General features: G+C 53.9%; 50 protein-coding genes, 1 tRNA gene and 1 pseudogene (2 of these 52 cut by a window edge). 11 read left to right on the top strand and 41 right to left on the bottom strand.

The features are described 5' to 3' along the window. The 10 genes from ABD013_RS06915 to ABD013_RS06870 form a co-directional block, all read right to left on the bottom strand. Positions 1-666, bottom strand: the 5' portion of a protein-coding gene (locus ABD013_RS06915) for a flagellar basal body P-ring protein FlgI (RefSeq protein ID WP_425543395.1). 435 nt of this gene lie to the left of the window's left edge; only the first 666 of its 1,101 coding nucleotides appear in the window; the start codon lies at positions 664-666; its stop codon lies off the left edge, out of view. Between the two features lie 10 nt (positions 667-676). Beyond that, on the bottom strand, positions 677-1,342 hold the full coding sequence (gene flgH / locus ABD013_RS06910) for a flagellar basal body L-ring protein FlgH (protein WP_343804256.1): 666 nt from the start codon (positions 1,340-1,342) through the stop codon (positions 677-679). A gap of 36 nt (positions 1,343-1,378) precedes the next feature. Then, positions 1,379-2,164 carry a flagellar basal-body rod protein FlgG gene (flgG, locus tag ABD013_RS06905; protein WP_343804254.1) on the bottom strand — a complete coding sequence of 262 codons (786 nt, stop codon included), beginning with the start codon at positions 2,162-2,164 and terminating at the stop codon, positions 1,379-1,381. Between the two features lie 22 nt (positions 2,165-2,186). Beyond that, positions 2,187-2,930 carry a flagellar basal-body rod protein FlgF gene (flgF, locus tag ABD013_RS06900; RefSeq protein ID WP_343804252.1) on the bottom strand — a complete coding sequence of 248 codons (744 nt, stop codon included), beginning with the start codon at positions 2,928-2,930 and terminating at the stop codon, positions 2,187-2,189. A 117-nt stretch (positions 2,931-3,047) separates the two neighbouring features. Next, positions 3,048-5,162 (bottom strand): flagellar hook-basal body complex protein, encoded by a 2,115-nt coding sequence (locus ABD013_RS06895; protein WP_343804250.1) that lies wholly within the window; start codon positions 5,160-5,162, stop codon positions 3,048-3,050. A 15-nt stretch (positions 5,163-5,177) separates the two neighbouring features. Beyond that, entirely contained in the window at positions 5,178-5,861 is a 684-nt protein-coding gene (locus ABD013_RS06890; protein ID WP_343804248.1) for a flagellar hook capping FlgD N-terminal domain-containing protein, read from the bottom strand. A gap of 21 nt (positions 5,862-5,882) precedes the next feature. Then, on the bottom strand, positions 5,883-6,317 hold the full coding sequence (gene flgC / locus ABD013_RS06885; protein ID WP_343804246.1) for a flagellar basal body rod protein FlgC: 435 nt from the start codon (positions 6,315-6,317) through the stop codon (positions 5,883-5,885). A 2-nt stretch (positions 6,318-6,319) separates the two neighbouring features. Beyond that, positions 6,320-6,718, bottom strand: coding sequence for a flagellar basal body rod protein FlgB (gene flgB / locus ABD013_RS06880; protein WP_343804243.1), 399 nt, complete (start codon positions 6,716-6,718; stop codon positions 6,320-6,322). 215 nt (positions 6,719-6,933) lie between these two features. Continuing rightward, positions 6,934-7,773, bottom strand: coding sequence for a CheR family methyltransferase (locus ABD013_RS06875; protein WP_343804240.1), 840 nt, complete (start codon positions 7,771-7,773; stop codon positions 6,934-6,936). 14 nt (positions 7,774-7,787) lie between these two features. Next, entirely contained in the window at positions 7,788-8,726 is a 939-nt protein-coding gene (locus ABD013_RS06870; protein ID WP_343804238.1) for a chemotaxis protein, read from the bottom strand. 28 nt (positions 8,727-8,754) lie between these two features. On the opposite strand from ABD013_RS06870, the gene flgA reads away from it, so the two are divergent. The 4 genes from flgA to ABD013_RS06850 all read left to right on the top strand — a co-directional run bounded on the left by flgA (position 8,755) and on the right by ABD013_RS06850 (position 10,566). Further along, positions 8,755-9,495, top strand: coding sequence for a flagellar basal body P-ring formation chaperone FlgA (gene flgA, locus ABD013_RS06865; protein WP_343804236.1), 741 nt, complete (start codon positions 8,755-8,757; stop codon positions 9,493-9,495). A 129-nt stretch (positions 9,496-9,624) separates the two neighbouring features. Continuing rightward, positions 9,625-9,939 (top strand): flagellar biosynthesis anti-sigma factor FlgM, encoded by a 315-nt coding sequence (flgM, locus tag ABD013_RS06860; RefSeq protein ID WP_343804233.1) that lies wholly within the window; start codon positions 9,625-9,627, stop codon positions 9,937-9,939. Positions 9,940-9,947: 8 nt separating this feature from the next. After that, positions 9,948-10,445: a flagella synthesis protein FlgN gene (locus tag ABD013_RS06855; protein WP_343804230.1), complete on the top strand. Its 498-nt coding sequence runs from the start codon at positions 9,948-9,950 to the stop codon at positions 10,443-10,445. Between the two features lie 44 nt (positions 10,446-10,489). After that, positions 10,490-10,566, top strand: a tRNA-Arg gene (locus tag ABD013_RS06850). Between the two features lie 861 nt (positions 10,567-11,427). Here ABD013_RS06850 and ABD013_RS06845 read toward each other — a convergent pair. The 8 genes from ABD013_RS06845 to ABD013_RS06810 form a co-directional block, all read right to left on the bottom strand. Continuing rightward, positions 11,428-12,609 (bottom strand): acetyl-CoA C-acyltransferase, encoded by a 1,182-nt coding sequence (locus ABD013_RS06845; RefSeq protein WP_343804227.1) that lies wholly within the window; start codon positions 12,607-12,609, stop codon positions 11,428-11,430. Between the two features lie 101 nt (positions 12,610-12,710). Next, positions 12,711-13,628 (bottom strand): SDR family NAD(P)-dependent oxidoreductase, encoded by a 918-nt coding sequence (locus ABD013_RS06840; protein WP_343804224.1) that lies wholly within the window; start codon positions 13,626-13,628, stop codon positions 12,711-12,713. 115 nt (positions 13,629-13,743) lie between these two features. Further along, on the bottom strand, positions 13,744-15,381 hold the full coding sequence (locus tag ABD013_RS06835) for a fatty acid--CoA ligase (RefSeq protein WP_343804221.1): 1,638 nt from the start codon (positions 15,379-15,381) through the stop codon (positions 13,744-13,746). 38 nt (positions 15,382-15,419) lie between these two features. Continuing rightward, entirely contained in the window at positions 15,420-17,849 is a 2,430-nt protein-coding gene (locus tag ABD013_RS06830; RefSeq protein ID WP_343804218.1) for an efflux RND transporter permease subunit, read from the bottom strand. Continuing rightward, a complete protein-coding gene (locus ABD013_RS06825) occupies positions 17,849-18,979 on the bottom strand; it encodes a WD40/YVTN/BNR-like repeat-containing protein (RefSeq protein WP_343804215.1) in 1,131 nt (376 codons plus the stop codon). Before ABD013_RS06825 ends, ABD013_RS06830 begins: the two co-directional genes overlap by 1 nt. A 225-nt stretch (positions 18,980-19,204) precedes the next feature. Beyond that, positions 19,205-20,575 (bottom strand): DUF1329 domain-containing protein, encoded by a 1,371-nt coding sequence (locus ABD013_RS06820; protein WP_343804212.1) that lies wholly within the window; start codon positions 20,573-20,575, stop codon positions 19,205-19,207. Positions 20,576-20,623: 48 nt separating this feature from the next. Then, a complete protein-coding gene (locus ABD013_RS06815; RefSeq protein ID WP_343804209.1) occupies positions 20,624-22,231 on the bottom strand; it encodes a DUF1302 domain-containing protein in 1,608 nt (535 codons plus the stop codon). Between the two features lie 123 nt (positions 22,232-22,354). Then, positions 22,355-23,662, bottom strand: a complete 1,308-nt coding sequence (locus ABD013_RS06810) for a spinster family MFS transporter (protein ID WP_343804206.1) — start codon at positions 23,660-23,662, stop codon at positions 22,355-22,357. Between the two features lie 489 nt (positions 23,663-24,151). On the opposite strand from ABD013_RS06810, the gene ABD013_RS06805 reads away from it, so the two are divergent. After that, on the top strand, positions 24,152-25,180 hold the full coding sequence (locus ABD013_RS06805; RefSeq protein WP_343804203.1) for an AraC family transcriptional regulator: 1,029 nt from the start codon (positions 24,152-24,154) through the stop codon (positions 25,178-25,180). A 975-nt stretch (positions 25,181-26,155) separates the two neighbouring features. Here the strand turns inward: ABD013_RS06805 and ABD013_RS06800 are convergent. The 4 genes from ABD013_RS06800 to ABD013_RS06785 form a co-directional block, all read right to left on the bottom strand. Next, complete coding sequence (locus ABD013_RS06800) at positions 26,156-27,802, bottom strand: electron transfer flavoprotein-ubiquinone oxidoreductase (RefSeq protein WP_343804200.1); 1,647 nt, start codon at positions 27,800-27,802, stop codon at positions 26,156-26,158. Positions 27,803-27,918: 116 nt separating this feature from the next. After that, the gene (locus ABD013_RS06795) at positions 27,919-28,848 is read right to left on the bottom strand and encodes an electron transfer flavoprotein subunit alpha/FixB family protein (RefSeq protein WP_343804198.1); all 930 of its coding nucleotides are present in this window, start codon (positions 28,846-28,848) and stop codon (positions 27,919-27,921) included. A gap of 12 nt (positions 28,849-28,860) precedes the next feature. Further along, positions 28,861-29,610: an electron transfer flavoprotein subunit beta/FixA family protein gene (locus ABD013_RS06790; protein WP_343804196.1), complete on the bottom strand. Its 750-nt coding sequence runs from the start codon at positions 29,608-29,610 to the stop codon at positions 28,861-28,863. Between the two features lie 518 nt (positions 29,611-30,128). Further along, positions 30,129-31,259, bottom strand: coding sequence for an MBL fold metallo-hydrolase (locus tag ABD013_RS06785; RefSeq protein WP_343804194.1), 1,131 nt, complete (start codon positions 31,257-31,259; stop codon positions 30,129-30,131). A 690-nt stretch (positions 31,260-31,949) separates the two neighbouring features. Here ABD013_RS06785 and ABD013_RS06780 point away from each other — a divergent pair. The 5 genes from ABD013_RS06780 to ABD013_RS06760 all read left to right on the top strand — a co-directional run bounded on the left by ABD013_RS06780 (position 31,950) and on the right by ABD013_RS06760 (position 37,495). Then, entirely contained in the window at positions 31,950-32,627 is a 678-nt protein-coding gene (locus ABD013_RS06780; protein ID WP_343804191.1) for a nitroreductase family protein, read from the top strand. 67 nt (positions 32,628-32,694) lie between these two features. Continuing rightward, on the top strand, positions 32,695-33,876 hold the full coding sequence (locus ABD013_RS06775) for an acyl-CoA dehydrogenase family protein (protein ID WP_343804189.1): 1,182 nt from the start codon (positions 32,695-32,697) through the stop codon (positions 33,874-33,876). 32 nt (positions 33,877-33,908) lie between these two features. Then, positions 33,909-35,051 (top strand): acyl-CoA dehydrogenase family protein, encoded by a 1,143-nt coding sequence (locus ABD013_RS06770; RefSeq protein ID WP_343804186.1) that lies wholly within the window; start codon positions 33,909-33,911, stop codon positions 35,049-35,051. After that, a complete protein-coding gene (locus ABD013_RS06765; RefSeq protein ID WP_343804183.1) occupies positions 35,048-36,484 on the top strand; it encodes a hypothetical protein in 1,437 nt (478 codons plus the stop codon). Before ABD013_RS06770 ends, ABD013_RS06765 begins: the two co-directional genes overlap by 4 nt. Positions 36,485-36,526: 42 nt before the next feature. Further along, complete coding sequence (locus ABD013_RS06760; protein WP_343804180.1) at positions 36,527-37,495, top strand: NAD(P)H-dependent flavin oxidoreductase; 969 nt, start codon at positions 36,527-36,529, stop codon at positions 37,493-37,495. Positions 37,496-37,565: 70 nt separating this feature from the next. On the opposite strand, the gene ABD013_RS06755 is transcribed toward ABD013_RS06760, so the two are convergent. The 16 genes from ABD013_RS06755 to ABD013_RS06680 all read right to left on the bottom strand — a co-directional run bounded on the left by ABD013_RS06755 (position 37,566) and on the right by ABD013_RS06680 (position 55,311). Then, entirely contained in the window at positions 37,566-38,348 is a 783-nt protein-coding gene (locus tag ABD013_RS06755) for an enoyl-CoA hydratase/isomerase family protein (RefSeq protein ID WP_343804177.1), read from the bottom strand. 17 nt (positions 38,349-38,365) lie between these two features. After that, complete coding sequence (locus ABD013_RS06750; protein ID WP_343804174.1) at positions 38,366-39,439, bottom strand: acyl-CoA dehydrogenase family protein; 1,074 nt, start codon at positions 39,437-39,439, stop codon at positions 38,366-38,368. An 11-nt stretch (positions 39,440-39,450) separates the two neighbouring features. After that, positions 39,451-40,611 carry an acyl-CoA dehydrogenase family protein gene (locus ABD013_RS06745; RefSeq protein WP_343804171.1) on the bottom strand — a complete coding sequence of 387 codons (1,161 nt, stop codon included), beginning with the start codon at positions 40,609-40,611 and terminating at the stop codon, positions 39,451-39,453. A 205-nt stretch (positions 40,612-40,816) separates the two neighbouring features. Continuing rightward, a complete protein-coding gene (locus tag ABD013_RS06740; RefSeq protein ID WP_343804169.1) occupies positions 40,817-42,163 on the bottom strand; it encodes a TRAP transporter large permease in 1,347 nt (448 codons plus the stop codon). Next, the gene (locus ABD013_RS06735) at positions 42,163-42,810 is read right to left on the bottom strand and encodes a TRAP transporter small permease (protein ID WP_343804167.1); all 648 of its coding nucleotides are present in this window, start codon (positions 42,808-42,810) and stop codon (positions 42,163-42,165) included. The genes ABD013_RS06740 and ABD013_RS06735 overlap by 1 nt, the downstream gene beginning before the upstream one ends. A 5-nt stretch (positions 42,811-42,815) precedes the next feature. Continuing rightward, complete coding sequence (locus ABD013_RS06730) at positions 42,816-43,118, bottom strand: hypothetical protein (protein WP_343804164.1); 303 nt, start codon at positions 43,116-43,118, stop codon at positions 42,816-42,818. A 154-nt stretch (positions 43,119-43,272) separates the two neighbouring features. Continuing rightward, a complete protein-coding gene (locus ABD013_RS06725; RefSeq protein WP_343804161.1) occupies positions 43,273-43,713 on the bottom strand; it encodes a PaaI family thioesterase in 441 nt (146 codons plus the stop codon). Between the two features lie 157 nt (positions 43,714-43,870). Further along, the gene (locus tag ABD013_RS06720; protein ID WP_343804158.1) at positions 43,871-44,950 is read right to left on the bottom strand and encodes a C4-dicarboxylate TRAP transporter substrate-binding protein; all 1,080 of its coding nucleotides are present in this window, start codon (positions 44,948-44,950) and stop codon (positions 43,871-43,873) included. Between the two features lie 172 nt (positions 44,951-45,122). Further along, complete coding sequence (locus tag ABD013_RS06715; RefSeq protein ID WP_343804155.1) at positions 45,123-46,676, bottom strand: acyl-CoA synthetase; 1,554 nt, start codon at positions 46,674-46,676, stop codon at positions 45,123-45,125. Positions 46,677-46,713: 37 nt separating this feature from the next. Beyond that, complete coding sequence (locus tag ABD013_RS06710) at positions 46,714-47,508, bottom strand: enoyl-CoA hydratase/isomerase family protein (protein WP_343804152.1); 795 nt, start codon at positions 47,506-47,508, stop codon at positions 46,714-46,716. 54 nt (positions 47,509-47,562) lie between these two features. Beyond that, positions 47,563-48,690, bottom strand: a complete 1,128-nt coding sequence (locus ABD013_RS06705) for a CaiB/BaiF CoA transferase family protein (RefSeq protein WP_343804149.1) — start codon at positions 48,688-48,690, stop codon at positions 47,563-47,565. A gap of 33 nt (positions 48,691-48,723) precedes the next feature. Further along, positions 48,724-49,947, bottom strand: coding sequence for a CoA transferase (locus tag ABD013_RS06700; protein ID WP_343804146.1), 1,224 nt, complete (start codon positions 49,945-49,947; stop codon positions 48,724-48,726). 150 nt (positions 49,948-50,097) lie between these two features. Beyond that, positions 50,098-51,018 (bottom strand): SDR family NAD(P)-dependent oxidoreductase, encoded by a 921-nt coding sequence (locus ABD013_RS06695; RefSeq protein ID WP_343804143.1) that lies wholly within the window; start codon positions 51,016-51,018, stop codon positions 50,098-50,100. Between the two features lie 423 nt (positions 51,019-51,441). Beyond that, on the bottom strand, positions 51,442-52,647 hold the full coding sequence (locus ABD013_RS06690; protein WP_343804140.1) for an acetyl-CoA acetyltransferase: 1,206 nt from the start codon (positions 52,645-52,647) through the stop codon (positions 51,442-51,444). Positions 52,648-52,674: 27 nt separating this feature from the next. Then, complete coding sequence (locus ABD013_RS06685) at positions 52,675-54,117, bottom strand: hydroxymethylglutaryl-CoA synthase family protein (RefSeq protein WP_343804137.1); 1,443 nt, start codon at positions 54,115-54,117, stop codon at positions 52,675-52,677. Between the two features lie 54 nt (positions 54,118-54,171). Beyond that, positions 54,172-55,311: an acyl-CoA dehydrogenase family protein gene (locus ABD013_RS06680; protein WP_343804134.1), complete on the bottom strand. Its 1,140-nt coding sequence runs from the start codon at positions 55,309-55,311 to the stop codon at positions 54,172-54,174. 243 nt (positions 55,312-55,554) lie between these two features. Here ABD013_RS06680 and ABD013_RS06675 point away from each other — a divergent pair, with 243 nt between their 5' ends. Continuing rightward, positions 55,555-56,523 (top strand): LysR family transcriptional regulator, encoded by a 969-nt coding sequence (locus tag ABD013_RS06675; RefSeq protein ID WP_343804132.1) that lies wholly within the window; start codon positions 55,555-55,557, stop codon positions 56,521-56,523. 197 nt (positions 56,524-56,720) lie between these two features. Here the strand turns inward: ABD013_RS06675 and ABD013_RS06670 are convergent. The 3 genes and pseudogenes from ABD013_RS06670 to ABD013_RS06665 all read right to left on the bottom strand — a co-directional run. Then, a pseudogene (locus ABD013_RS06670) lies at positions 56,721-56,903 on the bottom strand (acyl-CoA dehydrogenase family protein); the annotation flags it as partial. 82 nt (positions 56,904-56,985) lie between these two features. Further along, a complete protein-coding gene (locus ABD013_RS18485) occupies positions 56,986-57,135 on the bottom strand; it encodes an acyl-CoA dehydrogenase family protein (protein WP_425543394.1) in 150 nt (49 codons plus the stop codon). Positions 57,136-57,283: 148 nt separating this feature from the next. Then, on the bottom strand, positions 57,284-57,671 hold the 3' portion of the coding sequence (locus tag ABD013_RS06665) for an SDR family NAD(P)-dependent oxidoreductase (protein WP_343804130.1). Its footprint extends 440 nt past the window's final position; the window shows 388 of its 828 coding nt (coding positions 441-828); the start codon falls outside the window, past its right edge; its stop codon occupies positions 57,284-57,286.

The raw sequence follows: 57,671 nt of genomic DNA, 5'->3' as shown, positions 1-57,671 counted from the left end.
GGACGCGGCATCCAGCGCCATCGCCATCTCCGGCCCCAGCAGACTGTTGATCTGCTCGGCGACGCGACGTGCAGTGGTGAAGTCCGGCTGGTTCAGGTTAAACATCAGACTGTCACCCTGGGCGAAGGCGTTGGGCACGGTGCGCTCGACGGTGGCACCGTTGGGGATGCGGCCCACGCTGGGCACGTTGAGCGACAAACGCGAGCCGTCATTGCCTTCGACACCAAAGCCGGACACCACCAGATTGCCCTGAGCGATGGCGTAGACATTGCCGTCAGCGCCTTTCAGCGGCGCCATCAGCAGACTGCCGCCACGCAGGCTCTTGGCATCGCCAATGGTGGATACGGTGATATCGATGGTCTGGCCCGGCTTGGAAAAAGGCGGCAGTTCGGCATGGATGGCGACCGCCGCGATGTTCTTGGATTTGGGGTCAACATTGGCCGGGATTGCGACGCCAAAGTTGTTGAGCATGTTGCGAAAGGTCTGCGAGGTAAAGCTGGTCTTGTCACCGGTACCGTCAAGACCGACCACCAAACCATAGCCGACCAACTGGTTGGCACGCACACCCGCCACGCTGGCAATATCCTTGATCCGCTCCGCCTGTGCCGGCAGTGTTGCCAGTATGGCGACCAGCGACAGAAGCATCAATTGCAGCAGTTTAGCCATCGGTGTTACCTCAGAAAGGCCACAGGGGGCTGATAAAGAAGCGTGTCAGCCATCCCATCACATTGGAGTCATGAGTCGCCCCGGTGCCACTGTAGGTGATACGGGCATCGGCCAGGCGCGTGGATTCAACGGTATTGTCCGGCCCTACATCCTGCTTGCGCACCAGGCCACTGATGCGGATGTACTCGTCGCCCTGATTCAGCGTCAGCCATTTTTCACCGCGTACCAACAGGGTGCCGTTGGGCAAAACCTGATGCACGGTGACGGTAATGTTGCCGTTGAGGCTGTTACTCATGTCGGAGCTGCCTTCGCCATCAAAGGCCGAGTTGGAACTCATTGAAGCACTCAGCGGATTACCAAACACGCTCAGGTCACGTCCCAACACATTGGGCGCACCGATCGACATATCGTTGCTCTTGTCCACGGTGGTAGACGCTGTCTTGGACGACTGGGTACGTTCGGTCAATACCACGGTGATGATGTCACCAACCCGATGAGCACGGCCATCGCTGTACAGATCCATGCTGGTCGCGGCGTGATAGATAGACCCGGTTACCGGCTGGGGATGCTGCATCTGCGCAGGCTGAATCGGCGCATAATAGGGATTATCCGGCTTGGGCGCCTTGTTGACGCAGCCGGTAAGAATCACCGCTGCCGCCACTACCAGAGTCCGCATACCCGCTCTCATCGTTATCATCCCCTGCTCAACTCATTACAGCTGCTGGCTGACGTAGCCCAGCATCTCGTCCGCGGTCGAGATGACCTTGGAGTTCATCTCGTAGGCCCGCTGGGTGGTGATCATGTCCACCAGTTCTTCCACGGCATTAACATTGGAACCTTCCAGCATGCCCTGCTTCAGGATGCCGCGCCCCTCTTCACCGGCGACACCGACAATGGGTGCACCACTGGCAGCGGTTTCAATGAACAGGTTCTGACCGATCGCCTGCAACCCCTGAGGATTGACGAAATCCGCCAGTTCCAGCTGGCCCAGTTCCTGTGGGTTAGGGTCACCTGCGACCGTAACAGTAACCGTGCCATCATTACCCACCGAGAAGTTGGTCACTTCACCCGGCAGGGTAATGGCGGGTTCGATCAGATAGCCTTCAGACGTCACCAGCCTGCTTTCACCGTCCAGGTGCAGCTCTCCATTGCGGGTGTAAGCAATATCCCCATTGGGCTGCTGCACCTGCAGGAAACCACGACCGTTGATGGCAACATCAAATGTCTGATTGGTAATCTGCATATCCCCGGTATGGAACTGCTTCTGAGTGCCAACGGTGCGCACACCACTGCCCAGCTGAAGCCCGGAGGGCAGCTGTGAGTCTTCCCCGGTTGCCGCACCGGGCTGACGGCGAATCTGGTAGAGCAGATCTTCAAACTCCAGCCGGTCTTTCTTGAAGCCGACCGTACTGACGTTGGCCAGGTTGTTGGAAATAACCTTGAGCTGGGTATCCTGAGCGCTCAGGCCGGTTTTGGCGACGTGCAAGGCACCGTGCATCGTTAAGACTCCTTAAGCGTTATCAGCTCATCTGCAAAATTTTGGCGGCCGCGGATGAGTTTTCCTCGGCGGTTTTCATCATCTTGACCTGCATCTCGAACTGGCGGGACAGGCTGATCATCGCGGTCAGGTCAGACACCGCGTTGACATTGCTCGCTTCCAGATAACCGGAGCGAACCTGCACATCCAGCGCCTGCGGCAGGGGCACATCGTTATCGGTGTGCATGAAACCATCCCGCCCCTTGAACAGCTCACCCTCCTGCGGACGAACCAGCTTGAGCTGATCTACCAGCGCGACCTCGGCGGCATTCTCGCCCAACGGGCGGATGGTGATGGTGCCATCGTTGGCGATGAAAATATTCTCCGCCGGCGGGATGACGATCGGAATACCGCCATTGCCCAGCACCGGCAAACCACTGCCAGTCACCAGTTGATTGGCGGCATTGATCTGCAGCCCGCCATTGCGGGTATACACCTCGCTACCGTCCGGACCTCGCACGGCAAGCCAGCCGTCACCTTCGACGGCAATATCCAGATCACGACCGGTCTGCATCAGCGTGCCGCTTTCCAGATTGGTCCCGGGGCGCTCGCTCATGGAGTACACGCGAGACTCAAAACCATCGCCCAGCACCCGCATGGCGCGGGCCTGCTCAAGATCGCTCTTGAAGGCGGTCGTGGTGGCATTGGCCAGGTTATTGGCATGCACCTGTTGCGCCAGCATGTTTTCGCGTGCGCCGGTCATGGCGACATAGAGAACCTTGTCCATCAACTGCTCCGGTAAAGGCTTGCCGTTTCAGATTATCTGCAGTGATTTAAGCAAGGGTTGTGCCACAAACGAAAAAGCCGGGCATAAAGCCCGGCCTGGAAGATGAAAACCGCCTGATCAGATCTGCAGGATCGCCTGTGTCACGGTATTCAGCGTTTCCAGCGTCTTGGAGTTCGCCTGGAAGTTGCGCTGACCTTCAATCAGTTTCACCAGTTCGGCCGACAGATCCACATTGGACTGTTCGAGCGCCGCAGAGCGCAGGGTACCGTTCAAACCGGTACCCGGCGGGTTCACAATCGCGTTACCAGACGACAGGGTCGCAATCCACTCGGTATTGCCATTGGGCTGCAGACCATCCTGGTTCTCAAATGTGGCAACCGCCACCAGGCCCAGGTTAGCGCGCTGACCATTACTGTAGCTGGCAACCATTTCACCGGTCTCAGCAAAGCTGACACCGATCAGGTCACCTTTGGTATAGCCGTCCTGAGACTGACTTTTAACGATAGATTCAGAGGCGAACTGGCTGGAACCGGAAATATCCAACTGAACGCCCGCCAACTGGTCGACATCAGAGTCCAACACACTGTCATCCGGGTTAGCCGGATCTGCGCCCAGAATCGTAATTCGTGGTGCCAGCCCGCTGGAGCTTACATCCTCTCCATTGACCTTCTCCAGAATACCGGTGGTAGAGTTGAAGTTGATCATGATAGGACCAACCTCACTGCTGGACGTGCTGTTAGAACCCGGATCCGGCATCTTACCGAGATCCAACTGCTCGGTATCGTTGAGGAAGGCATAGGTCCGGTAGGCCCCGACGAACGAGTTGTCGCCCTGACTGGTTTCCCACGCATACTGAGTTGTCGTGGTCACATTCGAGTTCGCCACGAAGAGGGCGTTACCAGACCCCGCATCCAGACCGGAATTGATGGAGACCCCGATGAATGACTGATCACCCGTTTCCGACTTCCAGGTAATTTCGATGCGCGGCTCACCATCATCGGTGATGAATTCCACACTTTCGATATCCGGGTTAAGGTCCTTGATGTCCTGCTCTGCGCCATCGATCAGCTCGCCGAATCCCGACAGGCTGGTTTCGACGGGAACGACGATTTCCTTACCACCTACGTTGATGACCGTCTCTTGAGTCAGGCCGGTGGTCGGATCGAACACGGCCGCACCGGTGTTCAGGTAGATCGACTGAACCTCGCTGGCACTGCGCTCGGAGTCCTGAGTCGCCAGCTGATTGGTCAGATCAACACCACCCGCTGTGACGACCGGGTCACCATACTGGGAATATTCCGCATGGAGTTCAAAGACCAAGCGGCCATTCGTATTGTCATAGAACACCGAGTCCGGATCGATACGCGAATCCCCACTGTTAGCATCCGCCAGCGCCGCCTTGGCATCAGCAGTCAACGGAATATATGCATTACCGTTAATATCAACCTCTACCGACGCCAGATCAAACTCCAGGTCAGAGCCAGCACCGAAGGTCAACCCGGCCAACTCCATCTCCTGAGCGCCGGACGGATAGGTGAAGGCCGGCGTCACGCTGTCATAGGCCGCACCTGCCATATCGAAGGCATAGACTTCGCGGACCGGCCGTTGCTCGGCAAAGTACATGCGAATACTGTGTTCGTTACCCAGGCTGTCAAATGTCCCGACGGTAGTGGAGTAGGTGTAGGAACCCGGATCCGTCTTGCTGAATACCCGGCTCAGATCCGAGGCATCCTTGTTGTCGTTAATGTTGAACGACAGGCCGATGCGCTCGGTAGCCTTGGGCGGGCTTTCCTTATCGGTCACCCCCAGGTTCTGAATCGGCAACTGGTTGCCCAACGCATCCAGCCCGTAACCCTGCAGGTATTTGCCGTTCTTGCTGACGATGTTGCCTTCCTTGTCCAGCTCGAAGGCGCCAGCACGGGTATAAGTGATATTACCCTGACCGTCATCCAGCATGAAAAAGCCCGAACCGTTGATCGCCAGATCCAGGTTGCTGTTGGTGAATTCGATCGTACCACCACTGAAATCCTGGGCGATATCGGTTACGGTCACACCCGACCCCGGGGTGTTGGAAGAACCGGCACCCACCACTGCAGTAGCATAGATATCACCGAACTCGGTGCGCGAAGCCTTGAAACCCACGGTGCTGGAGTTAGCAATGTTGTTACCGGCCACATCCAGAAGGGTTGTCGATGCTTTCAGACCGGTGACGGCCGTATTAAAACCTGCCATTGGTTTTTACCTCACTTAACCGAGCTGTTTCACTTCACTCATATTGATGGAACCGATATTGGTATTCACCTTCATCCCAATACCGTTCTGACCGAGCGTGACACTGTTAATATTGAACCCCATGTAGGTCGCCACTTCCTCGTAGCTGCCATCAACACTGCTGGCAGCTTCCGCCACAATCCGATAGTTGCCGGCAGGCAGGCCCTCACTGGCCTGCCAGACAAAGTTGTGATCTCCGGGCGGCATAGCCCCCATGCTGACTCTGTCCACCCGGTTGCCCGCTCCGTCATAAATGGAGATGCGAATATCGCTGGCACTGGCAGTGGTTGAAACCAGACCGTCCACCGTACCGCCATCCTGAGCCAGCTGGGCGATATTGGTGTTCACGAATGCTCGCTGCCCAACCATGGAGGACGCCTGCAGCGCCGCCTGACTACTGATCAGGGTGCTGCTCATGGTTTCCATGGTGCTGGCCAAATTCTGAATACTCTCCACGTTGCTAAGCGTGGACATCTGCTGCATGAAGTCGGAGGTATCCGCTGGACTGGTCGGATCCTGGTTCTGCAACTGAGCAATCAACAGCTTCATGAACATTTCCCGGTCCTGCGACATGCCGTCTGTCTGCGTGGACTGGCTTTTGTTCAGCTGATTGATCTGTTCATAAACGTTGCTACTGCCGACGCCGTTTACATTACTCATGGCGCTATCCTCTCAACGGCCTTATTGCCCCAGCGTTAACGTACGCTGCAGCATCTGTTTGGCCGTATTCATAATATCGGCGTTGATCTGGAAGGAGCGGGACGCTGAAATCATGTCAGCCATCTCCTCCACCACATTGACGTTGGGGTACCAGACGTAACCATTTTCGTCCGCCATTGGATGGTTGGGCTCGTAAGCCATGCGCAATGGCGCGTCACTTTCGACCACTTCATCCACCTGGACACCCTGCCCCGGGATCAGCGAACGGTATTCCTCCGGCAGCTGCTCGGGCTCGATCGACTTGACCGAAAATACCGGCTTGCGGGCACGGTAAGTCTCGCCTTCGCTGGAGCTGACGCTCTCGGCGTTGGCCAGATTGCTGGCAGTGGTATTCAGACGCACGGTCTGTGCAGTCATGGCCGAACCGGCAATATTGAATACGTTACTCAATGACATGCTTATTCACCCTTGATCGCAGTGGTCAGCCCCTTGAACTTGCTGTTCAGGAACTGGAACGATGCCTGATAGCGGATGGCGTTATCACTGTAGCGCGCCATCTCTTCCTGCAATTCGACCGTATTACCATCCACGGACGGCTGGTGCGGCGTACGGAACAGCAAGTCTGCCGCCATATCCGGCTCCAGAAACTCGTTCTGATGAGCATGTTCCGTCTGCGTTACCGGCAACTCGTATTCACCCGCCTGACCTGCCAGCACGGCGGCAAAATCCAGATCACGGGCCTTGTAGTTGGGGGTATCGGCATTGGCGATGTTATTGGCCAGCACTTCGGCACGACGGGCACGTAACGCCAGTGCATCATCGTGAACGCCCAACGCGGTATCAAAATTGATCGCCATCTACCTCTCCCGAAAACCAGAATATGCTTGCGCACGTGCTTTGCCATAGAGAATGCAAGTCACATGCCAGTTTCAGAGAATCGGAGCTATAGCCGGTGTTACCTGGGGTTCAGGGGAACGGTGGAACGGAGGCTGAGAAGAAAGCGGCAAGGCCATACCGGCAAAAGCGGCAAGGCCAAACCATGTCTTGCCGCTCGGATCAGTATCAGACGTGGTCAGATGGCCTGGTAGATGATGCCGGGCCGGCAGTGGATCATCTTGTAGAGGTCGGACAGACCGGAGAGGGACTCCGAAGCCCCCAGCAGCAGGTAGCCACCGGGACGCAGCTGACGATGCATCTTGCGCAGAATCTCCAGCTTCACATCGGAAGAGAAATAGATCAGCACGTTGCGACAGAAGATCAGGTCAAACTGACCCAGGGCACTGTAAGGCCCCAGCAGGTTCAGACTCTGAAAGCGTACCCGACTCTTGATCTTGCCATTGATGGTCCAGCTGCCGCTGGGCAGGGACTCAAAATACTTGTGCAGACGCTCCTGCGACAGCCCGCGCCCCAGCGCCAGCATTTCGTATTCGCCACGACGCGCCTGATCCAGCACGGTGGAGGAGATATCGGTCGCCAGAATCTCTTCGCCGGACGAAAAGGCGCCCGGGCTGGACTGCTTGAATTCGTCGATCACCATGCTGATCGAGTAAGGCTCCTGGCCGGTCGAGCAGGCTGCCGACCAGATGCGCAGTTTCTGGAAACGATTGCCGTCCTTAAGCTCAGGCAGTAACCGTTCCTTCAGAATTTCGTAGGGGTGAACATCACGGAACCAGAGCGTTTCGTTGGTGGTCATGGCATCGATCACCTGCTCCTTGAGCAGACCACCACCCGGGCGGTTGAGGCGTGTCACCAGATCCCTCAGGTTCTTGCACTCCTGCTGCTGCATGATCTTGCCGAGCCGGCTCTGCACCAGATACTGCTTGTGCTCCGCCAGCAGAATCCCGCAGTTTTTTTCCAGAAAACTGCTGAACTCCCGGAACTCCTCCGGCGTAATACTGAACCCGCTAGTCACTCAGTCCTGCTCCCTTATCCCTGCTCAATCTGGCGAATGCGATTGACCACGACACCGGCCAGTTCATTGGGGTTGAACTTGGCCAGGAAACCATCGGCCCCAACCTTTTTCACCATGGACACGTTGAAACCGCCACTGAGCGAAGTGTGCAGCACCACATGCAGGCCGGACATGCGCTGATCCTCGCGGATCATCGAGGTCAGGGTATAGCCGTCCATTTCCGGCATCTCGATATCGGAGATCACCATCAGGAACAGTTCTTCGACATCGATATCCTTGTCCAGCAACTCCTTCAGCAGATCCAGTGCCTGACGGCCGTTGTTGGCCACCGACACCTTGACACCGAGATCCTCCAGGCTGCGCTGCATCTGCTTGCGTGCCACGGCGGAGTCATCGACGATCAGGACATTGTGCTCGCGGGCCTTTTCGCGCACTTCCGTAGTAGCCACTTCATCGCTAACGTCGGTTGCCATGGGGTATAGATCGGCCAGGATCTGTTCTACATCCAGAATCTCAACCAGCTTGTTCTCGTACTCGAACACCGCCGTCAGGTAATTCTCGTTACCGATCTCTTTCGGCGGCGCCATGATCTGGTCCCACTGGGTATTCAGGATACGATCAACCTTGCGCACCATGAATGCCAGTGTGCGACGGTTATACTCGGCCACAATGAGGAACGTCTTTGGCAGATCCTCCTCCGGAATGGGGCGACGACCGATCGCCTCGGACAGGTCGAGTACCGGGATGGTCTCGCCTCTGATATGGGCCATCCCCTTGATCGCCGATGTCTGGCGCGGCACTTCGGTCAGCTCGGGACACTGCAGTACTTCTCGCACCTTGAACACGTTGATGCCGTATTTCTGACTGGTTTCCAGTCCGAACAGCAGCAGTTCCAAACGGTTCTGCCCTACCATCTGCGTACGCAGGTTTACAGTATCCAGGATCCCTGACATGATCTAACCAACCCCGAGGTCACTAACGATGAGTTCATCCCGGCCTTTTCGCCAGGACGCCCGCGTGAATACACATACTTTAACATCTGTTGCCGCTGTTTTTGCCATAACCGGCGCATTAATGCACCCCTTTTCGGCACGAGCCGACAATACATCGACCCAGATCAGGCAACAGGTAACTGCAGCCATTAAACAACACTTTGGTGACAAAGTGCCAGACAGCCGCACCGAGGTGCAGCTGAACCCGATCAACCGGCAACTGGACTTCCCCCCCTGCGGCCACCCATTGAGCGTGGACCTGCCCTTTCACAGCGGATCCCGCATCACAGCCAAAGTGGGCTGCAACCAGCCTCGCTGGAGCCTGTTCGTGACCGGTCAGGCCCAGGTATTCAAGCCCGTCGTCATGGCTGCCAACCCGATCATCAAGGGTAGTCGCATTCGTGCCAGCATGCTGCAGCTGCGCGAGCAGGATATCTCATCACTAAGGGGAGACTATTTCCAGCGCCAGCAGGATGTCAGCGGACACCTGGCCCGCATCAGCATCAGCGCCGACACCGTCATCACTCCGCGTATGCTGACCCAGGCCAACGCCATCAGCCGTGGCGACGCGGTCACCATCGAAGCCCGGCGTGGCGGTGTGCTGATCAGGACGGAAGGTACCGCCCAAGAAAACGGCCGTATCGGTGAGACTATCGATGTCACCAACAACCGCTCAGGGATCAAGGTTCGCGCTCGGGTGACTGCTTCGGGCCGGGTGCAGGTTCCCTGACCCCATATTCGCCGCTATCCGTCCTTTCCGTTATACTGTGAGCGTTTATTGATCATTGACAAAAAAGTTTAAAGTTTTTGCCAAGGCGCCCGATACCCTTGCATAGAACTGATTGCGAGGTAATTGAACATGGCTATCGATTTTCCCGGCCTATCTTCCGTGCAAACGGCTGGTAACCGCGGCAAAGTCAACGAGCAGGCAGCCGACCAAGCTCCGCGTGCAGAGGCTTCGGCCGTACAGAGCACACCGTCAGGGCAGAGCGATACCGTCCGTATCAGCGATACTGCCCAGGCACTCCAGCGCTCGGAAAATGCTCAGGGCAGCTCCGATATCGACACCGACCGAGTCGCCCAGATAAAGGCCGCCATCGAGGATGGCAGCTATAAAATCGACAATGAACGCATTGCCGAACGTATGCTGCAATTTGACAAGCTGCTGGACTGAACCGCTGAATGACTGCCAACCTGCCCCCGGACATCACGAACCGTTTCGATACTCTGATCCATCAGAGTATCGAACTGTTGTTAAACCTGCAGGGGCTTCTGGATAGCGAACTTCAGGCCTTGCAGAAACGTGACCTCGAACGTCTGCAGCAAAGCAATCGCGACAAGCACGAGTGCCTGCTGGCGATCGATCACAACATCCGTGAACGTAACGCCCTGCTCGACCAGCTGGGCATCAGTCACGACCGCGTTGCGGTACTTGATCTCATTGCCCGCTTGCCGGCTCCAGACAACACCCGCCTGAACGATGGCTGGCAGCAACTGGAAGCCGCCCTTGAAAAAATCAGGCTTCTCAACCAGCGTAATGAACAGGTCCTGCTGCGCAATAAGCAAAATACTGATCAGCTGCTTGCAATCCTGCAGGGACACGCCCGGGGCAACAGTATTTACAACCAGAAAGGCGACAAGGGTCGTTACGAAGGCCAGCGCAGTCTCGGCAAAGCCTAGTCAAAACATCGTCTTGACGTTAGAATTCTTCCCGCTTTCACAGTGCCTCAGTAGCTCAGTTGTATAGAGCAGCCCCCTCCTAAGGGGCAGGTCGCAGGTTAGAGTCCTGCCTGGGGCGCCATTTCTTTCAATGACTTATGGCCTTTCCAGGACGATTCAGTCCAGCAAAAACAGCCAAAAACGCAAAGTGCACCAAGGTGCGCACCAAGGTTTTACCTTTGCTTGGCTTTGCAATATTTTCAACCAACTCCCAGTGAGCACTACCAGAAGTAGCTCCACCTGATAGAAAAAATGTTCCAACCTTCTTATGCGGAGAATAAAAGTATAGGGCTATCATAACCTTTGCCACTGTCGAGAGCTGCTGGCCGTTGCACTTTGATTGTGAGTGTGGACAAACCAAAATGCCATAATCTCTGCCACACTCAACCAAGCATGGCACAATGAGTGTGTTGTGACGGTATTCACACCTAATCATCCCAACAGATGATCATCGTTTCCCTCTCTGTAACTTCAGCTGTTTCAGCAAAGCATAGAAACCACTCCTGTGTTCCCCAGAGCTCGACACAACTGACGGCACCATACTTGGTCGCGCTGAGATTTTATGAACGTGTGACTTTTCGTTGACCCGCTTGCAAAGTAAAGCGGCTTTGTTCACAAACAAAGTACTTCGGGAACCGGCTTCCGCTATTTCTTTTTCCGCTTGATCTTTACCTGCTCATCTTCTTTGCTCCGGTACTCTGCTGAGCTGGGCCGTACTACTTGATCCAGGCCTAAAGGCTTTGGGTAGTGAGACCAAGTCGTATTGCCACATCAGCGACTCTGAAACCGCGATCAGTGACCTGGTTGACCGCTTCGACTGTGAACTTTTCGGGAGGCGATTGCTGCTCATTTGCACCTCTCTTGAAAACACTTTCCATGACTGGGAGGTGTGAAGAAACTACTGGGGATTCAGAAAGGCCTGCATCGCAGGCCCCCGGTATCATCACAGCACTTCAAATAGGCCTGCAGCCCCTTGACCACCACCAATGCACATGGTGATGATCACGTATTTCACACCGCGGCGCTTGCCTTCAATTAGTGCGTGCATCACCATCCGCGCACCGCTCATACCGTATGGATGACCAATGGAAATCGCACCACCGTTAACATTCAAGCGATCCGCTGGGATCCCCAACTTATCGGCACAATAAACCACCTGTACAGCAAAGGCTTCGTTCAGTTCCCACAGGCCGATATCGTCCATGCTCAATCCGTGGCGCTCAAGCAACTTTGGAATAGCGAAGATCGGTCCGATACCCATTTCATTGGGCTCACAACCGGCTACGACCATGCCACGATAGGCGCCCAGTGGCTCAAGGTTACGCTGCTCTGCCAGCTTGCGATCCATCATCACCACGGCTGCGGCACCGTCCGACAGCTGCGAGGCGTTGCCGCCAGTGACACAGCCACCATCGCGCACCGCGTCTAGCCCGGCTAAGCTTTCCAGTGTGGTCTGGGGCCGATTTCCCTCGTCCCGTGTCAGCGTCACTTCCTGATCGGTCATCTCTCCGGTGTCCCGGTTCTTCACTTTCATCACCGCTGTCACCGGGATGATTTCATCATCAAAACGACCGGCCTCTTGCGCGGCGGCAGTACGCTGTTGAGATAACACCGCATAGGCATCTTGAGTCTCGCGGGAGATGCCATAACGCTTAGCAACCACTTCAGCTGTATCCAGCATCGGCATATGAATCGCCGGGGCATGCCCCAATACCTTGGGGTCAGCCATGCGGTGCAGGTTCAGGCGCTCATTTTGCACCAGGCTTATGGACTCACAGCCACCAGCAATCAATACAGGCATGCCATCGACCACAATCTGCTTTGCACCGGTGGCTATTGCCATCAAGCCTGAGGCGCACTGCCGGTCCATGGTCATACCGGCCACCGATACCGGCAAGCCGGAAGCTAAAGCAACCTGACGTCCCAGGTTCATACTCTGGGTGCCTTGCTGCAAAGCCGCACCAAAGACACAATCTTCAATCTCTGCTGGATCAATCCCAGCACGTTCCACGGCGGCCTGAACGGCATGGGAAGCCAACGACGGGGCTTCAAGGTTATTAAAGGCCCCACGGTACGCTTTACCGATCGGGGTACGTGCAACTGAAACAATGACCGCTTCTCTCATGGTCTTTCCACCTAATAATGTGCAGCACCAGCCACAGCTGATGCCGTCTATCTATACATTTAATGTTGAGTCTGCCGGTGCAAAACAACGTTCGTTCTGACTTACTTTTGTGCAGACAGGTGTGCTGCCGCTTTCGTCAGGAACTTCTCTGTCTGCAAAACAGCTGAGTCGAGCGGCTCTTGCTGCGTTGTGTCGTTAATTTGGTCGAAATGAGCCCACACCTGTTCTGGTGTTTGCTGATCCACTGGCAGGTATATACCGTCAGTTTCAAATATCCGGGTGCTGGCATAACCTCCGGCTCCCGCGCAAAGAATCATGCGGTTAGGCGCATCATCGTGACACAGTGTCAGTGCTCCGGCGGTGACCGCTTCAGGCGTTAACATTTTTTGCACGTGCTCGGGCATCAGGTCTTCAGTCATTCGCGTACTGGCCGTTGGCGCCAACGCGTTGACACGAATATCGTTCTTGATACCTTCAAGCACCAAGGTGTTCATCAGTCCAAGCACAGCCATTTTGGCGGAACCGTAGTTCGTTTGGCCGAAGTTGCCATACATGCCGCTGGAAGACGTGGTCATCACAATACGACCGTAGTTTTGCGCACGCATAATCTCCCAAACCGCTTTAGTGCAATTAAACGTACCCATCAAATGAACATCGACCACCTGCTGAAAGTCTTCCACACTCATCTTGGCAAATGACTTATCACGCAGTATCCCGGCATTGTTGATGAGGATGTCCACGCGCCCCCACTTCTCCAGCGCCTGTTCAACCATCTCTTCAACTTCATCAAACTTGGCTACGTTGGCGCCATGAGCAAAAGCCTCACCACCGCGCTCTTCAATCAGCCGCACGACCTCACGGGCAGCCTCAGAAGACTGCCCCATGCCATCGCGTGCGCCCCCAAGATCATTAACAACTACCTTGGCACCGCGCTCTGCCAGCGCCAGCGCGTGAGAGCGTCCCAGACCATTCCCGGCACCAGTCACAATTGCGACCTTACCCTCAAAACTAATACCCATTGTTCTTTCCTCTTTTTATATTTGTTCACGACCAGAACCCCAGCCAATACGCCGTGACCGTGTTGGCGTGTCTGGCTGCAGAAAACAGGGCTTTCACCCGTGGTAACGAAACTGATCAGTTGATGGATGAGCGTATGCGCTTCTTATCGATCTTTCCGACACTGGTTTTAGGGATGTCTGTCACAAGGTCGATCGACTCAGGAATAGCCCATTTATTGATTTGTCCGGTTTCTACAAATTGGCTGAGATGTTGTTTTATCGTCTCCGCAACAAGCTCACCCGACTTCGCGACCACACAGGCATGTGGGCGCTCACCCCAACGCTCGTCGGGCACACCTACAACCGCCACATTGTCCACCAGCGGATGACTGCTGATCAGGCTTTCCAACTCCAGGGAGGAGATCCATTCACCTCCGGTCTTGATCACGTCTTTGATCCGGTCACGGATTTCGACAAAACCATCTGGATGAATACAGGCCACATCGCCCGTATGCATCCATCCACCGCGCCACAGCTCATCGCCTTTTTCGGGTTCATAGAGGTAGCCCTGCGTCAACCAAGGGGTGCGTACCACAATTTCACCGGTCGCCACACCATCATGAGGTAACGGTTCACCTGTCGGTGACCAGATCTGCATATCGACGAGGCTAACCAGCCTTCCAGCCTTGGTCCGATACGCGGTCTGCTCCTCTGCTGAGAGCGCAGCGATGTTTCTGTCAATCTGGGTCAGCGCCAGTACAGGGCACGTTTCCGACATGCCATAACCGGAGTAGATCTGAATCCCCAACTCGCTGGCACGACTCGCCAAACCGGCAGTGAGCGCACTTCCTCCAACCTGCAGCTTCCAGTTGGAAAAGTCAGTGTGCTTCGCTTCGTCTGACGCCAACAGCATCTGGAAAATGGTCGGCACACAGTGACTGAACGTCACGCCCTCTTCGCGAATTAAGCGAACCAGATGATCGGGAACATATCGCCCCGGATACACCTGCTTCACACCCAGCATGGTTGCGGCATAAGGCATGCCCCACGCATGCACATGGAACATGGGTGTGATCGGCATGTAGACACCATCACGACTGAGCAACGGCTCGCTGTCAGTGCTGCCAAGCGTACCTATCAACACAAGGGTGTGTAACACCAGTTGGCGGTGAGTGAAATACACGCCTTTCGGATTGCCCGTCGTACCGGTGGTATAGAACATGGTAGCGACGGAGTTTTCGTCAAAATCAGGGAAGTCGAATGCGGTATCCGATGCAGCCAGTAACCGTTCGTACTCACCGAGAAACGGTAGCGCACCTGAAGGAGCCGCACCGTCATCGCTCAGCAGCACATAATTTTTGACCGTCTCAAGCTCCCCTTGAATAGTTTCAACGACAGGTAAAAAGTCTTCATGAACCAGCAGCACATCATCCTGGGCATGATTCACGGTATAGGTAATCTGTTCCGGCGAAAGACGGATGTTCACCGTATGCAGCACCGCACCGATCATAGGAATGGCGAAAAAGCACTCCAGGTAACGATGGCTGTCCCAATCCATCACAGCGACCGTGTCTCCGGCTTTGATGCCCATCGCCGTCAAGGCATTCGCCAAACGGCAGACACGTTCGTTAAATTCACGGTAGCTAAAACGCAGATCACCTCGATAAACGATCTCGTTGTTGTTTTCGTTGCGCTGCGCCGAGTCCAGTAACCGCTTAACCAGGAGTGGATAGGCATAAGCATTTTCACTGGGTGGTAAAATTTTTGTCGGCATGTCTCAAAGCCTCATTTTGAATATTTATTGTTAACCAATCACACTGCTTTCGTGGTACCGCCACCGGGGTGATCAAATGACTGTGGAACCGTTTTTCCGCGCTTCGATGGCAGAAGGAAACACGTTAATGCGGGCAGAAAAACCAGTGCTCCGATCATGTTCCAGACGAACATAAAGGTAAGCAGGATGCCCATGTCAGCTTGGAATTTGATCGGCGAAAACACCCAGGTCGCTACGCCAATGCCCAAGGTAATCCCGGTGAATGCCACCGCCTTGCCCGTTGTTTTCAGCGTAAAGAAGTACGCTTCTTTGAGGCTCCTACCCGACGCCAGGTAGCTTTCCAGTTTGCTGTAGATATAGATGCCGTAATCAACCCCGATACCGACCCCCAAGGCGATCACCGGCAGGGTGGCAACCTTGACGCCGATACCCAGTTGCGCCATCAAGGCCTGACACAGAATGGACGTGACGGCCAATGGCAGCAGAATACAAGCAACGGTGCGGATAGAACGGAACGTGATCAGGCAAAGCAATCCCACTACGGCGTAAACCCAGATCAACATCTTGTACTGCGCCTTTTCGATCACGATGTTGGTCGCCGCTTCGATACCCGCGTTCCCCGCAGCCAGCAAGAAGGTGAATTCATCGTTATCAAATTCCACCTTGAAGCGTTCAACGACCTTCACAACCGAGTCGAGCGTTTCCGCCTTGTGGTCATTCAAATAGACCACGATCGGGACCAGGTCACAGGAAGCGTTAAACGTGCTGGCATCCTTAAATCGTGCGCGAAACGACACCTGATCCAGCAACTGCTGGTTGCGATTCAACGCCATCCAGCGCAGGTTGCCCTCATTGGTGCCAGCAATAATGGCTTTGGTGGCATCCGCCAGCGATCGGCTGGATTGCACTCCGGGCAGGTGTTGCAATCGCCACTGCAACTGATCGGCAACATCCTGGAGGCGGTACTTGGCACAGGATTCACTACCCTCGGACTTCACCATCACTACGAAGATATCGGTGCTCGTCGAGTAGTTTTGGTTGATAAAGGTGTTATCCCGGTTGTAGCGTGAATCCGGACGCAACTCCGGGGCACCGGCGTCTAAATCGCCAATCTTGAGATTGTTGCTTCCGATTAAGCCACCTGTAGCCAAACCGATCAGCAGCAGTACCAGCGGTAACGCATAGCGACGCTCGGTGAACTGGCTCAGTCGGGTCCATAACGGGTGCTTAGAGCGCTCCTCTTCATGTTCCAGCTTGCTCAACGCCCGACGACTGACACCCGCATAAGACATCAAAACAGGAAGCAGCACCAAGTTGGTCAGAATAATAACCGCCACCCCCATGCTGGCGGCGATCGCCAGATCCTGAATAACCGCGATCTCAATCACCATCAGGGTGGCAAAGCCGACACCGTCGCTGACTAGCGCGATAATGCCGGGGACGTAGAGGCTGTTGAATGCGCGTCGAGCCGCAAGCTCCGAGTTGCTCCCCTGCATCGCTTGATGGGCGATGGCATTGATCACCTGTACCCCATGACTCACGCCGATAGCGAACACCAGAAACGGCACCAGCATCGAGTAGGGGTCCAGCGGATATCCCAGTAGCCTCAGCAGCCCCAGCTGCCAAACCACCGCAATAACCGAGCAAAGTAGCGAGATGACAGTACTGCGCAAACAACGGGAATACGCAAACAGCAACACAAAGGTAATCGCCAGTGCGATAGCAAAGAAGGTAATAACCAACGTCGCCCCATCAATCAAATCACCCACCACTTTCGCAAAGCCGGTGATATGTATTTTGATGTTATCGCTCTCGTATTTATCCCGGATCAGCGTCTCAAAGTTTTGGGACAGCGTGTGGTAATCGAGAGGCTCTCCTGTTTGCGGGTCAGTTTCCAAAAGCGGTACGTAGACCACCGTGGAGCGGAAATTATTGGCCACCAGGGAACCGATAGTCCCCGACTTGGCGACATTAGCCCGAACCTCCTCAAGTGACGCTGGAGTACCATCGTAGGTGTCCGATACCACCGGTCCGGCGGCAAAACCCTCTTCGGTCACTTCGAGCCAGCGTACTGCCGGCGACCACAGCGACAGCAAGGCGGAACGATCGACGCCTGGTATGTAAAAGGTTTCATCATGGATTTTCTGCAGCGTTGCCATGAATTCCCGGGTGTAGATATCACCCTCGGTGGTTTCTACCGCGATCCTTACCGCGTTACCCATACCGGTCATCTCATCCTTATACTCCAGATAGTTGGAAATATAAGGGTGTGAGGTCGGGATCATTTTTTCGAAGCTAGCATCCAGTCTGATCTGACTGGCCTGGTAGCTCAGGAACACTGTTAGGGTTGCAAATATGAACACCAACATCGCGCGATTACCAAACAGCAGCTTTTCGATAAAAGCTTCTGACCCGGAAACGGCGTCGTGTAAGCGGTCGTGTTTCTTGCGATTAAGCGCCTGAGTCATCAGTTCACTCCTTGCGCGTTTTGCTGTGATGGGTGAATACGGGCACCGCCAATCCCAACGGTTACGATACCCTCAGCTCCCATATCAACAGCGTCTGTAATGGGTAGCCGACTGGTTGTGTTTTGGCTGGATACGACGTTGCCGAGCTTGTCGACTACGATCATGCTGCCGCCGTAGCCAATCAGCAGAACCTGGCCATTTTTCAGCAGCGTGCCACCGAGAATGGTTTTGTCAGTATTGGTAGCAACTGGCTGCCAGCTGTCACCACGGTCTAACGAAAAGAAGGCATGGCCTCGCAGACCATATACCACTAACAGTCCCTGTTCGTTTCCGCTAATACCGAAGAACGAGCCCTCATAGGGGCTTGCGAGCAACGTCCAGCTTTTACCGTCATCGTCCGAACGAAAGATGCCTCCCGCTTCTGCAACGATAAATAGCTGCCCGCCAATGCGACGAATAGCGTTAAGGTGAAAGCCATCAGGGTTTTGCAGGCGTTCGACCACTGGCTGCCAGCTGTTACCGCCATCCAGGGTTTGCAGAAACATACCGAAAGCACCGACGATGTAACCTTCGCTTTCATTCTTAAACCAGATACCTAAAAATGGTCGGCTGGCGCCTTCACTCATGAAGGCTTCGGCGTCATGCAAACGGTACTCGGCATTTTCGAATTCCAATTCACGCTTCGAACGTTCCTCATCACTGGCGTTTTCCAATGCCCGTTTAGCGTTGGCATACAGTTTTCTGGCATGATCCAGCAGCAATTGATTGGCTTGATAACCATCGAGCAGTTTGCGCCAGTTATAACCGCCATCGTCTGTAGTGATGACCACACCATCGTGACCAATGGCCCAGCCTTTATTGTCATTGGCGAAAAAACTGGCTGTTAGGGTGACCCGTACCGGAACCTGGGACTGAGACCAATTCTGGCCGTGATCATTTGACATAAGAATGTGACCGCGCTCACCTACGGCAACCAGTCGATCTCCAACCGAACGCACATCCAGCAACAGGGTGCTCGGTGCCAACTCAGACATCACAGCTGGGGCTTCCAATGCATCGCTCTGGGCATGAGCTTGGGAATAACCACACTGGCCGATGAACAGTACTGCGGCAATAAACCAATGTTGCATCGGACGAAGCACCGGCAAAAACGAAAAGGGGTATAAAAAAGCCATATAAAAGACCCGCCAAGAAATAACGAGGTGAGAATCGCTGCTATACACAGGCGGTCCCACAAGATGTCAAAACCACGCTTGCTTATGTGTCAAAACAGATAGAAACAGCGTTGCATTGCCACGTCGCGTTTAAAAAGCCGGCGGCGAAGGGGAGAGGCCGCCGGCGCTCAGCCTGGTGTATTAACGTCGGCTAATTTTACGAACCTGAGCCGGAGTGAAGTAGCCTTCCCCTTCACCCTCGTAGACCTCGAACGGCTCAACGTCGATGTCAGAGACGTAATAGACACCCGTTTGGAAGTCATGGTAGGTCGGCGCACGCATCGACTGAACCGGCACGTCATAGGCGTTCAGCAGGTGGGCCATATGGCTACGCCACAGCTCACCACGACCATCGTACGCATCTGCCAGAACCACCATCCAGGTGTCTTCGTCTACATAGAAGGTGCGTTTGTCATACACATGACGCTTACCCTCTTTCAACGTCGCCTCAACCACCCAAACACGGTGCAACTCCCAACGCTCAGCCTTAGGATCGATATGATTTGGCGTCAGCAGGCTATAGTCACCGTCCTTAGTCTTAGCGAGTTTGTTCAGGAGACCGTTACTGTTGTAAGGAACATAGATCTCTTTCTTGCCCGCCAGTTTGAAATCGTAGCGCTCAGGCGAGCCGTTATACATAAAGGCATCATCATAGGTAGTGGTACCTGATGTACCTGCATCCGGCGTGTCAAAAGCTACGGTTGGCGCCCGGCGTACACGGCGCTGCCCTGGAATGTACTGCCACGCTTGACGGGGTGTCTCAGACTGATTGATGGGGTCCTTGACCAGTAGCGTTTCACCCTTACGCCGCACCGGCGCGGTATAGATATTGAGAAATTCAAGAACAGTGCCGTTGTAGTCGGGGTCGTAATTATCTTTCTGGTGGGTACGGTAGGTTTCCCAACCTTCACCACCACCGACGATGCGTTCCCCGTTTGGATAGGTAAGTACGGAACTGTAGATACGATGAATGCCTTCACCTCGCCAGCGAACGTGATGGTTCCAGATCACCTCCAGACCGTTTTGAGGGATCGGAAACGGGTATCCACCATGAGACTTCATAATACCGTTGCCATCAGGCGTCAACTCGCCGGTCAAGGCGTTTTCGGCGGTATTGTCATACACCCATTGAGGCGCCGCTGCGGTGCGATGGGTCTGGTAGATATTCATCTGGAACGTATCGGGATATTTAGTGAACATCATTTTCTGACCATCAGTCAGCTGGTCCGAATAATCCTGATAGTTACTTGCAGTGATGGTAAACAAGGGTTTTTCATCAGCAAACGGGTCAACACGAAAACCACCTGCCTTATGTCCCTTCGGCGCAGCGGTCATGCCGCCGGTCCATTCGGGAATAGAGCCATCGGCGTTGCCCGCGCGTTCAGCACCTACCGGCGTCAATTCGTTTCTCAGTTTGGCCGCTTCTTCGGCGCTGACCTTAGCCAAGGCACTACCGGCACCCAGAGTCATTGCTGTTACCGACAAAGCCAGAATCGTTTTTTTGATTGTCATTATTTTTATCCTCAACTAATCCTACTAAGAAATTCGCGAATACACGCCTTAGAAACGGTACTTGTAGTAGGCAGAAACATAATCACGGTCAGCATTGAGGTGAGCGAGACCCAAGCTATCTTTTTCCTCGACGATATCGTCAACATCGCTCAGATAGTTGACGTAGCTGACACCGAAGGAATGACCACCTGCGTATCTAAAGTCTGCCTTCAGGGCAAGCTGTTCAAAGTCTTCGGTAAACGTGAACGGAATAGACGAACGCCCGTTAAAGTCATTGCGATATGTAGCGGTCCAAGACATATCCAGCCCCGGGGCAACACCAAAGTAGCTAAACTTGGCACGGAGAACGGCCGAAGACGCACTGCGATCATTCGCAACCGCAGACGCAACGTCGCCAACGTTAACGCCGGCGGCTGCGGCCGTCGCATCATCATCAATAGACAACACCCGGTTATGAGCAAACTCCCCATATAAGGTAATGCTGTCTGCCAGTGCTGAACTTGGGAATAGGTGAATAAACGAGACCTGCGCCTGAGCCGTTTTAGCTCTTGCGAAGTAAAAGGCGCCCGGAATATTAAGCTGGACTGCTTTGCCATCCTGATAGCTGATCTCGGCACCAACATTGGTGTCGCCGATCACCATGCCTGCGCTCACACCAATCAGGTCGATATCTTCGAAATACTGATTGGTCACTTGCGGACCTAGCAACGGTGGGAGTAGCTGAATCGCCGGCAGAAAGTCGTTGTAACGCAGATAATGGAAGCCAAACTCGGTGTCATTCAGATTCTCGGCGGTATACCGCAACGCCACGCCCCATTGCCCGTCGCTCGGCTTATCTACGCGCACCGGGAGGCCAATATCGGTGTTATCACCTGCAACCCCCTGACCTAACGCATCGAGCACGCTGAAATAGGCGCCGGGCGCATCAATGCGGCTTTCTTCCCACTCCCACTGATAGTAGGCTCCCATGGCCAAAGAGTCTGACAGATCCACTTCGCCGTACACCTGACCGACGGGCATAAAGATATCTTTAAGATCGACACCCGGTGCACTCGCCTTAGTTGCATCCACAGGGCTCTGGGCACTGGAGATCCCCCCCCCGATAAACAGACTCTCACCCCAGCTAACCACCTGACGACCCGCTCGCAGGCTCAGACTGCGCTCGCCCATATCGAACATGTTGTAGACGAAGGCGTCCAGAATCTCGACTTCAGACTTATGCTTATCCAGTCCATCTCGCTGGAATTCCGCTTTCGCCAGGTCCTTATCACTGTAAACGTCGTCGTACCAGCCACGGGCCCGGAAAAACGCACCGCCGTCACCGTACTGAATATCCAGGTCGGTATTGAAATTGACGGCATTTTTGATCAGGTCGTGCTTGTCAAAGTTGCGGTTGCCGTCATCAGTTACGGCAGCCACGACAGGGTTACCACCAGCAGCCAGAACGGTTGCGTCCTGCTCTTTCAGGCGCATACCCGCTTCATAGCTCAGTGTCGTATCCAGGTCGATAACAACGCCGTTATCAAGTTGCCAGCTAAGCGCCTGCGCCTGCGTTGCCGCAAGCAGTAGAGACCCCGCAATCACACGACTTACGGCTGTGCTTAACGATGACTTCCGATGGGGGAAATCATTCCCAGGCTTATTTCTGTAGGTCATAGTCAGAACCTTTTTGTGTAATTATTTTTATTCACTTACCCGAACTGATTTTTTTAAAAGTGATGCGAGTCGGGCAAACGCACCGCTTGTAATTTCTTGTCTGTAGTCCAGCCTTTCACCGAGTTACCTTGACTCAGCGCGCTTGATATCATCGATAAGCGTTCGCGATCCCAGAAGACAATGAGCAACCACCCACAGAGCAATCGGACACAGCGCAAGCAACGCATAACGCAGTGACTCGTCGCCAGACCATGACTGCAAGACATCACTAAGAACACCGACAAATACAGGACCAAGCCCGATACCAATCAGAGCACCAAAAAAGAACAGAACCGCTGAGGAAACCGCCCGCATCCGTAAAGGAGCCAAGCGCTGTGCCAAAGCAATTACCGCGGGGGTCACAAATGCCATCAGACACCCCGGAGCTGCGAAGCAAGCGATGGCAACCGTTGCCGAGTCAGTCATAAAAATCGTGACCATGGGTGGCATAAGCACCAAGATCACTAAAGCCAGTATCCAAAGCGACCAACGCAAGTCTTTGCGGGTCAAGTGATCAATGATCCAGCCTGATGCCAATGAACCGGCGACCCCCGATACGAACAACACCCCTCCCAGCATCATGCCGATCTGTTTGGTGTCCATGGCGAAGGTACGAACAAGATAGGTTGGCATCCAGGTAAACATGCCGTAGGCAATAAAGGAGGCTAAGGCAAAGAGCACGACCGTATGGCGGTAGCTCTTTTGCTGCCATAGAAAGGCAAACACCTCTTTCACCTTAGCGGTTTCGACAGTGGTAACCGAATTGTTACTTTCTGAAGCACCACGCACAGGCTCTTCAACGGTCAACCACACGACCAACGCCAGCAAAAGACCAGGAACGCCCAGAACATAAAAAGCAGCTCTCCAACCGTATTGTTCAGAGACGGCACCTCCAACAACGAAACCGATCAGAATGCCGAAAAAAGCGCCCGCGTTAAGAACACCCATCGCAATATTTCTACGATGGGGAGGAAAATAGTCTGACAATATGGAGTGCGTAGGTGGGCTCGTTCCAGCCTCCCCTACACCAACACCCATACGCGCGAAAAGCATCTGCATGAAGTTGCCGGCAAAGCCACAAACTACAGTCATCAGACTGAACAGCCCCAGCGCGCCCGCAATAATATTGCGACGGTTTGAGCGGTCCGCCATAAACGCAATCGGGATGCCAAGAACAGCGTAGAAGATTCCGAATGCCACACCAGACAGCAGTCCAAGTTGGGTATCTGACAGTGCCAATTCGGCTTGAATATGAGGGAGCAGGATAGCGAAGATATTGCGGTCGGCAACGCTCGCCATATAGACCAGTGTCAATAATATCAGTACATACCAGCGCTTCAGGTTTGCACTTGTTTCAGCCGGATTCTTTGCCACATTCTGGGCCATTTCCATAAGTACGCCTCTATTATTTTTATGTGCGCATATAAAGCTTCGCGCCTTAGGGTTTGGGACGATGACTGTTCCCTATCCATAAGAGCTCTGCTTTTGACGGAATTTATTCTCACGCAAAAAAAATGACGCGGCATACCATTAGACGCCATAGTGAATACCATTAGGCGACAAAAATAATGACATTGAACATCAACCCACTGAGACTTCCTGGCTTTCCCTCTAACGAAAAATCAGCAGGCAGATTAAGGTATGTCCTTCAAATAAAGAGAGATTTTTTATCTATAATGCGCCTATTTAGCGCGATTGAAATGCCGACTCCTAGATCAGGACTAGCCCCAAAAAAACGGTAATCAGGAGGAGGAAGGTGAATCTATTGGATCTGTGCATTCAGCCACCAGGCGAGCCAATACCTATTGCCCACTGAGTAACCTTTAGTGACAATGTTCATCTCGTTATACGCCATTCGTCGCGCATTTCTTGGAGTCCGTCATGACGACAACAGAACCGACAAAGGCCCCTTTGCTAATTGACAGTCAATATTTGCTCGGCACTCTGGAAGCGGCGCAAGAGCTCGAAATCGACATTGGTGAGGTGCTTGACCAGTGCGGTATCCCCAAACGGTTGCTCATTGAACCTGAAGGCTTTCTGTCCTTCACTAAGGTCGCTCGTTTTTTGGACAAGGTCGCGAAGGAGTTTGATTGTCCACAATTTGGTTTTCTGGTCGGCAAACACCAACCTCCATTCAGTCTGGGTCTCCTGTCGCAAGTCATTAAGCTATCGCCCAACCTAGGCAGTGCGCTTAGTTGCATCGACAAATATATTCCACTCTATTCACAGGCGGCGACTTGGGGTTTGCAAACACTAGATGGCAAGGTTGCGCTAACTCGGCGGGACCGCGCAGGGCGTAAGGAGAGTGGCGTACAGTCACGCAACCTCACAATGGTTCAAGCGTTCAAGGCGTTCAAGGTACTCTGTGGACCCCAGTGGACACCGAGCGCAATATATTTCGCTCACAGACCACTAGGCAATACACTGACATACGAACGTTATTTCAACGCTCCGGTTTATTTTGACCGGGAATATGACGCCATCGTGTTTCCAGAGGAAGACCTGAAGCACCCCATCGCGACAGCTGATGCCGTTTTGCTGGAGATCGTCCAATCCCATTTGTCTTCACTGTTGGGCGGGTACAAGCCTAACGACGATATCGTTACGAAGGTGCGTTACCATATTCGTTGCCGCCTCGGCACTCGCACTTGCAACTTGGAAAGTATCTCGCAGCTTTTGGCAGTGAGTCCAAGGTCGCTTCAACGCATGCTGGCCAAGCATCAATTCACATTCAAATCTCTGCTGACCTCCGTGCGCCAAGAAGTGGCTATCGAATATCTACGAGACTCTCATATTTCCCTGATCGACCTTGCTGAAATGCTTGGGTATCAAAACGTTAGCGCTTTTTCACGTGCTTTCAAAAATAATGTCGGAATGGCACCAGACCATTGGCGTAAAACTCAAAGCTAGAAATAGCCTACTGCCCCCCTGTAAGCCGAACTAGTCGCTCTCTCTTTTATAATGATTCGAACATTGGTTTTGCCACTACTACCTTAATTGAGAGAGCGCCTGCTGCCAAACGGAGGATCCTCGCGCACAAGATCTAATGAAAAGTCATCTAAATTTTTACCGACATCAGGAATTGTGAGTCAAAAAAACCGCTTTGAATTACGACATTTTGGTCATCTACGTTCAAATTTTTGTGTAACCTTTGCTTAGATAAGAATTGATTTTAAATTCTATCCGCTAATTTACACTGGTGATGGGTAGGATCTTATTTATAGTTATAAATCTCTATGAAAATCTGCAAGATTGCAATTGATCCCCCCCCTTAACGGGTGTGCCGGACCAGTCCGGTCGCTAGCACCACCTCTTCCCTCCTTGAATATAAATAGAATGAATTTTGAAAATCAAAGGCTTTATAAAGCAAACGAGATCGCGAGGAGGCCGCATTTTTGCGGCCTGAATGCTACCTCGGTCCATATCCGGACCGCCGCCTGTGCAGTGTCTGTGCGTCGTGACATCCAACAGTAACCACCAAAAGACAACGCTATCCATTATCAGTGCTTAATCGCTATACCATTCATGGAAAGTAAAGCCGGCGCTGTGACACCAAAGTCTTTCTACCAAGTTCATGGTCTAGAGCCTCTACCAATGGGCGACATCCGATCCTTTAGTTTACGGGTAACATGGCTATTGGTTAGAAGTAACGGTGCGCGGTAAATTCAACGTATTTCAGCTACCCCACTCCTCTTAAAAGCCACCTACTCCAATTGGTATGGAACGGACGTTCATTATGAGCAACCACAGATAAGCTGTGTTGACATAAGCGCTCGATTAAAGGCTCTGCCAAATGGCATTTAGATGAATAACGCCTGACAGCACTCCACTTAAACAACAATCATAATCAGACAGTTACAATACAAAACACGACGCTCATCCTACTTACATGTTTGGATAGTTCGGGCCACCACCACCCTCTGGTGTAACCCATGTAATGTTCTGCACCGGGTCCTTGATATCGCAGGTCTTGCAGTGCAGGCAGTTCTGGCCATTGATCTGGAACCGCTGGCCACCTTCGTCCTCGACGATCTCGTACACGCCCGCGGGACAATAGCGTTGCGCCGGTTCGGCAAACAGCTGCAGATTCTGCTTCAGCGGGATCTCGGCATCCGCCAGCCGCAGGTGGCAGGGCTGATCTTCCTCGTGGTTGGTGTTGGACAGGAACACCGAGGACAGCTTGTCGAAGCTGAGCTTGCCATCCGGCTTGGGGTACTTGATCGGTTCATAACGATCCGCCGGTGCCAGCTGGGCATGATCCGGGTGATTGTCGTGCAGGGTCACCGGGATGCGACCGCCGAACCAGTTCTGGTCAATGTAGTTGAACGCGCCGCCCAGGAGCTGGCCGAACTTGTGCATCGCCGGGCCGAAGTTGCGCGATCGGTACAGCTCGTCGAACAGCCAGGAAGCTTTGTAGGCATCCGTAAAGCCACTCAGATCCTTACCACCCTCGTCACCCTTGCTCAGCGCGTCGAAGATCGCCTCGGCCGCCAGCATGCCGGACTTCATCGCGGTATGGGTGCCCTTGATCTTGCTGAAGTTCAGCGTACCGGCATCACAGCCGACCAGCAGGCCGCCCGGGAAGGTCATCTTCGGCAGTGAGTTGTACCCCCCCTTGGCGATGGCACGGGCACCATAGGAGACACGCTTGCCGCCGTCCAGATGACGCTTGAGCACCGGATGATGCTTCAGACGCTGGAATTCGTCGAACGGGCTCAGCCAGGGGTTCTGGTAGTTCAGGTCGACGATCAGCCCCACCACCACCTGGTTGTTGTCGGTATGGTAGAGGAAGAAGCCACCGCTGGTTTCCTTGTCCAGCGGCCAGCCGGAGCCATGTACCACCAAGCCTGAGTTATGCTGCTCGGCCGGGATATCCCAGAGCTCCTTGATGCCCAGACCATAGTGCTGGGTATCGGTACTTTTGTACAAACTGTACTTTCTGATCAGTTGCTTGCCCAGATGACCACGGCAGCCTTCGGAGAAGACGGTGTATTTGGCATGCAACTCCATGCCCGGCATGTAGTTGGGGCCCTGCTCGCCCTCGGCGGTCACGCCCATGTCGCCGGTGGCGACACCCTTGACGCTGCCATCGTCATTGAACAACACTTCCGCGGCCGCAAAGCCCGGAAACACCTCAACGCCCAGGGCTTCAGCCTGCTCCGCCAGCCAGCGACACAGGCTGCCCAGGCTGACGATGTAGTTACCCCGGTTGTGCATGGTCTTGGGCACGAAGGCGTTGGGAATCTTGGTGCCAGCTTCAGCATTTCTGAGCAGGTAAACCTCGTCTTCAGTAACCGCCGTGTTCAGTGGCGCACCCTGCTCTTTCCAGTTTGGAAAGAGTTCATCCAATGCCCGCGTTTCCAAAACAGCACCCGACAGGATATGGGCACCGACTTCGGAGCCTTTCTCCACCACACAGACCGTCAATTCCTGTTCGTTTTCCTGAGCCTGCTGCATCAAACGGCAGGCGGTAGACAGGCCCGCCGGGCCGGCCCCAACGATGACCACATCAAATTCCATCGATTCACGCATAACGTAGCTCTCCAAGCGCATTGCACCAACGTTCGGCTTGTCGCAAAAATGGGAAAAAAGCCCTGAACTCTGGATAAGAACAGGGCAAACAGGGAAGCAACTGGCAGATTCAAACATTAAAGCTTGGATTGCAGCTCGGGTACGGCTTCAAACAGATCCGCTACCAGACCGTAATCCGCGACCTGGAAGATGGGCGCTTCATCGTCCTTGTTGATCGCCACAATCACCTTGGACTCTTTCATGCCCGCCAAGTGCTGGATCGCACCGGAGATACCCACGGCGATGTACAGTTCAGGTGCCACGATCTTGCCGGTCTGACCAACCTGCATGTCGTTGGGCACAAAGCCGGCATCAACGGCGGCACGAGAAGCCCCCACGGCGGCGCCCAGCTTGTCGGCCAGTGTTTCCAGAATGGCGAAGTTCTCGCCGTTACCCATGCCGCGACCACCGGAGACCACGACTTTTGCAGCAGTCAGTTCCGGACGGTCGGACTGGGCGACTTCTTCACCGACAAAGGCGGAGGTACCGGCATCATGGACAGCGGCGACCGCTTCCACGCTGGCGGCACCACCGGTTTCAGCCGCGGCGTCAAACGCAGTACCACGCACGGTGATCACCTTGATCGGGTCCAGCGACTCGACGGTGGCGATCGCGTTACCGGCGTAGATCGGACGCTGAAAGGTGTTCTCGAACTCGACCGCGATGATGTCGGACAGCTGTGCCACATCCAGCAGTGCCGCGACACGCGGCATCACGTTCTTGCCGCTGGTAGTGGCTGGCGCCACCACGTGGCTGTAGTCTTTGCCCAGTTCGGCAATCAGCGTGGACAGGTTTTCCGCCAGCTGGTGGCCGTACGCCGCGTTGTCCGCTACCAGCACCTTGTTGACGCCGGCGACCTGTGCCGCGGCTTCAGCGACAGCACCGCAGCCCTCACCCGCCACCAACAGGTGCAGCTCGCTGCCCATGCGGGAAGCCGCGGTTACGGCGTTCAGTGTGGCACCCTTCAGGGTGCTGTTGTCATGTTCTGCAATTACCAGAATAGCCATCAGATCCCCCCTTTATACGACTTTGGCTTCGTTTTTCAATTTGTCGACCAGCTCATCCACGCTGCTGACGCGGATACCGGCCTGGCGCTCGGCCGGCGGGGTCACTTTCAGCAGGCGGGTGTGCGCCTTCAGCTCGACACCCAGGTCAGCCGGGGTTTTCACGTTTAGCGGCTTCTTCTTCGCTTTCATGATGTTGGGCAGCGAGGCGTAGCGCGGCTCGTTCAGGCGCAGGTCGGTGGTCACGATCGCTGGCAGGTTCAGGGCCAGGGTCTGCAGGCCGCCGTCCACTTCACGGGTCACGTTGACCTTGCCCGCTTCAACCTTCACTTCAGAGGCAAAAGTACCCTGCGGCATATCCAGCAGTGCGCCCAGCATCTGGCCGGTCTGGTTGTTGTCGGCGTCGATGGACTGCTTGCCCAGGATGACCAGTTCCGGCTTCTCGTCCTCGACCACCTTGGCCAGCAGCTTGGCTATGGTCAGGGATTCCGGCATCTCGTCAGTCTCGATTTGGATGCCTCGATCGGCGCCCAGCGCCAGGGCGGTACGGATCTGCTCCTGGCAGGCCTTGGGACCGATGGACACGACAACCACTTCAGAGGCCTTGCCGGCTTCCTTCAGGCTTACGGCCTCTTCCACAGCGATCTCACAGAAGGGGTTCAGGGCCATTTTGATGTTGGCCAGATCCACGTCGGTGTGGTCCGGCTTCACGCGCACCTTGACGTTGTAGTCGATCACGCGTTTTACGGCGACGAGTACTTTCATTTTTATATACCTGGTTGGTCTGGTTATCAGTTGGATTATCCGCGATAACCTGTTTGATACTGTTATTTGAAAAAAATTATATAGCTTTCCATCATTGGCAATATAAATGGAATTTTTTTCACAACATCGAAAGTGGTTAACCCACTGTTTTTATAATCTATCAGGACGCATGACGATCAACCATTATATGTATTCAATAAAAACTATGCTTAATTTTTATAGCTGAAAGCATTTACGCTACTCCACCACCCATCTGCACATTTTCTGTAAGTGGAGGTTACTTATCCCAAGGTTCGTTGGTGCACCTTCCTGTACACAGAAGCTAGCCACTAACTCCAGGCTTCTTTACCCAGCTGGGGATTACGGTGCGGGCACTCAACCCGGAGAGAAAACCGATACTGAATCCTTGCTATCTAGCAAGTAAACATCTGTATTATCAGAAATAAAAACGGCAAAAGGTGGCTCTAAAACCTTTAGAGGCGACGGGCTGTCCCACCCATGAAGAGATGCAGCACCTGCTATTTTGCCTGATACCAGCTTATGCCTTCCTCATCGACAGACTGGCTGATACGTCCAAGAGCAAGTAGGTAATTAAGGCAGGCAACCGCTTCACCAGTCGCCAGTGAATAAACATGCGTGATGTCCTCAGATAGGGTTCGGTTAAACAGCGCCGGGAAGACGTCCACAACCTTTTTAGGAACAGCTAGCAATTCATGCAACGCATCAAAGGATCGCTCCTGTTCCTCCAGCAATGTATCGATACGGGTATGTAAACCTCTGAAACACTCCCCATGTGCAGGGAGCACTAAGACGTCTTCGGGCACGTTGGCCTTAAGCATTTGCAGCGAATTAATCCAATCGGCCATGGGGTTGGCGGTTGGCTCCATTGCGCTTACCGAAACATTAGACGATATACGCGGCAACACCTGGTCACCGGATATCAGCAGCTTCCTGTCCTTACAATAGAAGCAGGCATGTTCCGGTGAATGCCCCCGACCGACGATCACGCGCCACTCGTAACCGCCGATGCGGTGGATCTGGCCGTCTTCAAGACGACGATAGCTATCGGGCAACGAAACAATACGGCTGCCATAATGGGCCTGATATTTTTCAATTCCACCCGGAGACCATCCTGCCTGTGAAAAAAAACGCGCAATAGCTAACGGCATATCTTGGCTTAGCGACTGGGGGCTCAGCGCTCGGCAGGTCAGGTATTCCAGCCGGGTCATCCAGAACTGTGCGCCCCAGCGCGCAACGAGCTGACCGGCCTGCCCAACATGGTCTGGGTGCATGTGAGTCACCATAACCCGGGACAAACCGGCGCCATCGCCAAGTACATCGACAAGTCCCGCCAGCAGCTGCTCGGCCTCCGCTCCTCTCATGCCTGTATCAACAACGGCGAGCCCCTCATCTCCTTCCAACAGCCAGACGTTGATGTGATTAGGTTTGAACGGGAGGGGCAAGCGAGACCAATACACCCCGGGAGCAACTTCAACAGCCTCGCCATATCCGGGTGTTTCAGCAAAAGGATATGTCAGGTTTACCAAATTCATAATGCTCATCATCTCCTTATCGAATTCGTATAGCCCAGCCAAGCTCCGCATACTCGGTTCACTTTGATTCGCTCGCTCCATCACCTTTTGCGTCATCGCTATCACCAGTACATCAACCACACGCCCATCAACCTTGAGAGCTTCTATAGAAGTTCTCGGTGGTTAGAAAGCCCATCGCCCTCGACCCGGCTAGCCGAATACCAGGCTAGCCGTGCAAAACGAAACAGATATTGATCGCAATAAATTACGCGAGGATATAGACATAGGGCTCTCTATTTTTCTTATTGCCTTTTACCACGAAAAAGCCCGCACCTATGAGAATAATTTAAATATTATTTCCAATAAAACAAATCCAACCAAAAAAAAATAATCCAATCAAACATCCCAGTCAACGAATTCACTCACTCCAATATAGACCTATATTTTATAGATTCCATTCATTTTTTTTATTGATGAACCAGCGATAGTCAGATAATTGACCGAATATTTTCAAAACTTAAAAAAGCAATAAAGAAAAACTTATAAAGCTCTCCCAAATAGATCATCCAAAGCTGTACAGAAGAAAAAATACATAACCCCCTCAAAAAGCTATAAAAATCAAGCATGGATAATATAAAAAACATGCCTTTCCATTTTAGCTTTTCGAATGATATTGTTGGCCACTTCCAAGCAAATTTAATATATAACATTCCCTGCTTTAAAAGCGTGGAATATTACGAAGACAACTGAAATTAGCCACTCAAGGCTAGTGAGTTCAAGATCCGGAAATATGCTCTGGAGTTAGATATGAATACGGCCTCTTTATCGCTGATTGACGCTGTCACCTCAAGACGCTCAATCAGAGGATTCCTTCCGGACCCAATTCCGAGAGAAACTCTCATAAAGATATTTGAAATCGCCCAGCAGGCGCCATCAAATTGCAACACCCAGCCCTGGAAGTCTTTTGTTGCGTCCGGCGCGACGAAAGATCGCCTGCGCACAAAATTCTTGGCGCGCCTGAGCCAAAACACGCCCGACACCCCTGACTTCGCCTATGTCAGCCGATTCCAAGGCGAATATCGCCAACGCCAGGTAGCCTGTGCCATGGCTCTTTATAACGAAATGGGTATCGCACGAGACGACAAGGAGGGGCGTCTACGGGCTATGCAACGTAATTACGAATTTTTTGATGCCCCTCATATTGTGTTTATCGGCATGGACCGACACTTCGGCCCCAGTATCGCAATGGATATCGGCATTTATGCTCAGACACTCATGCTGACCATGCATGCCCATGGCGTCAGCAGCTGTGCCATGGGCAGTATGCGCAGTTACCCGGATCTGGTTAGGGACGCCTTCGATATCGATGACGACACAGGCATTCTTCTAGGTATCAGTTTCGGCTATGAAGATCCTGATGTCGCCGCCAACCGCACACGTACAAGTCGCGAGCCAGTAGCTAACGCAGTGAACTTCTGCGATTAGCCATCATGCCCAGCAAGTGAATACCGTAGCGTGATAATACGAAACATACCACTGGAGTAAATTAAGCATGGATACTCACCTTTCGGCGGACGACTTGAAATTCCGCGACGACGTTCGACTTTTTTTTACCAAGGCATCACCAGAGCGTGCTCAACAGCTGCTCAAAAACCCCAGCACCTTTAAACAAGGCACCCTCGATTGGCAGAAGCAATTGTATGAACAGGGCTGGGTGGCTCCCTTCTGGCCAACACAATATGGCGGAGCGGGCTGGAGCGTTACCCAGTCCTATATTTATGAACGTGAACGCGTTGCCGCCAATGCTCCGGATGTCTTGCCCTTTGGCCTAAAGATGGTAGGGCCGGTCATCTACACCTATGGCAACGAAGAGCAAAAGCAACGCTTCCTGCCTGGCATTCTTACTGGCGAAACCTGGTGGTGTCAGGGATATTCCGAAGCCGGTTCAGGGTCGGATTTGGCCTCCTTGAAAACCAGTGCGAGCAAGGATGGCGACGACTATCTCGTGAATGGCACCAAGATCTGGACCACACATGCTCAGCATGCCGACTGGATCTTCTGTCTTGTTCGTACCGATCAGTCCGGCAAGCCTCAAAACGGCATCAGTTTCCTGCTGATCGACATGAAAACCCCCGGTATTACGGTCTCTCCCATACATAGTATTAACGGTGTGCACTCCCTCAATGAGGTGCATTTCGATAATGTCCGTGTCCCTCAGGCCAACCGCATAGGGGAAGAAGGCAAAGGCTGGACCTATGCCAAGTCCCTGCTGGCCCATGAACGCACAGCGATTGCGCGGGTAGCCGACTCCATGAGGCGACTCGAAAAACTGCGACAGCTGGCTAGCAGGGAAACTCAGGGGAGGAGCGTCATGATCGATGATCCGGTATTCCACGCCCGTTTTACCAATATCGAAGTGGAGCTGATGGCCCTGGAATATATGGAGTTGCGGGTACTTGCTGCGGTAGCCAATAACCAGAACCCTGGGGCGGAATCTTCCCTGATGAAAATAAAGGGATCAGAAATTCAACAGAGCCTCCATGAACTGACTATTGAGCTTGCCGGTGTATACGGTGCGATGGAGACCACAGAATCGGCCACTGCGGCGGATATCGGACATGATTTTGGCAACCAAGCCCGCCAAGACTTCATGTATGGCCGGGCTGCAACCATTTACGGTGGCTCCAACGAAATCCAGAAAAACATCATCGCCAAGCATATTCTCGGGCTTTGAGTGACATATTTATCTAACAGGAAGGATTGCTAATGAACTTCTCTCTGACCGAAGAGCAGCAAATGCTTCAGGATAGCGCGGCCAGGTTTATCGGCCAGAACTACAGTTTTGAGCGACGCCAAAAGGATACCAGCCTGGCACAGGGGTTCGATCCCGAGCTTTGGCGGCAAATCGCCGAACTGGGCTGGCTTTCGGTGCCCTTCAGCCAGCAAAACGGTGGTTTCGACGGCGACGCCACCGACCTGATGGTACTGATGGAACAATTTGGCAAAGGGTTGGTTGCACTCCCCTACCTGCCAACAATACTCCTTTTTGGCCGCCTGCTGGATCTTGCCGGTATCAACACTTCCTACTCGAAACTGCTCGGCCAGGTGATTGAGGGGAACATACAGGGAAGCCTAGCATTCATGGAACGCCAAGCACGTTACCAGCTGTCCGACGTAAAAACAGAGGCCGTGCGTAGCGAGCAGAGCTTTGTTATTACGGGCGAGAAAGCCCTGGTATTAAATGGCCCCAACTGCGACAAGCTGATCGTATCCGCTCGAACATCCGGCGGTCAGTATGATGAAGAAGGCATCAGTCTGTTTCTGGTCGATGCAAACGCCAGTGGGCTTTCCCGTACTGACTACCGCTTGATGGATGGCCAGACAGTAGCAAATTTTTACTTTGATCAGGTGAAAGTTCCCACGGAACAGCTGATCGGGCAAGAAGGTAAAGGCCTGATGCTGTTGAAAAGAGTCATCGACCAGGCCTTGCTAGGGACATGTGCCGAGGCCTTAGGGCTGATGCACCGACTGACGGACACCACTATTGAATACTCCAAGGTGCGCAAACAGTTCGGGGTTACCATCGGCTCCTTCCAGGCACTCCAGCACAGGATGGTGGACATGTTCACTGCCTGTGAGCAAACCCGCTCTCTGCTGTTTCGAGCAGTATGCTCCGCCGCCAGTATGGAAACGAATGAACATCAGAAAAACCTGCACGCCTTGAAAGTCTTAACCGGTCGCAATGGCAAGGCGGTCGGCAACGAGGCGATACAGCTTCACGGCGGCATGGGCCTAACCGACGAACTGGATGTCGGGCACGGCGTGAAGCGGCTCATGGTGATAAATTCACTGTTTGGGGATGCGGACTTCCACCAGCAGAAAATGGTAATCAGGTCGCTTGAGGCATGAACACCCAAGTCTTGACCAACACGATTGAACAACCAAAGGCAGAGACGAGCCGAAACCTGGCAACCCTCTGTTTGCTTGTGACCAGCAGCTGTGCCATTGCCAGAGAGCTATCCTCTCCCCCTTGGCTCAGCTTCCTCGCCGGTGGTGCATTGCTGTGTTTTTTCCTATTACAGTGGCAACGTATAGCCCGCGCCTACCGCTTATTCGCTATCGTTGTATTCAGTCTTGCCGCGGGCCTCTGGTTCAGTGGCAGACTCGACACACCGGTCCTGGTTGCAGGCCTGGACCGGGCGGCCTTTTTCACCCTATTTCTGACATCACTTGCCGTTATACGGGAATCAGCAAGCTCCTCTTCCCTGGTACACCGCTGTGGCAGAGTCCTGGTCCATCAACCCCCTGGTCGCCGCTATCTATTAATGTCTTTCGGTTCTCACCTGTTTAGCGTCATGCTTAACATTGGCGCGCTGAACGTTTTAGGCACGATGGTTCAGCGTGCCATTCGGCCCATAAATGACCCTGAAAGTCGCCGTATTGGGGCTATTCGCAACAAACGCATGCTATTGGGTGTAATGCGGGGGTTTTGTGGCGTCCCGCTCTGGGCCCCCACCTCCGTTACCATGCTGCTGGTGCTATCCGGTATCCCTGATCTGAGCTGGGAACAATATGCCCCTCTCGGCCTGCTATGGACCCTTTTGTTCGTTCTGCTGGGGGCTCTGCTCGACCGCCTTGCCTACCCGAAACCTCAAGCCACAGTTAATAACCCAGGAGGCCTGAGTGAACTGACTCCCCTGCTCCCCCTGATTGCCCTCGTAGCACTGATTCCGAGCCTGGCCTATCTGCTTGCTAGGCTTAGTGGGCTGCGGCTGTTCTCCAGCCTGCTTATGTGTGCTCCGTTGATAGGCCTGATGTGGATCTGGGTGCAATATCGAAGTAAAGCCTTCAACATCAGAACCCGCCTGCTTCTGCGCCGGTTGCAGCGCTCGTTTCCTGAGACATTCACCAACCAACGCAATGAAGTAGCGTTGTTTAGCTCGTCCGGCTTAATCGGTGTCATCCTGATCCCAATGGTCGACCCGACAACTACTAGCGAGCTCCTTGCACGAGCTGATATTGGCAACGCGGCGCTGATGATTGGGCTATCGATGAGCATGATCGCGTTTTCCTTCATTGGTATTAACGCAATCATAACGGTAACCCTTTTTCTCGGCACCCTACAGCAGCTGCCAGATCTCACGATATCACCTCTGGTTCAAGCATCAGTGATCTCCATTACTTGGGCGGTTTTTGCTGGCGTCTCGCCCTTTACCGCTTCGTTGCGGCTTATCTCCCAATTTTCCCCAGTTTCTCCTATACGTTTCGGCCTACAGTGGAACAGCTTTTTTAGCGTCAGCGTGCTGGCCATTATGTATACAGTCCTTTGTCTGGTCCTTTAACCCACATTTTTTTCACAAGCCTGATACAACTGGAGCGACCGCATGAGCAATCTGGAAAAAATAAAAAAGCAACTCACTCTCCCTATTCTCTGCTCACCCATGTTCATCATCTCCACCCCCAAAATGGTTATTGAGCAATGTAAGGCCGGCATTATCGGCTCTTTCCCTGCGCTGAATGCTCGTCCCGCAGAAAAGCTGGATGAGTGGCTAAGCGAGATCGAAGAAACTCTGGCGGCTTACAAAGCCGCCAAACCAGATGCCAGGATTGCCCCCTACGCTGTTAACCAGATTGCCCACCCGACTAATGATCGTCTTGAGCACGACATGCGGGTATGCGTAAAACACAAAGTGCCGATCATCATTACCAGCCTGCAGGCCAACGCCCACATCATTGAAGCCGCACACAGTTATGGCGGCGTCGTCTACCATGATGTCACCAACATTCGCCACGCCAAGAAAGCGGTCAGTATGGGAGTCGATGGCTTGATCCTGGTAACTGCAGGTGCAGGGGGGCATGCGGGTACTCTTAACCCCTTCGCCCTGCTCTCTGAAGTACGCGAACTCTTTGACGGCCCCATTATTCTGGGTGGTTCCATTACCAAAGGTAATCACATTCTCGGTGCAGAGGCGATGGGGGCAGACCTGGCCTACATGGGGACCCGTTTTATCGCTACCGAAGAAGCCAATGCGGAGCAGTCCTATAAGGATATGATCCTGGCCTCCTCGGCATCGGACATTGTCTACACCAGCTTCTTTACCGGTGTGCACGGCAACTACTTGAGAGGCAGCATAGAAAGGGCCGGACTGGACCCTGACAACCTCGCATCTTCGGACAAGAGCAAAATGAGCTTCGGCTCGGGTGGCAGCAGCAAAAGCAAGGCTTGGCGAGACATCTGGGGCGCAGGCCAGGGTGTTGGCGGCATCACGCAACAGGCGTCCGTGGCCGATACCATCGCCAAGCTGCGAGACGAGTACGAAACTGCCCGACACCGGCTCAACCTCGATCGGTAGGACTCAGCCCAAACGACATGAAGGGGGCCTCGGCCCCCTTTTCTATTCTAGTAATACCTTCGCCAACCGCTCATACACGATTGAAGTTGCCTATCCGGCGTTCACTGACTGCCCTGACTCCTTCCTGATGATCCTCGGTGGTCGCCAACCAAGACTGTTCGGCGAACTCGTGCTCCAAACGCTGTTTAAGCGCCTCAACCAATCCCTGACGGAGGGTTGCGCGCGTCGACTCGACCGCCAGCGGTGCGCCTGCAGCAATTTCAGCCGCCAGTTCAATCGCCCTGATTCGTACCTGGTCAACCGGTACCAGCATGTCCGCCAAGCCATATTCCAGTGCTTGCTCACCGTTAAGCCGGCGCCCTGTTAGTAACAGAAGGTTAGCGCGCTGCTGACCGATCAGACGTGGCAATATCAGGCTGATGCCAAATCCGGGATGTATCCCCAGCTGCACGAAATTGGCCGCAAAGCGTGTTTCCGGACACACAATTCGAAAGTCCGGTACCAGTGCAAGTCCCAGTCCGCCCCCGATGGCGGCGCCATGGATGGCGCCGACCACCGGCTTCCTGCAACTGAACAGCCGCATCGCTTCCCGGTACAAGGCCAGCGCGTTGCTGTCCGAAGCGGGCTTAAACAGCTCGCCGCCACTGGAGGAAAAATCCGCACCTGCGCAGAACGCCTTGCCTTGCGCCGCCAGCACGATGGCGCGGCAACGGTCGTCCTTATCCAGCGCATCGAACGTTTCTGCAATATGCTTAATCAATGCAGCATCAAAGAAATTCAGTGGCGGACGGTTGATCTCCACAACCGCCACTCGGTCATGCCATTCAATGGCGATATCATCAAACGTTTTCATCCTTACTCCTCGCGAACTCAGCGTGACACCAATTCCCAAGCGGTACTGCCCGCGTCACGGATCTCGCCCGCGACAACCTGAGCGATCCACTCCCCCCAATAGAACTCTGTCCCATATTCATCGCGCCAGCCCAAGATGCGCCGACTGTACTGCTGTAACGGATATTCAAAGCTGAAACCCATGGCACCGTGCGACTGGTGCGCAATGCGAGCCACCAATCCTGAGGCCGTTGAGGTCACCACCTTGGCGGTTGCTACGGCCAGACCGGTTTCTGCCGCCCCAGAGAAGGGGGCCTTCTGCGCAGATAAGGTTCGCACGGCCTGCTCCACTGCGGCGGATGCAAGAGCACTTTCGCCAGCAATGTCTGCCACCTTGTGTTGGATCGCTTGGAATTTGCCCAATGGACGCCCAAACTGCTGACGTTCCTGAACATAGGCGACTGTCAGGTCATTAATTTTTTCCAGTGCCCCCGCAATCTGGCTGGCGCGGACCAAGGCAAAGAACTGCCGCAAGCCGGCCTCAGTCATTCCGGCAACTGGCTCGGACAGCACACGAGGTACAACGGTATCCAGCGTCACCCGCGTTCGAGGCTCACCCGCCAGACTCTCTCGCGGCTCGAGTATCACAGCCTCAGGGTCGATGACAGCAATACGTATGGTATCGCCTTCGGCAACCGGCACCACTAGCACTGCTTCCTCAGCGACACCCGGCGCCTCTTCAACGATGCCACTGACATGGTTTCCGTGAAGTCTTGGCAGGGCGCTGGCGTCGAAAATTGGCGCTGCCCAGGATACCGCTACTTCCAGGCCGGCCTGAGCCAGCAACTGGTTCGCAACCATCGTCTCAGCCAAGGGCGCCGGTAGTGCAAAGGCGGCAGACAAACGAATCAGGCCGAAGCCAAGAGCCAATGAGCCGCCAACACCACCCGCCTCTTCCGACACCCAGGCTAATGGCAACCCCGTCTCAATGATGCTCTTAAGGAGGCTATCCGGCACCTCGCCACTCTCAGCTTTGTTGACCACCTCGGCCTCACAGTGATCCGTGAAAAGCCTAGTGGCCGTATCCAATATCAGTTGATCTGTCTGTTCCATCTCGAATTCTCCTAACGCAGCCCTAATCCACGAGCGACAATGCCCTTAAGTATCTCGTTGGTGCCACCGCGCAGCGTAAATGACGGCTGCCGCAACAAGCTGTCTGATAGCAGGTGGTGCAATTCGTCGCCGAAAGGCTGCTTGAGGCGGATAGGCCAGAACTCTCGCAACCCTTCGATGATATCCTGTTCGAAGCGCGTGCCCAGATCCTTCACCAACGCAGCTTCTACATCAGGTGATTTGCCCTCTGACAGCAAAGCAGCAACACCAAACGACATAGCCCGCAATGCCCGGAGACGCGCCACCATCATGCCCATCACCGTCGCTTGGCGGCCCTGCAGATCCTGCGCGCACTGTTGAAATGCAGTCTCCAGCGCCACAAACGTACTTAGAAAGCGTTCAGGTCCCGAGCGCTCCAGCGCCAGCTCACTGGTAATCTGCTTCCAGCCCTCACCCTCTTGACCGAGCACCGCCTCATCGGTCACGAACACCCTATCGAAGTGACTTTCATTAAAGTGTTCAACCCCGCTCATATCCTGAATGCCGCGCACGCTAACGCCCGGCGCGTCCAAAGGCACCAGGAATTGCGTCAGACCGCCATGGCGGTTTGCCGCATCCCTCTCGCCGGTACGGGCGAGGACCGTCATGTACTGACACACCTGAGCGCCCGACGACCAAAGCTTGGTCCCGTTAATTTCCCACCCTCCATTCACGCGTTGCGCCCGGGTCCGTACCGATGCCAGGTCAGACCCGGACTCCGGCTCGCTCAGCCCCAGAGCAATAAAGCACTCACCCGCCGCAATGCGCGGCAACACCTTGCGCTTCATCGTCTCGCTGCCAGTGGCCAGAATCAGCGGACCACTCTGGCGATCCGCAATCCAATGGGCATGAACAGGCGCTCCGGCTACCAGCAACTCCTCTGTGATGACATAGCGGTGTAGCGCGCTCCATTCACGGCCCCCGTAGATCTTTGGCCAGGTCACACCGATCCATCCCTGCTGACCCAGCTTACGACTGAATTCCGTATCAATGCCGGCGCACCAGCAATCAGTCACCGGTTCGAAACTGCCTCTCTTTACTTCTTCTCGCAGAAACGCGCGCACCTCCTGCCGCAACCGATCAACACTTGCATCGATCACCGGAGCGGGAAAGTTGAAACGAATATTGCTCATATTCAGCCCTTATCTAGAATTTCATTGAAACAGCCGGACGATGTGTACGACCGTAAGGCAGGAGCTCCCGGGCACCCTCACAGGCGATGACGACTTCAGTAGCTTCTTGCGCAACTCAGTCTTTAATACCTACAGAGCTCCCCTCCAGGGCGCCTGATGGCGCCCTGCGTCAACACTGGGAGAAGAGATGATTATCCGATAACGTTTAATTCATACTGTTGGGAAGCAACAACGCAATCATCGGAAATGCCACGATAAGGGCAAGCACAACCAGGTCAGCCACCATAAACTTCGCGACACCGCCAAATATCGAGTGGAGCTTGACCTCTTTGGACACGACGCTGTTGATGACAAAGACATTCATACCTAGGGGCGGCGTGACCAGACCAATTTCCAGTAATTTGACCACCACCACACCAAACCAAATCAGGTCCAGCCCCATGCCCTCCACCAGAGGAATTACAAACGGTAATGTCAGCAGCATGGTGCCGATAGAGTCGAGGAACATGCCCAGGATGATATACAGCATCACGATGCAGACCAGGACCTGCCAACTCTCCATTCCAAGCCCGTCAACAAAAGCGACAAATGCCCCGGTCACGCCTGTCAGGGACACGAAAGACACGAAAATCTTTGCCCCGACGGCAATGAAAAACAGCCCAGCAGTCTGATAAGTGGTTTCCTTCATCGAATGAACAAAAGCATCCCATTTAAGGCGACGGGAAAGCGCACCAAATACCAGAGCAAACACCAGGCTCACTGCGGCTGCCTCGGTCGCGGTAAAGATACCACCGTAAATACCGCCTATGATGATCACCATCAGCGCCAACGCAGGCCATCCTTTTATGGCTGCCCGCAATCGATCCCGGTTGCTGTATGTCAGTTCCTTCGGCGCCGGTGCCGCTTCTCGATCGAGCAGAGCCCAGACAACTACCACAAGAATAAAACCAAGAATGGTCAAGATGCCCGGCAGAATGCCGGCCAAGAACAGACTGTTGACCGATTGTTCGGTAAACATGCTGTATAGAATGAATAACACGCTGGGTGGAATCAGCGAGCCAAGCGTTCCCCCCATGGCTACAGTCGCGGAGGCTAGCTGTTTGTTATAGCCAAAGCGCAACATCTCCGGGACACAGATACGGCCCATGGAAGACGCACAAGCAAGACTTGAACCTGTGATCGCCGAAAAACCACCGCAGCCGAACAGAGACGCAATTGCCAACCCTCCGGGAACCCTTACCAACCAGACTCGCACCGCCTCATAAATATCAGTGGTGATCCTTGCATGATAAGCAATATGGCCCGCAGCAATGAACAGCGGGATCATGCTCAGCGAATAGTTGTGGACAAAGTCGTAGGCATTCGACTCGATTAACGCCAAGGCCGGACGCAGCCCACGCTCAAACATGAATTCGGTGCCCGGCCTCCAAGCGTAAGCGAGCAGTGAGCAGATGGAGGCTACGCCTACTAGCACGAATGAAATGGGGACACGCATCACAAGCAACACCAGTGCAGCAACGAATCCCCAGCCACCAATAACCGTTGTTTCCATTACACCTCTCCCCCCTCGTTCAGTGTGATACACGGATTCTTGATGATGCCGAGTAGCGCGAGAGAATCGTAAATAGCCAAGTCGATCAAGCGGATGAAGAACAGGCAGTAGCCGGTAAAGAAAACCGTGTAACCAGGCCATTTAGGCCAATTCAGCAGACCGAAAAAATAAGAGCCGCTTTCGAATGCATCGACCATCGCCAGATAACCGGCATAGGTAATCGGCACCACAGCCACAATTCCTATTAGGGCAGTAAACACGTTAAGAAACAGTTGCCAGCGTAGCCCCAGCGCTTGGGTAAACAGCTCGACGCAGATAAAGCCTCGACTAGCAGCAACGAATGCCAACGGTAATGTCAGAGCACCGACCATGAGATCACCGATAATCACCACTTCATCTGGAATTCCCGATACCGCAAATGTGCGCATCAGAATACTCAGGGTAATGACTATGCCAATACCCATGACACACAGCATCCCAATAAGAAGGAAAAACTGCTCCAGCCGCGCTAACCACCCCCTGGAATATCCCAATAATTTTATGGTGTTAGTCCGTGAGTCATGAGATTCGATATCCTGAATAGGCTCACACTGACCCAACGCTGCTTCGCTGGCCGCGCTCATACTTTGCGATAGAGAATTCGTCATTGTTATCACCCAACCGCAACTTTGTTGTAGACCGCCTCGGCTGGCGATAGGCCATGTGTACCAGACGCTACCGAGCCCAAAAGACCGCTATAATTCATCAGCGTACCGCCCCTGTGGATCTCCAACTTCAACTTCTCGCCGGATACTCTTTCCACCTGGTCGGCGAAATACTGTAAAGCTTTATCCCGCGCCCACCTGTTATGCGAGCTTTCCACATAAGGCAGCACTAGATCAGCCGACGCCTGACTTACAGCAACAGTCAGAAAAGGCCCAAGCATAATTGCTTTTAAAAAGCGATTTGATGACATTGTTCCAGTCCTTAATAACATAGTGTCTATTTATTTTTATGATGCAGGCATACTCCACGCCCTGACTCTATTGTCCTGAATTTAACATCCTTCAATTAATACCAACAACAAACTATATTTTATATATTCCATATAAATATTGAATAACCTTCCATTACTTTAAAGTCACTCCATTAACATCTTCTCCACCACGGATATAACGTAAAGTCCCCTGCGCAGTCGCGATCAACTTATCCCCGCAGGTTATTCTAGCTTCTGCAAAAAAAATCTTGCGCCCTCTACTGACAAGTTTTGCCACAACAACCAACTCCCCCGCCTCCACGGGATTAATAAACTGCGTATTCATCGCGACTGTAATACAACGTCGAACGCGACCGGGCATCCCGCAGTAAGTACCACAAAGACCAGCGGCGCTGTCGAGGAGCGACATGAACACCCCTCCGTGCACATAGCCATTCAGATTCAGGTGACGCTGATCCACTTCAACTCGCAGCTCGGCTTGCCCATCACTCCATGCGGAAACGATGAAGCCAAGTGAGTCACGAAGGCCATTGGGTCTCACCATTTCCAAAGTGTGAGTATTCATTGTCGACATCTGAATCTCCTGGCTAATTCGCGCCGTCATGCAGGTTCGTTGTAAAGTGGTAATAGATTAGTGCTGGCAGCACCAACCAGGTTGTACACAGCTTCCGGCCCTACCAAGGTGCCGGGAGACAGCACCAGGGTAAAGCCGACTGTCAGTCAAAGCCGCATCAGCGTTTTTCCGCTAGCTCCTGACGTTGCCAGGGATATCCATGTTGTTGTTTTTCGGCTTCCAGCCTGCCAACAATTGTCAAAAACTCGTGCCAGATTGCCTGACCATCTACACCCAACCGGTTTACGTCCTCGATCCAGTCCTGAATGTATTTGTTCGATGCATCAACCAAGACGGCACGCTCCGAGGCGGACATTGGGACCACCGGTACCTGTCGGCCAAACCTGCCCGAGGCCAAACCTTCAACCACCAAGTTATTCTCATCAATCTGCAGCTTGCCAAAATAATCAATAGACTCAGCGCCCGCCTGCTTCAATGCCTGGCGCTGTTGCTCGGTCAGTCCATCCCAGACATCCTTGTTCATTAACAATGCGTACCCGCTGATTTGGCCCCAATTCGACAGTGTTACATGGTCGATGACCTCATAGGTTTTCAGAGCACGGATCGTATAGAGGTAACTCACGCTGCAATCCACTAGCCCAATATCCAGCGCGCGATAGTTTTCTGGCTGAGTAACAGGTACAAGCTGTGCCCCCAGGTCACTTAATACTTTGCTGTAAGTTGCAAGCGCTCGAATTTTTTTACCCTTGATATCGGCAACCGACTCGATTTTGCTATCCCCCGAACATTCAAACTGCGCACCCCCACTGGCGAAACCAGTCAGGTAAATCAGATTTTCCTGCTCCAGAAGACGCTGCATGTCTGCATTGGTGGTCATCAGCTCATACATTGCCCGAGCGCCAACCCAAGGATCTGAAGATTTATATGGAATATCACCGATCGATAAGGCGATAAGTTTTTTCGGATCGTAGGCAGCTATCCCCGTTCCAAAATCGACCGTTCCTCGAGATACACCATTCGGAACCGCCTTTACATCCAGCAAGCTTCCCCCCCAGTGAATGTCGAACTTCAATTCATCACCACTTAACTCCCGGGCAACTTCCGTAAAGTATTCAATTGCTTGTGCACGATTCCCTCGGTTCGGAACACCTTCTGCGCCGACCAATGTCGTTTCAGCTACAACTGACGTCGAAAAAAGGGCAAGTGCCAGATATTGTAGTAATTTTGATTTAATCACGTTATTCCACCTATTTTTTTATTATGAAGTTACAAGTTAACATCGAAGGTGCAGCAGCACAGTTATAGAATATTTATATATCCCATACAGGAACGGCATAACAGCACCTACAAATATAAACCGTCATGATATTAAAAAGGCCCATAAAGGGCCTTATAAGTCAATATATCAATCAAATTTTACGATCGACCTGTTGCCAGTATTTATCACGTAGCCGACGTTTAAATATCTTGCCCGAGTCTTCGCGTGGCAATTTATCACCAACCTCAATCATTCTCGGAACCTTGAACCCTGCCAAATGCTGGCGCAGATAAGTCTTGACATCACCGACGCAGATTTCGTTGCCAGCCTCGGCTTCAACTACCGCCATAATCGACTCGCCAAACTCCTCGTCGGGAATACCAAAGACCGCGCAGTCTTTGATACCCGGATAGCTATGCAACACCGACTCAATTTCAGCCGGATAGATATTTACCCCGCCGGAAATCACCATATCCTTCACACGATCCGCGATAAACAGGAAACCGTCCTCATCGATATAGCCGACGTCGCCGGAGGTGATGAAGCCGTCTTTCTCGATCTCTGCCCTGGCTTGGGGATTTCCGTTGTAGGTGAAATTGAGAAGTGGAAACCGGGTATAGATTTCACCGATAGTATTAGGTGGCTGGATGTTACCCTGCTCATCCAGGATCCGGATTTCCGCCTCCGGCACTACCGTGCCAACACTGCCAGGTTTAGTCAGCGCCTGCTCAGAATTACACGCCACCACAGCGCTGCTTTCGGTTGAACCATAGAACTCGTTGATCACTGGGCCAAACCACTCGATCATTCGGCGCTTAACATCTATCGGGCACGGTGCCGCCGTGTGGACGATGAACTCCAATGTTGAAAGGTCGTAACGGGCGCGCACTTCATCCGACAGCTTCAGCATGCGGATAAACATGATCGGGACCATCAGCGCTGCGGTCAGCCGATACTCCTGTATCTGCCGCAACATATCTTCAGCATCAAAGCGCGGTATGATCACCAGCAAGTCACTGATACGTGAGGCCTGCATGCTAAAAGAATTGGGGGCACTATGGTACAAAGGGCCTGGCACAGCGCAACGTGCACCAGGCGTACAACCAAAAAATCTGGAACGAAAATCACGGAGTCTCGCCGCCATCTGGGCGTCCAGCGGCTTTCGCCGTACTCCTTTCGGGTGGCCGGTAGTGCCGGAAGTGTACAGCATAGAGCTAGGCCCCTCGATTGGAGGCTGCTCCAGCACAGGCAAGCTCTCCAGCCATTGATCCCAGTTGATCAGCCCTTTCGGTACAGTGCAGGCATCACGACCAAGTCCATAGGCTTGGCGCAGGTCTTCATGTGTTTCGACCAGGACACACGTAACTCCTTCGGGAATGGCAGCTTCAATTCCACGGTAAAGATCAGCATGGATCACCAACACCTTGGCCGCACAATCATCAAGGATGTACGTCAGCTCCTCGCCTGCAAGATGCCAGTTGATCGGTACGGGATAGGCGCCAACATGGTTGGCGGCATGGCTGGCGAGAAGAAAAGGAATATCGTTACGCATGAAGATACCGACACAATCGCCGGGTTCGACACCTAATGCTTTAAACCCGCTTGCCGTCTTGCGGATATCACGTTCAAACTCCGCATGACTCAGGTGACGACTGCCACAAACTATTCCCTTGAACATTCCCATATCTATTTTTTTTGTTGTCACTGCAATATCTCCTTCCTGGCAACCCAAGATACCCGACTTATCGCCCTGTGTAGACCGGCTTTCTTTTACCGTTAAAAGCGCTTATACCTTCAACCCAATCCTCAGCTAAAACCGTATCACCAAAGGTTTCCGCCTCTAACTGCAGTTGCTCTTCCAGTGAGTTCTCGGAAGAGGACAGTAATAACCGCTTGATATTGCCGTAAGCCCTGGAAGGACCATGGGCCAACCGCTCGGCCAACTGGCGGGTTTCGATCGACAGCTGATCATCCGCTACAACCCTGTTGACTAGCCCCATGTCTAGCGCCTGTGCCGAGTTGAACCGGTCTCCTAGCAGGGCTATTTCCATCGCTTTTTTGGTACCCACCAAGCGCGGTAGGTAGTAAGACGCACCAACATCGGGGGTGCAGGCGAGATGGGAATAAGCCAAGGTGAAAAAGGCATCCTCAGATGCAATAACCAGATCGCAACAAAGCGCCAGACTAACACCGGCGCCTGCAGTAGCCCCTCGTACACTAGCAATGATTGGTTTGTGCAGACGGCGCATCGTTAGCACGAGCGCATTCGCGGTTTGAATACGGTTGATGAACGACAGGCGACGCTCCTGCGGTGTTACCTGAGTGAAGTCGAAGAAAGACTTGACATCACCTCCAGCCATAAAATGTTCACCAGCACCGCGCAACACGATACAACGCACACTATTATCGCTCTCGAGCATCTGGAGAGTCTTCAGCAGCTGATCCCGCATGTCCAGCGAGAGTGCATTGCGCACCTCGGGGCGGTTCAGCGTCAAGTAAGCTACGCTGTTTTCAACTTCGTAAAGCAAGTGACTCATATTATTTTTATCCTCTGTTGCTTTGTCCGCTTTAATTGTGGGGGGGTTACACTTTCAACAGCGGCTACTCATTTTCGTGACTTGCGTTTCAGCACCATCGCCCAACTCCTTGAGCACGGCCTCGGTATCTGCACCGTAGGGACGTGCGGCATGACGAATTACCGGTACGGTACGGCTGAACCTCGGTGCCGGTGCGGGTTGCATCATGCCTCCGACCTTGACGTAGGTCCCCCGCGCCCGGTTATGCGGATGTGACTGGGCTTCCTCTAGATCCAACACTGGCGCAAAACAGATATCCGTTCCTTCCATCAACTCACACCACTCGTCGCGCGTTTTCCGCTTGAACACCTCTGTGATTGAGGCTTTAAGTTCTGGCCAGCGTCGGCTGTCGAGGCGTTGATCGTCAAAGTCTTCCCGCGACAACCCCATGACGCTCAAAAGCTGAGCGTAAAACTGAGGTTCAATGGAACCAATAGAGACGTAGCGTCCATCTTTTGTTTCGTAGGTGTCATAAAAATGGGCACCGCCGTCCAACATATTCACCCCCCGTTCCAAGGAGTGACGTTGCCGGGCATAGGCGGTATTGAACATCGACATCAGTACCGCCGAACCATCGGTCATGGCACTGTCAATTACCTGCCCTTGACCTGACTTCTGAGCCTCCAGCAGACCGCAGACGACACCCAGCGCCAAAAACATGCCGCCACCGCCAAAGTCCCCGACCAGATTGAGAGGCGGCACCGGCTTCTCGCCCGCCCGGCCGATGGAGTGTAAAGCGCCTGTCAGCGAGATGTAGTTGATATCATGGCCTGCAGCCTGCGCCAGCGGGCCGTACTGCCCCCAGCCGGTCATGCGGCCGTAAATCAGTTTCGGATTCCGGGCCATGCAGTCCTTTGGCCCGATGCCCAGTTTTTCGGTCACTCCGGGCCTGAACCCCTCTATCAGAGCATCCGCGCTCTCGACCAGGTTCAACAGCATCTCAATTCCTTGCTCGGTTTTGAGGTCCAGTATGATGGAGCGTTTACCACGACGGCTGCAATCCACTTCAGGCGCATCCGCCTGGGTTCCCGCGCGTTCAATGCTGATTACCTCAGCGCCCATGTCGGCCAGCATCATGCCGCAGAAGGGCCCGGGGCCAATCCCAGCCAACTCAATGATGCGAAATCCCTGTAAAGGTCCCATATCTTGCCTCCAGTCCACTGCCCACCGCCGATATCAGTTGGCGGCCGCAACTATCTTCCGATCGAAAAGCTGACCGATCTCGGCATCCGATAGCCCCAGAGTATCAGCCAGGATTTGTTCAGTGTGTTCGCCCAGCATCGGCGCTCGGCCGACTGCTTCCCGCTCGACGGCCGTAAAGCGCAGCGGGTGATCGGGCATCAGATATTCACCGATGCCCGGCTGGTGTACTCGCTGGAACAGCGGGTTGTCCTCTGAACAATCCATATCGGTCTCAACCGTTTCCCGAATACTCTGGTACTTGCCCCAACACACGCCTGCGTTGTCCAACTCGGCGGCTACTCGGGAGAAAGGACGCCGATCGAACCAGGGCTGGAGAATCTCGGTGATCTCATCTCGGCCTCGGTAACGGTCGCCTTCATAATGGAAGTCGAGCCCAAGCCGTTGCTCAAGCTCACCCAGCAGCCTTGAGGTCCCGGTCACCTCGACAATAGCGCGCCATTGATTGGGGCTGACCCCTACGACCATGACCCTTTCTCCGTCCTGACAAACAAAGTCATGCCCGTAGGTGCCATAGATATGATTACCGATCGCTTCGCGATCCGTACCGTTGATCATCATCTCAGCGATAAAGCCCAGATTACCCAGAGTCGCCAGCGCCACGTCGGCCAGACTAACCTTCACCAACTGCCCCTGACCGGTTTTGGTGCGATGACGTTCAGCGGCCAACAAGCCAAGTGCAATCTGTTGCCCCGTGATCACATCCCAGGCTGGCAGCGGATTGTTCAGCGGTTGTGACCCGCCGTTCTCGCCAGTCCCGGTGATCGAAGGAAAACCCACCTTGCAGTTGACGGTATAGTCCAGCGCACTGCGACCATGTCGGTCGCCGACGAGGTTCAGATAAATCAGGTCATTGCGCTGCTCCCGCAACTGCTCATAGGACATCCAGCCCTTGGCCGGGAAATTGGTCAGGAAATGCCCCGCTCCGTCGTCAGGCGACGCGATCAGGCGGGTCAGCAGCTCCTGACCCTCCGGTTTCCGGAAATCCACTGCAATGGAGCGTTTACCCTTGTTCAGACTATGCCAATAGAGGCTCTTACCATCGGCCGTTATGGGCCAACGCCGATAATCGATGCCCCCTCCGATGGGGTCGAAGCGGATGACGTCGGCCCCCAACTGTGCCAGAGTCATACCGCCGGAGGGTGCGGCCACGAAAGCGCTGCCTTCAATAATCCGCATACCCGAAAGTAAGTTTTGCATCTGCTATCTTCCTGCTTGCCGACTGTACAAGGAGCCGGTCAGTGAGTGTCTTGGTCAACACCCACCCGATCTGAGCGGCCCCGGTGTTAACTGCTGCCGCTGGCACCGCACACGGAACGCACACGGTACCCGCGACTCACAAAACGTGGATCAGAACGGATCCCAATTAAAGACATCACCGGAGCGCTCCAGCGGATAGAAATCCGACTCGAAGGCCGGCAGCACTCGATCCAGAACGGTTTCCGGCGTCCAGCCCTCGGAGGTTTGGGCGGAACGGATCGGTCGTGGCTGGCTGAATAGAAAAATCTCGTTATTGCGCACCCCGAAAATCTGGCCAGTCACGTGCTTGGCGCGGTCGCTGCACAAGGTCACCGCAAGGGTAGCGATCTTGTCCGGTGTCATCTGCTGGATCTTGGCAACTCGGGCCTTTTGCTCATCGCTGTCGGTCGGGATGCTGCCGATCAATCGGCTCCAGGCGAAGGGCGCGATGCAGTTGGAGGTGACACCATAACGCTGCATATCCAGCGCCATGGACTTGGACAGGCCAACAATGCCCAGTTTGGCCGCCGCATAGTTGGCCTGACCGAAGTTGCCGATCAGTCCAGAGGTCGACGTCATGTTGACGAAAGTACCGCTACCCTGCTCACGAAAATGGGGCGCGGCAGCGCGGCTGACGTTGTAGCTGCCCTTGAGGTGAACCGCGATAACGGAATCAAAGTCCGCTTCGCTCATCTTATGGAAAATACCGTCACGCAGGTTGCCGGCGTTGTTGACCACGCCATCGATGCGACCGAAATTTTCGATGGCCGAACGGATGATGGCCTGGCCGCCCTCCCACTCGGTCACACTATTAAAGTTGGCAACCGCTTCACCGCCTGCCGCCAGGATTTCGGCCACCACCTCATCGGCTGGCGACTGGTCTGCACCTGAACCGTCGGCGCTGCCGCCGATATCGTTAACCACTACCTTGGCGCCGTTGGCTGCCAGCATCAGGGCCGTTGCCCGACCAATACCGCGGCCAGCACCCGTGACGACGATGACTTTGCCTTCGAGAAGTTGTTTATCACTCATGACTGTCTCCTAGATTTTTTGTTGTACTTAGCATGAGGTTTTCAGCCCCAGCCCAGGAGGGCAGAGGGCTAAAGGTCTCAGGTATTGTTGATAAAGTTTCGGCCGCTTACCCGTAGTGCCAGTGTTTCTGCATCGCTCGCATACCGGCAGAGCGCATCGCAGGCAACAAGCTCAGTGCTGCTGAACGCTAGCTCGTAGCAACACAACGGGTATCGGTCCAGCCGGTAAGCGTCCAGACAACTATCCCGAGAACAATGCGATTTGAGGCTCTTCAAGCCAGCATGAGACTGGTCGCGGAGTCGGTTTGCCGATTCGTCAACCAGCGCCAATGCTGACTGATTCCCCCATTTGTCGCTTATATGTCTTCTATTTAGTAATCCGGCGCATACCCGCGTGATGGCCTTTAGGGCCATCACGCGATCCTTACCCTTTTTCGTACCGTCCAATAATCGAGATACTGCAGATGTTCTGGTGTGGGAAACCGCCCAGATTGTGATTCACGGCCAAACGGGGGTCATTCAGCTGACGTGCGCCCGCACGCCCCTGGAACTGCAGGTAGTTCTCATAGATCATGCGCATGCCGGAAGCGCCAATGGGATGGCCGAAACACTTGAGGCCACCGTCGATCTGACACGGAATGCGGCCATCGGCATCAAAGTCACCGTTGAGGACGTCCCGTACCGCCTGCCCCTCGTCGGACAGCTGCAGATCCTCCATCGTCACCAGCTCGGTAATCGAGAAGCAGTCATGCACCTCGGTCATGCTGATTTCTTCCCGAGGCTTGCAGATGCCAGCCTCGTCATAGGCCCGCTGAGCCGCGACGCGGGTGGTTCTGATGTGCGAGCCATCCCACGAGCTGAAACCTGCTTCCTCACCGCTGGACACCGCCAACTGCAACGCCTTGACCGAGATCAGGTCGGTCTTGCCGAGGCTGCGGGCGATCTCCGGCGTTGTTACGATGGCACAGGCAGCACCATCACTGACGCCACAACAATCGAACAGGCCGATGGGTTCGGCGATATAGGGCGCACTGAGCGCCTGCTCTTCGGTGATTTCACGCTGCAGATGCGCCTTGGGATTCTTGGCGCCATTGATGTGACTCTTCACCGATACGCGAGCCATGGCGCGCTTCAGGTCTTCCTTGGAGACACCATGCTTGGCGCGGTAACCACTGGCCAGCTGGGCAAAGGCGCCCGGCGCTGACAGATTAGGCCAAAACAGATCGTTATCGACACCGCGGGTACGCTGCGGCAAGCCGCCGTAACCGACATCTTTAAGCTTTTCTACACCCAGTGCCAAGGCGATGTCGCAGGCACCGGATGCAACCGCGTACACCGCACCACGAAAGGCCTCCGTGCCGGTCGCGCACATGTTTTCTACCTTGGTCACCGGGATATAGGGAAGCCGCAGAGCCATCGCCAAAGGCATTGCGCTTGAACCAACATTGAAAGCATCAACACCGGCACCGAACCAAGCCATCTGAATCTGCTGCTTATCGATTCCGGCGTCTGCGATGCCTTCCTCGAAAGCCTCTACCATTAGGTCGGACGGACTGGCATCCCAGCGCTCACCGAACTTACTGCAGCCCATCCCCAGGATAACGACCTTGTCTTTGATTCCACTCGCCATTGTATTTACCTCACGTAAGCTGCTGAGTTAGTGCTGGGCCGGAGAGGCTTTCCAGAAGTACTTCCGGAAGCCACGCTGGTTATCAAACTGACGGATACGGAAATGCAGTGATACCGCCACACCACTCTCGATGCTGCCGGGTTCGACTTCGGTGAAGTCCATCATCAGGCGGCCGCCCTGCTCAAACTCGACCATGCCGAAGTAGGCAGGCGGGTTCCAATCGAAAGTCAGCCGGTCGGCGGTCCACGTTTTCACGCATCCCCGCATACCGGCCATCACGAAATCATCCTGGCTGTGCAAAGCACCGCACTCGGGGTTAACACAGTAGTTCTCTTTTGGCAGCTGCACCGTGTCGCACTCGCGACATTTACCGCCAACGAAACCAGTCAACAGGTCCTTGCGGCGATACATGGCCGCCAGGTAGCTCTGCTTATCTACTTCGCCACGCTTGCCGATCTCTCGCTCAACCAATTTGTTGAAGCTCAGAAAACGGTTGTAGTTAGCATCTTCCCGACGTCGCGCCAGGGCACCACTGAAACCATTGTGCGGCTTTGCGCTCGCCAGCCGATCAGTGGCGCGGAACAGCAAAGCATCAGTTCCCTGACCAAAGCCCGCCAGCAGAATCAAGTCACCTGGCGCCGCCTTTTCCAGTACTGATGTCAGCAACAGGATCGGGTGCGCCACACCGGCCACACCGATCCTGTCGATCAGGTTATCCACTACCGCATCGGAACGAATACCGATCTTCTTGGCCACCGCCCCCGGGGTACGCGCCTGGTCCGACGCCAGCACGAAGTGCGCTATGGCACTTGGCTCGACACCAGCCTTGCCCAGCAGACGATTGACCACTTTGGGCACAGCCTTCATGTATCCCTCATCGCGGATCCAGCGCTCTTCCCACTCGTAATCCAGGGTAGAGTCTTCGCCGCGATAGTGGTCAACAAAGTCCGTGACATACGTTTCGCCGCCGATATACTCGGCGATCACGTTGTCACCGCCGACCGCGAGTGCAGCGGCACCGTCCCCCCACAGCATCTCCGCGCGAGAGCCGCATTTGCTGCGGCGATGTTCAGACGCTACCAGCAGCGCATTGCCCGATTGGCCCGACTCAAGCAGTGAGATCAGAGCGCTGGTACCTGCGCGCTGGGAAGCCGCGACATCCATCGTCCGAAGGCGATCCCCCAGGTTCAGCGCCTGACTGACCACCACCGAGTTCTGGCGATCCAGAAACGGCAGCGTAGTTGAAGCCAGATACAGAGCCTCTATCGCGCCCCCGTCCATCCCCGACAGACAATCCTGAGCAGCCTCGACGGCCATGGTAATAGTGTCTTCGTCCCAGTTGCAGACGCTGCGCTCACCCCTGGCGAGGCCACGCAGGCTGGAATCAAACCAGTCGTTGGCCTCGGCGATCGCGGTCTTCAGCAAGCGGGATTTCGGAATGTAGGCACCATAAGCTGTAATACCAAACATCAGATGTCCTTCCTTTATTAATCAGTAAACTCAGCGAATATCGATCAGGACCGATTAGAGCGAACGCCCGATGACCAGCTTCATGATTTCGGTCGTACCGCCGTAGATACGACGAACGCGGGCATCAACGAACATGCGGGAAATCGGGTACTCGCGCATATAGCCGTAACCGCCGAACAACTGCAGACACTTGTCGACCACTACCCCTTCGTTCTCGGTGGTCCACAGCTTGGCCATGGCACCTTCTTCCGGTGTCAGGATGCCGTCATTGCATTTCCGCAGACACTGATCAAGGTAGGCCCAGCCCACCTCGAGATTGGTCTTCATCTCGGCGAGGGTGAATTGAGTGTTCTGGAAGTCCGCAATGTGCTGACCGAAAGCCTTGCGCTCCTTGACGTACACACAGGCTTCGTCGAATGCACGCTGGGCCTCGGCCTGGGCGCGACAGGCGATGGTGATACGCTCACGTGGCAGTTCACGCATCATGATCTTGAAACCGTCGCCCTCTTCTCCAACCAGGTTGCTGACAGGAACGCGCACATCCTGGAAGAACATTTCCGAGGTATCGGCCCCCTTCTGACCGATCTTGTCCAGGTTGCGGCCGCGGGAGAATCCTGGACGGTCGGTTTCGACGATGATTAGACTGATCCCGCGACCACCGGCATCAGGATCAGTCTTGCAGGCCAGCAACACGAAATCGCAATTCTGGCCGTTGGTGATGAAAGTCTTCTGACCATTAATCACGTACTCGTCGCCATCGCGCACGGCAGTAGTACGAATATTCTTCAGGTCACTGCCGACACCCGGCTCGGTCATTCCTATGGCTGCAATCTTCTCAGCGGTCACCATCTTCGGCAGCCAGTAGCGTTTCTGTGCTTCGCTCGCGGCATGCATAAGGTAGTAGGCGACGATGTCCGCGTGGACTGAAAAGCCGACACTGGCACCACCGATGGCATATCCGGTTTCTTCAGACACCACCATGTTGTAGAGGAAATCAGCGCCCGGACCACCGTATTCCTCCGGCACACCACAGCACAGGAAACCATGCTCGGCGGCTTTTTCCCAAAAGCTGCGAGGGACTACCCCCTCGTCTTCCCACTGCTCGATATTGGGCTCCAGCTCGGAGCGAAGGAAACGGCGGATATTTTCGCGGAATAGTTCGTGGTCACTGTTATAAACTGTGCGGTTCTGCATGTTTAAATTCCTTATTGATCGCACCTGGACAGACGCCTGATCCCGCTAAATCACCGGCGAGAACAACGAATGTCGTTGACACAAACAAAGCTACCAATAAGGAAAAGCATCAACAATTATATAGTTTTTATAGGATCTATACTTTTTGTGAATACTTTCAGATTTTAATTACGCCTTGCCCCTTCCATAATTCAAGTATTTAATAGATAGTCCTATAGATAATTTTTATAAAAGATTGCCACTATGCCCTTCCAGCTGAACATCGACCTTCGTCAGTTGAATACCTTCCTTACCGTTGCTGATACCGGAAGCTTCAGCCGTGCCTCAGAGAAGCTGTTTATCGCTCAGCCCGCCTTGAGCCGGCAGATCCGCATGCTTGAGGAGGCGCTCCATACCGATGTATTCGTTCGTCACGGTCGAGGTGTCGTACTTACCGCAGCCGGGGAGTTGTTATATGAACGTGCCCGAACCCTGCTGCAAAGTCTTGAGCGCACCCAAGCCGATGTCACCGCAGTAGCGGGGGAAGTCACCGGCAAAGTCATATTGGGACTGATCCCCACGATGACACATGCCTTTACCGGTAGAATTATCGAGGATTACCGTAAGAGTTTTCCCCAGGTAAGCCTGGCAATCAAATCGGCAATGAGTAGCACCCTGCATCGAATGGCAATGCAACACAATCTTAATTTAGCCATTACCTACATGAGCAGCGCACATAAAAACCTTCGCTATCTTCCTCTTCTCGAAGAAAGGCTCTATCTGGTTTCTCCAATAAACACCAAGGAATCAAAGCTTTCTGAAATCGCCCTTGAAGAGGTGCTGGATCTTCCGCTAATGATGCCGGAAGAAAAGCATGGCCTCAGGGATTCGCTGGAAATACAAGCAAATCAGAGAGGCAAGCCTCTCAACCTGGTCATGGAAGTTAGCGCCTGGCCCATGCTGACTGACATGGTCCGGCGTGGGCTTGGTTATTGCATTTTGCCCGCCCCGGCCGTGCATGAAATGGAACTCCGGCAAGAGGTCGTCGCCATTCCGATTACTGACCCCAAGATCACGCGCACACTCGCCCTAGTTACGCCTATCGACATCCCTCCGTCTGTCGCAACAATGAAACTGGCAGAGATCATCATGCAACATATCGCTTCCCTGGTATCCACTGGAGCTTGGGACGGCAAGTTACTCTTCGACCCCAAGGAACCACTGAACAACTAATTTCATAATGACCAACTGGATGCCACCTACGCTGCGTTGCCCGAATGATCATTTCGTGTGAAAATCAGGAAGTGAGCGTTTATATAAAAATGCGCTTGCATGTTCATGCAGGAAAACTACGAGAACGACTAGAATCAACAGAAAAACAAATATACATCAAAATCAAAAATCATTAGTAAGCATTAATGATTTTTAACTTAACGATCAATCTTATAACCCAGCCATAAAGCCCGAGCAATAATCTCTTTCATAATTTCGTTGGAGCTACCGTAGATCTTGCTAGTCCTTGCATTTATATACATGCGAGCTATCGGATACTCCATCTCCATCATGTAACCGTAACCACCTTTCATCTGAAGAAGCTCATTGACAATGTTCCGGGAGGCTTGGTAACAACGAGCACCAAGTCAGCGTGGTAGCCAATGGTAATACATGGTCTTGGAGTCGTTGACCACATACGCGTTATCCCTGCGCCCAAGCATCACGGTCAATACGCTGTTGTTGCCACCAACGCGCTTCGTGTGGTGCAAGTTCGCTGGCAACAAAGCGGCGTGTCGAGTCTTGGAAGATCACCAGGTTGTCAGTAAGCCAGATTTGGACATTTACGGTCATGGAAGACCTCTGGCATTAAAATGGCTGGCTGTAACCGCCACAACAAGCGTTGCGAGAGACCTTGAGTACCGAACCTGAGCCGGTACCCAAGGGCTGCACGGGATGACCACACTGCCCAGCCTGATCATCCGACTGTGGACCCGGTTTGTCAGGGGCGACCTCCGCCCACAATCAGGACCTGTCCGGAAACATAGTTCGACTCTGGAATACAGAACAGGTAAACACCACCAGCGGCCTCTTCCGGTGTACCGGCACGCCCCATCGGAATCAACGTGGCCGCATTTTTAGCCATCTGTTCGCTGATGCCGACTTTAATTTCGCGGCCTCCGACATCAATCGTCGCACCAGCACCCGCCGCCGCCGAGGTCAACCGGGTTTCGATCAGGCCGAAAGCAACACTGTTGACGCAAACCTTGTAACGTCCCCACTCCTTTGCCAAGGCCTTGGTCAGACCGTTGATGGCTGACTTCGCCGCCGAGTAGTTAGCCTGCCCCGGGTTCCCCATGACACCGGAAACAGATGAAATATTCACCACT

This window comes from Marinobacterium maritimum, from assembly GCF_039523155.1.
GTDB classification, from domain to species: Bacteria; Pseudomonadota; Gammaproteobacteria; order Pseudomonadales; family Balneatricaceae; genus Marinobacterium; species Marinobacterium maritimum.
Note: the sequence above shows the minus strand (reverse complement) of the source record. Positions and strands in the feature narration are given on the sequence as shown.

Coding starts and splice junctions, on each gene's coding strand:
- flgH (WP_343804256.1), bottom strand. CDS start 1,342: ATGCGGACTCTGGTAGTGGCGGCAGCGGTGATTCTTACCGGCTGCGTC.
- flgG (WP_343804254.1), bottom strand. CDS start 2,164: ATGCACGGTGCCTTGCACGTCGCCAAAACCGGCCTGAGCGCTCAGGAT.
- flgF (WP_343804252.1), bottom strand. CDS start 2,930: ATGGACAAGGTTCTCTATGTCGCCATGACCGGCGCACGCGAAAACATG.
- ABD013_RS06895 (WP_343804250.1), bottom strand. CDS start 5,162: ATGGCAGGTTTTAATACGGCCGTCACCGGTCTGAAAGCATCGACAACC.
- ABD013_RS06890 (WP_343804248.1), bottom strand. CDS start 5,861: ATGAGTAATGTAAACGGCGTCGGCAGTAGCAACGTTTATGAACAGATC.
- flgC (WP_343804246.1), bottom strand. CDS start 6,317: ATGTCATTGAGTAACGTATTCAATATTGCCGGTTCGGCCATGACTGCA.
- flgB (WP_343804243.1), bottom strand. CDS start 6,718: ATGGCGATCAATTTTGATACCGCGTTGGGCGTTCACGATGATGCACTG.
- ABD013_RS06870 (WP_343804238.1), bottom strand. CDS start 8,726: ATGTCAGGGATCCTGGATACTGTAAACCTGCGTACGCAGATGGTAGGG.
- flgA (WP_343804236.1), top strand. CDS start 8,755: ATGAGTTCATCCCGGCCTTTTCGCCAGGACGCCCGCGTGAATACACAT.
- flgM (WP_343804233.1), top strand. CDS start 9,625: ATGGCTATCGATTTTCCCGGCCTATCTTCCGTGCAAACGGCTGGTAAC.
- ABD013_RS06855 (WP_343804230.1), top strand. CDS start 9,948: ATGACTGCCAACCTGCCCCCGGACATCACGAACCGTTTCGATACTCTG.
- ABD013_RS06845 (WP_343804227.1), bottom strand. CDS start 12,609: ATGAGAGAAGCGGTCATTGTTTCAGTTGCACGTACCCCGATCGGTAAA.
- ABD013_RS06840 (WP_343804224.1), bottom strand. CDS start 13,628: ATGGGTATTAGTTTTGAGGGTAAGGTCGCAATTGTGACTGGTGCCGGG.
- ABD013_RS06835 (WP_343804221.1), bottom strand. CDS start 15,381: ATGCCGACAAAAATTTTACCACCCAGTGAAAATGCTTATGCCTATCCA.
- ABD013_RS06830 (WP_343804218.1), bottom strand. CDS start 17,849: ATGACTCAGGCGCTTAATCGCAAGAAACACGACCGCTTACACGACGCC.
- ABD013_RS06825 (WP_343804215.1), bottom strand. CDS start 18,979: ATGCAACATTGGTTTATTGCCGCAGTACTGTTCATCGGCCAGTGTGGT.
- ABD013_RS06820 (WP_343804212.1), bottom strand. CDS start 20,575: ATGACAATCAAAAAAACGATTCTGGCTTTGTCGGTAACAGCAATGACT.
- ABD013_RS06815 (WP_343804209.1), bottom strand. CDS start 22,231: ATGACCTACAGAAATAAGCCTGGGAATGATTTCCCCCATCGGAAGTCA.
- ABD013_RS06810 (WP_343804206.1), bottom strand. CDS start 23,662: ATGGAAATGGCCCAGAATGTGGCAAAGAATCCGGCTGAAACAAGTGCA.
- ABD013_RS06805 (WP_343804203.1), top strand. CDS start 24,152: ATGACGACAACAGAACCGACAAAGGCCCCTTTGCTAATTGACAGTCAA.
- ABD013_RS06800 (WP_343804200.1), bottom strand. CDS start 27,802: ATGCGTGAATCGATGGAATTTGATGTGGTCATCGTTGGGGCCGGCCCG.
- ABD013_RS06795 (WP_343804198.1), bottom strand. CDS start 28,848: ATGGCTATTCTGGTAATTGCAGAACATGACAACAGCACCCTGAAGGGT.
- ABD013_RS06790 (WP_343804196.1), bottom strand. CDS start 29,610: ATGAAAGTACTCGTCGCCGTAAAACGCGTGATCGACTACAACGTCAAG.
- ABD013_RS06785 (WP_343804194.1), bottom strand. CDS start 31,259: ATGACGCAAAAGGTGATGGAGCGAGCGAATCAAAGTGAACCGAGTATG.
- ABD013_RS06780 (WP_343804191.1), top strand. CDS start 31,950: ATGAATACGGCCTCTTTATCGCTGATTGACGCTGTCACCTCAAGACGC.
- ABD013_RS06775 (WP_343804189.1), top strand. CDS start 32,695: ATGGATACTCACCTTTCGGCGGACGACTTGAAATTCCGCGACGACGTT.
- ABD013_RS06770 (WP_343804186.1), top strand. CDS start 33,909: ATGAACTTCTCTCTGACCGAAGAGCAGCAAATGCTTCAGGATAGCGCG.
- ABD013_RS06765 (WP_343804183.1), top strand. CDS start 35,048: ATGAACACCCAAGTCTTGACCAACACGATTGAACAACCAAAGGCAGAG.
- ABD013_RS06760 (WP_343804180.1), top strand. CDS start 36,527: ATGAGCAATCTGGAAAAAATAAAAAAGCAACTCACTCTCCCTATTCTC.
- ABD013_RS06755 (WP_343804177.1), bottom strand. CDS start 38,348: ATGAAAACGTTTGATGATATCGCCATTGAATGGCATGACCGAGTGGCG.
- ABD013_RS06750 (WP_343804174.1), bottom strand. CDS start 39,439: ATGGAACAGACAGATCAACTGATATTGGATACGGCCACTAGGCTTTTC.
- ABD013_RS06745 (WP_343804171.1), bottom strand. CDS start 40,611: ATGAGCAATATTCGTTTCAACTTTCCCGCTCCGGTGATCGATGCAAGT.
- ABD013_RS06740 (WP_343804169.1), bottom strand. CDS start 42,163: ATGGAAACAACGGTTATTGGTGGCTGGGGATTCGTTGCTGCACTGGTG.
- ABD013_RS06735 (WP_343804167.1), bottom strand. CDS start 42,810: ATGACGAATTCTCTATCGCAAAGTATGAGCGCGGCCAGCGAAGCAGCG.
- ABD013_RS06730 (WP_343804164.1), bottom strand. CDS start 43,118: ATGTCATCAAATCGCTTTTTAAAAGCAATTATGCTTGGGCCTTTTCTG.
- ABD013_RS06725 (WP_343804161.1), bottom strand. CDS start 43,713: ATGTCGACAATGAATACTCACACTTTGGAAATGGTGAGACCCAATGGC.
- ABD013_RS06710 (WP_343804152.1), bottom strand. CDS start 47,508: ATGAGTCACTTGCTTTACGAAGTTGAAAACAGCGTAGCTTACTTGACG.
- ABD013_RS06705 (WP_343804149.1), bottom strand. CDS start 48,690: ATGGGACCTTTACAGGGATTTCGCATCATTGAGTTGGCTGGGATTGGC.
- ABD013_RS06700 (WP_343804146.1), bottom strand. CDS start 49,947: ATGCAAAACTTACTTTCGGGTATGCGGATTATTGAAGGCAGCGCTTTC.
- ABD013_RS06695 (WP_343804143.1), bottom strand. CDS start 51,018: ATGAGTGATAAACAACTTCTCGAAGGCAAAGTCATCGTCGTCACGGGT.
- ABD013_RS06690 (WP_343804140.1), bottom strand. CDS start 52,647: ATGGCGAGTGGAATCAAAGACAAGGTCGTTATCCTGGGGATGGGCTGC.
- ABD013_RS06685 (WP_343804137.1), bottom strand. CDS start 54,117: ATGTTTGGTATTACAGCTTATGGTGCCTACATTCCGAAATCCCGCTTG.
- ABD013_RS06680 (WP_343804134.1), bottom strand. CDS start 55,311: ATGCAGAACCGCACAGTTTATAACAGTGACCACGAACTATTCCGCGAA.
- ABD013_RS06675 (WP_343804132.1), top strand. CDS start 55,555: ATGCCCTTCCAGCTGAACATCGACCTTCGTCAGTTGAATACCTTCCTT.
- ABD013_RS18485 (WP_425543394.1), bottom strand. CDS start 57,135: ATGACCGTAAATGTCCAAATCTGGCTTACTGACAACCTGGTGATCTTC.